The sequence below is a fragment of the Cohnella phaseoli genome (assembly GCF_003386235.1).
GTDB lineage: Bacteria > Bacillota > Bacilli > Paenibacillales > Paenibacillaceae > Cohnella > Cohnella phaseoli.
Genome location: NZ_QRDZ01000049.1, coordinates 1 through 50000, shown reverse-complemented (window position 1 = coordinate 50000; position 50000 = coordinate 1). Strand labels below are relative to the sequence as shown.

Sequence of the window (50000 nt, the reverse complement as noted above, 5' to 3'; positions counted from 1 at the left end):
CGAGGAGAATCAGCGCGTCATACTACGTTAGGCAAAGATAAATGAATATCCAATTTTGTGGAAAATCGCGTCTCCTGTTCCTGCTCTGATTTTTTGGCTTACTGGGAAGAAAATCAAATGGAAGAATATGAAACCAAATCACAATATTGGATTAGGCCTCACCCTTCGACTATTATGTCAGGTTTGATGCATGACTAGTGACTTTCTTGGCCTTCATCCCACAGCTTGGGCAGCGCGGAGGCACATTCTTGGCCTTCACCCCGCAGCTTGGGCAGCGCGGAGGCACTTTTTTGGCCTTCATCCTACAGCTCGGGCAGCACGGAGGCACTTTCTTGGCCTCCACCCCGCAGCTTGGGCAGCGTCAAGGCACTTTTTTGGCCTTCACCCCGCAGCTTGGGCAGCGCGGAGGCACTTTCTTGCCCCTCACCCCGCAGCCTCGATCCGCTAAAGCTCTATCGGCCTAGGCCTCGGAGGGACAAGTTTAATCTTACTCCGACAACAGATCTGTACGCTGAAAACATGGGTCTCTAAGCTTCCTCCGCCCTGCCGTCCCTTAATAAACCAAAATCCCCTTATCGAGCACAGTTTTGTTTTGCGCCGGATTTCCGACAAGATACAGCTTCCGCAAATTAGACAGCGAGGCCAAAGGCTCTACGTTGGAAATCGCATTGTTCTCCAGATGAAGCACCTCGATTTTCTGCCAACCCTTCATAAAATCCAACGATTGAAGCGAGCTGTCCTGCATCGTGAAGGAACGCAATGCCGTCAGACCCGCGAAGTAAGGCATTGCCTTATCCACCTCATTCAGCCAATCTTCGTTGCCGATCCGGAATGATATATCATTTAAGATCAGATGCTCCAGCGAGGCGTTCGCAAACGGCTGCTTTGTGTTGATCTGGAAACTACATTCGTTGCAATTGATTGTGGTCACATGCTTCAAATCGAACAATTCACTCGTTTCCTCGTAAAAAGACATATCGATCAGATTTAAGGTTTGCAGCTTAGGCAGGCTGTCTAAAGCGCGAATATGAGTGAAGTCGCCGAAATCCTCCAAGGAAAGCCATTCCAACTTCGGATACTTCAATAGCTGCTCCCCATCCAAATCATTTCTGCGCTGGTAACTCGTCAGCGATTGTAATGCGGGCGCCTCCAGCATGGGGAGGAGGGAATCCGGCATTTCGGCTATCTTCAGATTGGGCAGCTTTAAGGCCGCCTCGGATCCGTAATAGCCGGTTATCGCTAATTCCGTTAGCGAAGTCAAGCTGCTCACGGGCTCGACAGAGCCCAGCTTGCTCATGCTGGACAGACGCAGCTTCGTCAATGACAGCTTATTTCTAAGGCTCTCCAGGTTCGAAATGCCGGCGTTCTCAAGATCGAGCGTTTGCAGGTTCGGCATATTTTGCAGAAAATCGAGCGTTTTTAAGTTCTGCGTAAAGGAGAGCTTCAATTCCCGCAATTGGCTTAACGAGTAAAGCGCGCTGAAATCGGTCGCCTCGCTATAGCTGATAACCAGCGATTCCAGACCCGTTAATGCGGACAACCACTTCAGATCGTCGATCCCGTTCAAGGACAACGACTTCAGGGGCAATTGGTTCAGCAGATGAAAATCCGTCACTGACTCGTCGACATAGGTGATTTTAAGCGACTGCAGGTTCGGAAAATCCAATAGCAAAGCCAATTCCGCATTGCTGCGGATTTGAGTCGAGAGATCTACGATTTTCGCTTTATCGCCAAAATATTGGGCAAACCGTCCGAACGATTCGTTAAAACCGCCTTTATAGCTCTTTAAGCCTTGCATTTGGCGAAAGCTGATTTCCTGATTTTGCGAAATTTCATATTCTTCCATTAGATTTAACACCGTAAGCCCGCTAAAAGCTTCAAAATCCTTTTGATCGATTCTTTGCGTGTTTAAGATTTTGTCGGTAACGACATAGTCGAAAATCTCCGCTTTTTCTTTCGTAAACGGATCGTCGAAGCTATAAGCAAAATGCCACTGATCCTCATCTTGACGGGCGGACAAGTAGCGGAGGCTTGCGATTTCCTCTTCCGATGGCAGCGCAGTCCCCTTGTCGAAAATATCCCTCAAAAAGAACAGGAGAACTTCGCTTTCCGGCATGGTCCGAATAGGCTGATTCGCCTCGCCGCCTGTCGATTGTTTAGAGTTGTTCGTCAAGAAGAAATATCCGACCACAAAGCAGATCAGCACTAGAAACACCAAGAGAACCTGCTTAGCGCTCGCCTTTGGTTGAGTTGCCGTGCGAGCGGGAGGGGTTCCGTAATAGTTGTTAATCGTCTGTTCAACAAAATAAACCTTGTTTTCCTTCAACAGCAGCTCCGTTTTGCAGTAAGGGCACTTGAGCGTTTGCCCTTCTTTATATTGGATCTTCCCGCCGCAATTCGGACAATTTAATTTAATTAATTCCACCGGCCACCTCTTCGAATTCCCTTGTTCATATTTATACGTACTCGTCGATCAATCGTTCTAGAAACTCCGCAAATGACGAAGCACACGGGAATATTTCATTATTGATAAGATCGTAACACATGACCGTAAATTCGCCCTGTTCATCCCTAACTGACGTGTCGAAAAAAAACTGCTCGTCGCTATCCGGAATGAACACGTCCAGCCTGTCGGGGAAGCGGCTGACCCACCAATCCTCGGCTTTATTCAACCTATGTATGTAAAGGAGGTCGCTATCGGTGTATTCTCTATGCTCCGGGTCGCCAATCGATAAAATATGTCCGCCATTCAACCAGCCATCGCCGTAATGAGTCGCCCACCAGCGATAAGACGGCGGCAGCCGAAAGCCCAGCTCCTGCTCCGCTTCCTCTATCCAGCTCTCCTCCGCTCCATGACCGGGAAACCATCTGATCGTGGAAGTCGTCTTCAGTTTCTCCACCAAACGCTCGTACATCGGCTCCATCCTCTCTTCTCCTCGATCGGATTCATTTTCCAGCTTCTATTCTTTCCGCATATCGTATCACATTCAAAAATCAGGCAGTAGGGTCCAATATCCCAGCTTATCGGACCTATTGACTATATTTCTAAGAATAGCGACATATGTCTCCTTAGCGAAAGCAGCTCTGTGTCCATGTGAAGGGAAAGGAGTAAACAAATCGCAAAAAATATCAACAAATTAAAATTGCGATACCGTGGATCTGGTTTACGATTAAAAGTAAGTCACCGGAAGGGGTAGATCGATATGGGTACCTGTAAAATCATTAACGCCAGACCGAAGCTGATCGACGACGTTCTAATTAATCCGGGTATCGGATTTATGACCTTTCAGCGGTTTAACGGAGATAAGCTGAACGAAGGAAAAGGGTGGACCGAAGGGTCCCCGATTGTGTATCAGGACTTCGACGGCAATTTGGAAAACGAGAACCATCCGGCAACGACGATCGCTTATTTCAGAGTCTATTGGAAATACATGGAGCCGGAGAAGGGCAACTATCGCTGGGATTTGATCGATCATGCGATTGCGACGGCCCGCCAGCGCAAGCAAACCCTATTGCTTCGCATAGCTCCGTACGGCGCTAATGATAAAGAAGACGTTCCTGCGTGGTATCGCGAAGCGTTGGGGACGCCGCCTCCAAGGTTCGATGACGGTCCGGGTTGGATGGTCGATCCCGAGGACCCGACTTACGCCGAGCATTTCGGACGCTTTATTCGCGCTCTGGGCAGTCGGTATGACGGTCATCCGGACCTGGAAAGCATCGATCTGTCCATCGTCGGCTCGTGGGGAGAAGGCATCGGCTCCAATCTGTTGAGCCAGACAGCGAGAGAGGCGCTAGTCAGCGCGTATACGGACTCCTTCAAAGAAACGCCGCTTATTATGCTGCTGACCGACGACAAGACGAACGGCTTCGGGCTGTCCCAGGCCAATGTCGGTTGGCGAGTCGATTGCCTCGGAGACGTGTGCGGCAAAGCATGGGACCATGTAGACGACTGGTCGCATATGCACGATTATTATCCACAGCAGCTTATCCGCTCGGGCATGCAGGACGCTTGGCAGAAGGCCCCCGTTTCATTGGAGGTTTGCTGGGTCATTCAACACTGGAAGGACAAAGGATGGGATGTCGATTATATTATCGACCAATCGCTGAAATGGCATATTTCTTCCTTCAACGCCAAATCGTCGCCGGTTCCGAAGGAATGGGAGCCGCATATCGACCGCTGGCTGAAACGGATGGGCTATCGCCTCGCTTTGCGCAAGTTCTCCTTCCCTGAAGCGGTGAAGCCGGGCGGCAAGCTTGCGTTCGCTTCCTGGTGGGAGAACCTGGGCGTCGCGCCTTGCTACAAGAAGTTCCCGCTCGCGCTGCGTCTGAAAAACGATCAGTATCATAAGGTTTTCTTCACGGACGCCAATATCAATCAGTGGCTTCCGGGCGACAGCATCTACGACAACGCGATCTGGATTCCGGCGGATATGCCTCTGGGGCATTATCAGTTCGAAATTGCGATCCTCACTCCGCATACCGGCCAGCCGGCCATCCAATTGGCCAATACCGGGCGGCAGGAGGACGGTTGGTACGCACTCGGCAATGTGGAAGTGCAGCTTGAGCTGGAATCTCCCGATGTGAGCGAATATTGGAAATTGCCATTCTAATCCCTCGACGCGATCCTGCAAAAATGATAAGCGGGGCCTATCCGACACGTTCTTAATCGGATAAGCCCCGCTTATTTTCACCGCGTTCACAGCTCGTGCTGATACCCGACTCGGTCGACGAAAATGCGATTTTTGTAATCGGCCGGGCCGTAGCCCGTATGCTGCTTAAACACGCGGCTAAAATGCTTCCAGTTGCTATATCCCACTTGACTGGCTACCTCGTACACCTTAACGCCGGGCTCCGCCAGCAGCCGCTTCGCCTCTTCAATCCGCAGCCTGGTGATATATTCAATGAACGTCTCGCCGGACTTCTCGCGAAATAGCTTGCTTAAATATTGCGGGGTAACCAGCGTCTCTTGACTGACTTCCGTCAGATTAACGGGGTGCTGCAGATGGGCTTGAATATATTTCTTGGCGCGGGCCAACACTTTCCCTTCCTGTCTGGCGGGGTCGAGTCGAGCAAGCGCGCCTTGAATCCATTCCATCAAGCCCTTCCTTAACGAACTGGGGCGGCTCGACCACAGCAGGCTTTCAAGCGTCCGATTCATGAGGGACATGCTTGTCCCATCGGCGGAAGAGAGGTCGACCTGCCAGCGATGATGAACGAGGAACAAGAGACGCTCCAGAGACAGGAGCAGTACACTCACGCTGCCCTCCTGTACGCACCTCTCGATTAGCGCCTCGATTTCCTCAACGATGGAATCCGAGTCTTTAATCTCCAACGCCGCCTCCAGCTTCTCGCTCGCATGGTGATGCTTCGCCTCCTGAAGGTCCTCCCCCCGATATATGCCGCTGCCCAACAGCACTCTGGAAAACAACGCCTGCTGCGCTCGGACGAAAGCCAGGTCTATCGGCATCTCTTCGGAGGATTGCCCCTCCTGTCGAACGGGCTCCGATAAGCCGAAGCTGACCGGCACCTTCACCCTTTCCCGGCAGAAATGATGGACTCGCTGCGCGAATTCGGCAAGCTTATTCCGAAGCTCATGTTCGCTCCCCGCCGCGAGCCCAAAGGAATAGCGGAAAAGAACCGCCGAATCCCCGGTCAGAAGGTAAATGCCGCCAAGCTCCCTCGCCGCCTCCGAGTGCACCTTGGCCAGCATCCACTGCAGCATCGGTTCGCCGCCCAACTCCCGTACCCGCTCCTCCGGCAGCTCGTCGGCGCCGCAAAGGGCCACAGCTTTCCATTCCCCATTCTCCCGGAGAGCGCGGAATTCGTCGCGGGTCAGATAGAGAGAAGGCTCCTTCTCCTTGTTCGTCCGCTCGATCAACCGCTCGACGATCCCGAGAAGCTCGCGCTCCTCCACCGGCTTGAGCAGATAGTCGAGCGCGCCGTAACGCATCGCTTCGCGAGCATACGAGAAGTCGTCATAGCCGCTTAGAATGATGAAAGCGATCGAAGGATTGGCCGTACGAATATGCCGGATCAGCTCCAAGCCGTCCATCCCCGGCATACGAATATCGGTAATAATTAGATCTACCGGCCCGCTGCCGGCCACGATCATCGCCTCGCGGCCGTCGTTCGCCGTCCCGACGATTTCGATCCGGTCGGCTAACGCCGAGCCGATCAGCAAATGGCGGATGCCGTTGCGGATTTCCTGTTCATCGTCAACGATTAGGATTCGCATGTTTAAGCTTCCCCTTGTTATGCGGGCGGACCGGAAAGCGAAAGCTGACGATCGTCCCGACTTCTTGATGGCTTTCGATATGGAGCTCGGCCGACGGACCGAACAAAAGCTGAAGACGCTGGTAGACGTTGGCGAGCCCGATTCCGCCCTGCCGATTGCCCGAGAAGGCGCCCATCTCGGCAATCACCTGCTCCAGCCGCTCCGGCGACATTCCTTTGCCTTCGTCGATTACGTCTCCCGTAATGAACCCATCCTCGACGCCGATCCGAACCGTCAGCGCAATTGAATGATCGAACGAGGAGACGCCGTATTTCAAAGCATTTTCCACCAACGGCTGCAAAATCATATAAGGGATCGAGTGCTTCTCCACTTCCGGGTCCACCTCCAGGTCAACGGAAAGCCGATCCCCGTAGCGAAGCTTCTGCAGACTCAAGTATTTGTTCAGAAATTCGAGCTCGGCGGAGAACGGAATGGCATCCTGCTCCTGGGCCGCTTGATAGCGCAGGACGTGCCCGAGCGAAACCAAGCCCTGTTCCCCGTTCTCGTGCCGGCCCGACTTGTAGGTCATCCGGATCGTTTCCAACGCATTGTGGATAAAATGAGGGTTGATCTGGCTCTGCAGCGCCTTGATCTCGGCCTCCTGCTTTAGCACTTTCTCATGCGTGATTTCGCCGAACAAGCCGTTCATCCGCTTGATCATGTTCTGGAACGAATTGGACAGATGCCCGACCTCGTCCAGCCGATCTACGTCGGGCGGCTTGTCCAGGTGCTGAAGATCCAAATGCTTGATCCGATCGCTCAGCTTCCGAAGCGGCTTCGTAAACCCGTACGCGATGGCAAGTGCCAACCCGAACACGATCAGAATTCCCGATGCCACGACGGCGTACGTCCAAAATTTAATCCGGTAAATTCCTTTGCTCAGATTCTCGCTTGGAATCAGGCTGACGACCTTCCAGCCCGAGTCGGACGACCAGTTGTAGCTGAACAGATACGGCTTGTCCTCCAGCTCGAGCTCGAACGAATCCGCACCGACCGGTCTCTCGCCCCAATCGAAGCCGTAAGAGCGATTCCACGCTTGCCCGATCACCGACGGATTGGTCGAAAATACGATGTGGTTGCGGTGATCCAGCACGTACACGATCGAGCCGGCTCCGAAATTCACCTTCCTGATCATCGCGCTGATCGCCTCGATCGAACCCGACACTTGAATGACGCCGTCGATGCGGTGTCTCTTCGCGCTTTGTACCGGCTGCACGATCGAGAAGACGTACGGACGGCCCGTGACCGTCTCGTCCTGATAGGTCCCCCAGACCGTCGGCGCATAATATTCCGTATCCAGCTCCCCGTACCAGGGCTGATCCTTGTAATTCCGCTCGACCCACATGCCTCCCCCCTTGGTTAAGAGGTAAGCGTCCCCCGCCAACGAGTAGAAGGTGATCGATTGCAGATTTTCTCCGGTTCTGAAATTCAACCGATTCAGAACGGCATGAAGATCCAAGGTGTATTCCAGCGAACGCGTGACCGCGGGATCGTTGGCGGCGCGCAGAACCCCCAATGCGTCGCTCTCCCCAGGCATATAGAAGATCGACTGGGGCACCATCAGCAGCTCGTCGACATAGCCGTCGATACGGGCGCCGACCTGCTCCAGAACCTGCGGAACGAAATCTCCGACCTGGGTTTCCATGCTCTTGCGGTAGACCGAATAAGAGCTAAGACCGATCAAGAGAATGAAACAGGTTACAACCAGCGAAAAAACGAGAGAAATCTTCGCGAATAACGGAAGATTTCTCATCTTGAAGCGGCGCCATTTCCTCAATTGCCCACAGCCCCTTAGCAGCGGCGATCCGACTTTTCACCTATTATATTACGAATTAAGGTTGCTCGCAGTATATCGCACTTCATAGGTAACGTCCGGACGTTCCAGAACAAGCTCGTACTCGCCGTCGCCAATCCGCTTAACCGTTCCCTCGACTGCTGAAGGCGGCTCCGACGACCGGAATTTCAAGAGCCCTGTGCCCCCTTGCGCCGATCGAACCCGGATCGTCGAGGCGTCTGCGTACAAGCTGACCGTTCCGCCCGGAGTGGGGACGACTCCTTCCATCCATTCCAGCCCGCCGAGTTTTGGCTCGACGACATAGGCTGCGTAGCCGGGTGCGGTCGGGCGCACGCCCAAGTAATATTTGCCGAGCAGATAGATCGGGCTCGCCCCCCAAGCGTGGCACAGGCTTTTGCCGAAAGGTCTGTCGTACATCTCGAAATGCTTCGCCCCTTCGGCGGTCGGATCGTATTCCTCCCAGAACGAGGTCGCCCCCAGCTTCAGCATGCCGCCCCAATAAGCCCGCATTTCTTCGCGTACGTATTCCTGCTCTCCGAGCTCGCACAGGCAGGCCAGCTCGTGGAATCTCATATACGGAGTCGTTATCGGTTGAACGCGCTCGTTCTTTAGCACCTCGCGCTTGACGGTCTCCGTCCTCTCCGAAGACAGATAGCCGAACAGGACTGCGAACAGGTTGGCGTATTTGGTCATATGGCGGTTCAGCACGCCGTCGACCCGACTGTGAACCAGTCCGCCCTGCTCTTCGTCCCAAAAGGCCGAGAGTACCTTCTCCTTCAACTCCACCGCGAGACGACCGTATCGTTCAGCCTCATTCTCGTGTCCGAATTGCCGGGCAAACCCGCAGACGATCTCCAAGGAGCGGCACAGCAGGATTTGCTCCACGCAAAGTTCTCCGTCCTTGCTCATCTCCGCCCAATCCACGAACACCCAGTCTTCTCCCGGAACGCCGACGATCATTCCGTTCTCGTTCGTACGGTTCAGACAAAATTCCATCAGCGTAACGAGCTTCGGGTACATCATCGCGATGAAATCGGTATCGTCGGTATAGAGAACATAATCCTCCAAAGAGAGAATCCAGTAGAAGGAATAGTCCAGAATCGTGTTCAAATGAATCTCGATCGGATCGTTGCCCCTTAGAGCGATCAGCGTGCGGCGGCAGACCGCCTCGTCGAAGAAGCTGTAGTAATTCATCAGAAAGCTCTGATAGGCGTCGCCCGACCAGACCCAGCGGTCGCGCTTGATGCCGTCGAGGAAAAATTCCCTTGTATTCAAATGCAAGGTGCGGACCGAGACGTCCCAGATCTCGTCCAACAGGGGATCGGAGCTGCGAAAGCTTCCCCTGTATTCCAGGGGAAGATATTCATAGAGAGCCCCGACGTCCCGGACGATAAGCCCCGGATCGGTTCGAACACGAACATAGCGGAAGGCTCTGCCCAGCGGGACCGTATAGCTTGTCTCCCCGCCGATGTCGGCCGTATCGAAGGTTTCGCAAAACTCCTCCGATTGCGCTTCTTCCTCCGATTCGCCATAGAAGACGCGAACCCGGCCCCGGCCTTCGAGGCCGCGAAGCTCGACGTAGCCGAACGTCTGCCGGCCGAAATCGAGCAGCCGGGCGTTCGGACCGGCTGCCTCCGAGCGGATCGGCTCGATCCGCTCGGTCGCCAAACGGTAGAGCACGGGCGGCTCCTCCGGGCGGTCGAAGATCCACGCGGCGGCGTCCGTCCACTTATTGTTCTGGTAAGACGCGCTCCAGCTCTCGTCCGAATGAACGGTCGTTCCCTCGACGTAGATCGTCGGCAAGCTTTGATCGTTCATGATCGATACGACGATCTCGCTCCGACCGGCTTCAAGTTCGAAGCTCGTTGCGGCGTCGTACCGGTACCGCCCGTTCACCATGACGTTAAACCGCCCGTTCGCCGCGATTGCAACCGTCTCTCCCCGTTCAAGCTCCACGATCTTGCGGAACTTGACGTTCGGATGGCAGGAATCGATCTTCCATATCGGCGGGATGTACATGCCGCGCTCGTCCCGCCGCATCATCGTTCTCGCGTGCAGCCACAGCTCGAAGTCTCCCGGATACCAAATCCATTTTGCTTTTGTCATGCTCTTACGTCCTCTGCTTCGGTTTTTAATTCGTTATGGCGTATTCACCGGTGCCGGAACCACATATTCCGAACCGTTCGGCACAACAATCTCGACGGTTCCGTCCGGGAGCGTGGTCGAGGAAGCGACGACAGCGCTCCTGCTTCCCTGGATATGATACGTCTGACCCGCATAGACGACATCGCGCAGCCCTGCATTGTCCAGCTCAGTCGGCAGATTCGGCCGGATGTGCAGGCCGTCCGGCTTCGCGGTCATACCGAGGAAGCCGTCCGCCATAACCAGCGGCACGATGCCCGATTCCGGGTATTCCCCGACAATTCCGATCGTCCATGGCGCTCCGACGTTGTTGGCAGGATCTCTGCGCAGCTCATCAAGGCTGAACTCCGCGAGAATTTGCTCCATTCGGGCAAACGCGCCATCCGCGCCCCCTCCGGACTGCAATCTGCCCATCATGTCGTCGTAGGACGTATAGAAGATCGCCCCGCCGTTTTCCAGATGGTTGCCGTAAGTCGCACTTCCTCCCGGAGCTACGCTGATCGCGCTGTTGTAGCTGTACCACCAGTACGGCTGTTTGGATTCGATCGCGACAGTGTTCGCCCGCGGAGCCCAAACCCAGTCGTAAATATCCGCCCCCGTCGACGTCTCGCCGGGAATGATCCGCTCGCCGTCCAGCCATTCGTAGATCGAGTCCGCCTGCGCCCCATCGGCCAGTCCGTACCTGACGGCCATCGCGTTCAGGAACGTGAACCCGTAGTCCCGCTCGACTCCGTTGATGTCGATCGATCCGATATAACGTCCGGTTTGAACGTCCCAGAACGTCTCGTTGAACGCTTCCTTGATGTCCGGAAGCAGGTCGCGCAGCTGCCCCGCCTTAACCGGGCTGCCGACGGCATCCTCCAGCTCCGCCATCGCTTGGACCGCCCCGTAAAACAGGACGTTCTCATACGCGCTCTTGTATCCCATCGGATAGTTGTCCCAATAGTTGGAGGCATGTGCGTTGGCCGTTCCGTTATTGTCCGGGTCGCCTATTACAAGAAGCCCCTGGTCCCCCTGCTGCTCGGTCAGTATGAAATCCATCGCTTTGCGAGTCTTCTCCAGCAGCGTGGTCACGCCCTGCGGATAGGCCGGAGCATTCCCGTAGGGAAGCGGCGGCAGCGGATCGTTCAGCATGGCGTCGTCCCGGGTCCACATATAGAGCCTATGCACGCCCATAATGTACAAAGGATTGTTGGAATAATGCTTGGATAGGTCGAGATGCTTCTGCCCGAACGTGTGCGCCCACACAAAACCGTCGGCGTCCATCGGTACGTCCAGCATTTGCTGGTAAAGCTCGTTCTTCAGCTTCGTTTCCTTGGTCCAGCTCAGCTTCTGAGCCGACCATAGCTGCCATTCCGTCGGCCCGATGCCGAGAATGCCTCCCGGACCGTTCAGCCAGCGGATGCCTTCCGGCGTCAGCTCGTTCTGCGCCAGGCCGTAGACAGTAAACAGGTTGCTCCAGTCGGCGTCGAAGGCGCCTCCCCTGGATGTGTGGAACCTCGTACCCGCCTTCCCGAACGCTTGCAGCTCCGCCAATTGAAAGGCGTAACTGCCTTGGCCGTCCGTACCCAGACGATTCGCCGCAATTTTGAAGTAACGAGCGGCGAGTCCCCCGGTTTCCAAAGCGAAGTCGGAATTGCCGGGATTCGGCACAATCGCCTCGCGGTGTATCGGTACATCGTGCCAGATTTGCCCGTCCGTGCTGTAAGACAGCGTCAGCGACCTCGGGAATCCTTGTCCTCCGGTCCGCGGGGTCAGCGCCAGTCGATCGACGGTATAGATTGCGCCCAGATCGACTGCAAGATGCTCCTCCCTAAAGCCGTTGTATGAAGACAGCTTGCTCGACCAGTAGGTGGACGGATTATCGTCTAGCGCTTTAGCCGCAGCATGGGCGGAATCCGAAGCGGAGGAGGAAGCGTAGACCTGAACGCCGTTGATAACGTTGTTTACGCTCGCTCCCGTCACTGTCACCTGAAGGGGCGCCGACCAGCCGGAGGAGGGATTGCCGTCCTGATCGTAAGCCCGCACCTTCACGGAATACGAGCCTGGCTCGCTCCAGGAGTGCGAGGACCGCCCTTTGCGATACGTGTCCCCGCCGTTCATCGGCTTGACGGTCGAGGATAGCGATGTCGTACCGTCTCCCCAGTCGAACAGATAAGCCTGATTGTTGTCCGCCGCATTGGGGGCTCCGCTATAATACTCGACCGTCTCCCCTGCCTTCAGGGTCGCGGGTCCGATTGGAGCCTCGGCCGTTCCCGGCGCGACGGCGGCATAGGCGTACGTCTCGGAAATATAATCGAAGCCTGCGCCCAAGCCGAAGCCCTGCGTCGATCCGTTCACGAAAGCTTGCGCTCCGTGCCCGCTCTCCGTATACGTCCATACGCCGACATGCCCGGATGGATCGTCCAGCACCCACAGGTAGTCGCCGGGCTGCTGCCGAACAAAGTTCAGCTCGATCCAATCGTCGTCCGACGGCAGATCCTCGAACGCTTTGGACGCAATCGGTTGGCCGGCTATCGAAGCCACATAATTCGTATTCCAGGCGTACAGGGTCAAAGTCACGTCGCGATTCAGCTGCTCGTAGTTCGACACCCTCACGCGAAGCGTATCGAAATTAGAGCCGTAAAACTTCTCGCCGCGGGAAAGGATATTCCCTTCCGGCGTCAGTCCCATGGCCGACCGCCCCCGAACTCCGGAAGCCTCGTAAAGCGCTTTCCACCCTCCCGAGGCAAATCCGGTTTCGGCTTGATAGTTATAGCCCTGCACCGGAGCCGTTGCTCCGTCGGCAAAGGAGACGGACGTATCGCCCGGCTTGCGGTCGTACGCGTACACGCCCACCCATTCCGTCGGGTTGCTCAGCTCCCAAAGGTATTGTCCCTGCGGCTGCATCGGGAATTCAAGCTCCAGCCAGGCGTTATCGACGTAATCTACGAACGTTGTCCGCGCGATTGGCGCCTGCGCCGTTGTTGTCGCATAGTCGGTATTCCAAGCGTACAGGGACAATGTCAGATTGCCGATGTTGTTCCCCCAGCTCGGTGCGGCCACCCGCAAGGCATCGAAGCCCGAGGAAGCGAACTTCTGCCCCCTCGTCGCCGTCTGGTTGAAGTCGAAGGGGGTTCTTCCCCCTTCCTCGGTGTACAGCTTGGTCCAGCCGCTCGCGCGGGCTTCCGAAGAAAACCACGCGAACGAGCTGAATACCATTACGAATAAAGCCAATATGAATCCGACGAAACGACCGTTAATCTTGAACCCGTCCCTGCTGCTTGTCGACACAGTCACAGTCCAGTCCCCTCTCGATAGATTCGTAGCGCTTAGCGAATTATTGGATTAAGTTCATCGCTTTAAACTGCTTCTCCGCTTCCTCGAGCAGACGCTCGCCGCCCGCCTTCTTCCAGTTAGCCACGAACTTGTCGTAGTCCGTTTCCTTGCCGAGAATGTATTTGATCTGGAACTCCTCCGTCATCTTCGTGATGTCCGATACGAGCTGCGGATCGAGCTCCAGCAGGTCGTTGTAGTTCTTCGTCGCTTCGAAACCTTTGGCCTTCTCGTCCAGCTCCAGCTGCTTCATGCCCGTAGCATTCGGCTCGTCGGCCGTGCTCTGAAGAACCTTATCCCGGCTCGTCCCGATCCAGGTACCGTAATCCCATGCGCCCGGATATTCCTTCCGGTATTTGTCCTGCGCTTCGGTATAAAATTTAAAGCCGTCCTCCAGATCGAGCACTTCCTGTCCGTCGGGGCCGACGCCCCAGCGAAGCGCCCAGTAGCCGTCGTTCGGGTAGCTGACGCCTTCGAGCAGCTGTGCGATCTTCTCCAGCTTGGCCGGATCCTTGGCTGCATTCGCCGAGATCGCATACATTCCGTTCACCAGCCCGCTAGGTCCGCGCACGCCGCCGTTCTCGGAGCCCTTCGGCATCGGGATGGCTTCCCAGACGTCTACATAATTGCCTTTGTTCTCCTGCAGGCTCTCGTGCTCGGCGACGATTGAGCCCGGATACCATGCGATTCCGATCTTGTTGCCGAACAGCTTGGGCTTGCGCTGCTCCCAGCCCTGCGTATACCAATCGGGATCGATCGTTTTCTCGTCGACCAGCGTTTTGACGAAGTCCAGAAACTGCTTATGAACCCCGGTGGTCACTGCATGCGCCGCCGCATTGTCCTGAATATAGAAGCCGTAAAACTGGCCGAACATGCCCTGGAAGTTCCCGATCTCGCCCAGGCTGCTTCCGCCTCCCGCCGAGCTGATGCCCCACGTATCGGCTTTGCCGTTCTTGTCGGGGTCGTCCGTCGTGAACTTACGGATGACGTTCATCAATTCGTCGTTTGTCTTCGGAATATCCAAGCCCAGGTTGGCAAGCCAGTCCTTGCGCACCATAACCGTCCAGTTGCCCGGCTCGGGCGGGCGAGGAATCGCGATCATTTTCCCGTCCTGCGTTGTAAAGGTTTTGGCGTTCTCGTCGAGCGCACCATTAATGGAAGGAAGCTTCTCCAGCAACGGCGTCACGTCTTCCATAAGCACGCCTTGAGACTGCAGCTTCAGAATCTGGTTTTTGTCGTACGTAAAAATGAGATCGGGCGGCTCCTGGCTCGCGAACCGGGTCAGTATTTTCGCTTCCAGATCGGCCGCGGGCAGCGCCGTCAGCTTGAAGTTGACGTTAAACTTGTCGTCGAGCCATTTCTTATACGGATCGTTGTCGCCAACCGGCGTATTGACCCAACCGACTTCCATCAGCTCGATATTGACGCGCTCGGAGGATGCCCCTTGCGTTGCCGGTGCGGAAGGATCGGCGCTTGATGCCGTTCCTCCCTCGTTTCCGTTGCCGCACGCCGTCTGCAGCAAAACTGCGCAGGCGAGCGCTGCCGTCATCCAGACCTTGCCCTTTGTCAACGACTTTACCATGTCTAAATCTCTCCTTCGGTTTTATGTAGTGTCTTGTTCATCCCGTATTCCCGGCAGTTACCCTTTGACCGCCCCTAAATACATGCCTTTCATGAAATGCTTCTGGAGGAACGGGTAGACGCATAGGATCGGCAGCGTGCCGATGACGACAAGCGCCATCTTCAGCGACTCCGCGGATACGCGGTTCACCGGATTAAAAGCGTTGTGCTGGCCGGCGTTGTTGAACTGCGCTCCGATCTCCGAGCTGGAAAACATATTGCGGATCAGCAGCTGAATCGGATGCCATTTCGAATCGTCGAGATAGATTAGAGCGTCGAACCAGGAGTTCCAATGCGCGACCCCGATGAACAAACCGATCGCCGCCATAGCCGGCGCCGCCATCGGAATCATAATCTTGCTCATCAGCGTCACTTCCCCCGCTCCGTCGATAACGGCCGATTCCTCCAGCTCTCCGGGAATGTTTTCGAAAAACTGTTTCAGCACCAGCACGCTCCAGCTATCGACCAGCCCCGGAAGGATCAGCGCCCAGACGGAATCGAGCAGATGCAGATCGCGCACGACCAGGTACGTCGGAATGAGGCCCCCGCCGATCAAGATCGTGACCAGAATAAAGAAAAGCATCGGCTTGCGTCCCGGCAAATTCCTCTTCGATAGAACGTAAGCCGCCAATGTCGTCATCAGGAGAACAAGCGCGGTGCCGAGCACCGTCCGAACGACGGTTGCGCTCAGTGCCTGCAGCACGGCGGTCCCCTGGAACAACCTCTCGTAAGCGATTAAGGTCGGGTTTTGCGGCCATAAAATAAACCCGCCCCGATCGATCCATTCCTGTTCGTTGACCAATGACATGGAAATGACGTAGATCAGGGGGATGGCGGACAGCAGGGTCAGCCCAAGCACGATCGCCGAGGAGACGGCTTGATAGACTTTTTCGTTCCCGTTGGACATTCTTTTCTCCCCCTTACCAAATTCCCGTTCCAGCATATCGCTTCGCCAGCCAGTTGGCCGACAGAATCAGGATAAGCCCGATTACCGACTGGAACAACCCTACTGCCGTCGCCATGCTGTATTGCAATTGATTTAACCCCTGCCTGAAAACGAACGTGTCGATAATATCGCCGACCTCGTAGGTAGCCGGACTGTAAAACAGCAAAATTTGCTCCACGCCGGCGTTCAGCACGCTGCCCAGCGACAGAGTGAATAAGAAGACGACGACCGGACGAATTCCCGGCAGCGTAATGTGACGAATCCGCTGCAGCGGTCCCGCTCCATCCACCTTCGCCGCTTCGTAGATCGACGGATCGATTCCGGTCAGCGCCGCCAAATAAATGATCGTTCCCCAGCCGATCTCTTTCCAGATGCCGCTGCCGACGATCAAGGGCCGGAACCATTCCGGAGCCATCAGAAAATTCTGCTCGCTGCCGCCAATGCCCATGATCAATTGATTAACCATCCCCGTATTCGAGAACATGGCGAACACAATGCCGTAGATGATAACCCACGAGAAAAAGTGCGGAATGTACAAAATCGTCTGACTGACTCTGCGAAGCCACGACGACCGCAGGTCAAACAGCAGGATCGCCAGCACAATCGGAGGAAAAAATCCGAACGCGATTCGCAGCAAGCTGATGACGATCGTATTTTCCAGCACATTGTAAAAATCCGGTCTGGCGAACACGTAGGTGAAATTGTCGAAGCCGACCCAGGGGCTGCCCCATATTCCCGAGGATAGCTTGTACTGCTTAAACGCCAAAATGCCCTGCAGGAAGATCGGATAATATCTGAAGACAAGATAGTAGACGATAACCGGAACAAACAACAAATAAAGAAACCAGTAACGGCGCATTCGAATAACGAGCGAAGGCCGCCGGACCGGTCCGCTTATCGACATCGAATTCGCGCCTGCTGCGCGCTGCACGGGTGCACCCCCTCTCTGAAGTATGCTCCCATTATATCGAGGGGCCGGATTGTGCCGAAATGACGCTAGGAAATCATTATGGTACATATTTTAATCTTTGGCGGGTACAAGGCACTTTTTGGCCTTCGCGTCCCGACCCGGGGAGGAAAAACAGGAGCGGCGGTTTTGACCCGGACAGTCGGTGCATAGAAAGGGAAAGCGGCGGCTCCTTTCGGAGGACCGCCGCTTAGAGGGAGCTTTCTTTACGTTTGCGCCATCTGTATGCCGCATATAGAGCGGCGACGACGGCAAGAGCAACGACAATTAGGATCGCGACGGGGCTGTCGTTTGAGGATGTCTCCGTTTGGTCCGGAGGATGGCCCTTCGCGCTCTTCAGAAATCGACTAAAGCTCTCTCGTTCCTTCTCGTTATGGTGCTGAACTTGGCCGTCCAGCAATTGAATCATTCCGTTCGGGCCGGCTACGGGCGTTAAGAAGTCTGCTTCTATGCCGACACGTCCATCCGGCGATTCTCATCTGGATTCGTCAAGCTCTCTTACTTCGATTCTCTTCTCGCTGTACCGATACGTCACGATCACGTTCTCGATAATCTCTGTGTCCTGGTAGGCAAGGGAGCCTTCGAACTGTAGAGTGTCCTCGTCCGTCCACTCGATGCGATTGGCGTAGCTATAGTTTTCGTGATCCGTGCGAATCCATGTGTCCAAGCCTTTTTGCGCGCCATAGTTCACCCTTGACGATTCTATCAGCTCCGGGCTCGTTCTGCCCTCTTCTACGTTCAGGATTTGCACGAATTCGCTCTTATTGGAGCAGGTGACGACCGCAATCGACTTCCGATTGGGCGACGGGATCACTTCTTTAATATACATCGACGGCTTAGAGAAACTGAAATACTCTTCAAGCACATTGTCTTTAATTCTCCAAAGAACATTGTGACTGCCATAATCCGAATAATGGTTAAAAAGAGTGAACAGGATGCTTCCATCCGCCAGCTTATAAACGTAAGGGCTGCGATAGCTTTGGGATAGAATATCTACGGCGAAGGCGGCTGCATCCGCGATTTTGGGATTGTCGGTTGTCAGGAACGGCTGAAGCTCCTTCAACGCCTTCTCTCTCAGCATACCATCATTAAAGCTTTCCACCAGCCTGTTGATGGCAATATAGACGGACTCGTTATTGTCGCTCTTCAAAGCTTGGATAAATTTCTCCGCATCATAGGAAGCGGTCGGGGCCAACTCCATGTCATTCGGTGTCAAATAGCGGATATAGGGCTCTGTATTTTGATTTTTATAATAATCCGTCGCCAATAAGACGGTCGAGGTTGAACTATATAGAACAAGACAGGCTATTAGCACCACCCACCCTTTAGAGAGTCGTTTTCTCCTTTTTACCGTTCCGCTCTGCTCAGCCGCTTCAATCAAGCTTTCATCAATCAAGCCGATCTCCTTGTACAGCTCTTCTCTTTTCACAGGTTAGCCCCTCTCTCTATCCAGATGAACTCTAAGCTTGTTTCTTGTCCGAAATAACAGGGATTTGGCTTTGCTGCCGCTCATATTAAATCGGATTGACAGCTCCTCTATGGAATCGGAGTGCCAGTACCTCCTGATAAATAAATTCCTTGCCTGCTCGTCTAAGGCATATAGGAATTGATTGATTGCGTTCGCAAGCTCCCCCACTTCATACTCCGTCTCTACCGTATCCGGAGCGGCTAAACATCCTTCCAACTCGGTTAAAATGACGTCAAACTCGCGATTACGCTTCTTCGCCGTATTGTAGCCATGCCTATCAAGCGCAATATTGCGCGTCAGTCTTCCCAGAAATACGGATAATTTCCGAGGCCTATGAGGAGGTATTGCATTCCATGCCGCCAGATAAGCATCGTTCTCGCACTCTTCAACATCCGCGAGATTAGAAAGAATGTTTCTGGCGATGGCCCGACAGTATGCTCCGTATTTATTCTTTGTCTCCGAAATCGCTTGCTGCGATCGCTGTAAGTACAGGTGAATGATTCCCTGGTCTTCCATCCGCTGTTCTCCTTTACCCCTTCTCTTATCTATAGAGTAGAAAATTCATTGAATGGGTTGCATATATACAGTAATATCCCACTTGGAAAATAAAAAAGAAACCGTCCTTTGGCGAAATGGAAGCGTCGAGCAACCATTCGCCAAGATGAGGTTTCTTAATACGTTCGATTTACGGTGGTCTCACGACTTATTTACCGGTCTTAATGGCTTCATCGTGAGCTTGGGCGAACTCTTCGGGCGTAATTTCCTTGCCGAACAGCGCCTGGATGCGGTTGAGATGAACCTCGGCAGCGCCCGATGCCATCTGCACGTCGGCAAACAGCGTAAATCTCGTAGCGCTATTCACTTCGTTGAGCAGGTCAATGTAAAGCGGCGGAAGCTGAAGCTTGGACGTGTTCACCTTAGTGGCCGGAATTACGCCGGCTCCGGTTACCGATTCTTCTCCCCACCGCTTCACGAAGTACTTCACGAATTTTTTCGCTTCTTCTTTGACGGGGGAATTCTCAGCGACGAACAAGCCGACGCCCGGCCCGCCTACCCAGCTGTCGATATGGCTCTTGTCGCCGTCGACGGTCGGAAATTTGAAGAAGCCGATACTGTCGCGGTACGATTGTTGAATCTCCTGATTGGTCGTATAGTTCGGAAGCTCCCACGTTCCCATCAGGTACATGGCGGCTCCGCCGGATATAAAGTCCACTTTGACCTCGTCATTCGACAGACCGTTAAAGCCTTCGTTAAACGCGTTCCTATCGACAAGCTCCTGAACGCGCTTCGCCGCTTCGACAAGACCCGGATCGGTGAAGGAGGCCGTGCCCTTGATCGCATTCGTAAGCGCTTCCGTTCCTGCGATGCGATCGGCCAAATACATATACCATAGCGAGCCCGTCCAGCGATCTTTGTTGCCGAGCGCGATCGGCTTTACGCCATTGGCGGCAAGCGTTTGAACGATCTGCAGAAATTCGCCGTAAGTCGTTGGAATCTGCAAACCGTACTGCGCAAAAATTTGCTTATTGTAATAAATCGGAGCGATATTGAATTCGAGCGGGAGCGCGTAGATTTTGCCGTCTACGGTAAAGGCTTCCGTAGTTCCCGCAACGAACGAATCCTGCAGTTCGCTATGCAGCAATTCATCGAGCGGCGTGAACAGCTGGCCTTCGACGAACGGCTGAAGATATCCGGCCGCCCACGTCAGGCCTACGTCCGGCAGCTCGTTAACGGCGGAGATCACTTTAAGCTTGGCCTTGTAGCGTTCATTATCCAGCACTTCCTGCTTAATGATAACGTTGGGATTCTCCGCCCGGTACTCGTCGATAATTTCGTTTACGACCTGGTGTTGGCCCGGTGCGCCCGCTGCCGGCCACAGGTGCATCATGTTGATCGTCACCTTCTCGTCCGTCGTTGCCTCCGAACTGCGATCGTTCATGCTTTTCCCGCAACCGGATGCAACGAAGGCCAGGCCCAACGCCAGTATGGTCAGCGCTCGAATTTTTGTGTTGTGCACGTTCGTATCCCCCACCCAACATCATGCCAAACCGGCAGGATACGGTTCGGTCAGAATGACGAGCTACTCCTTCACTCCGCCAAGCGCCACGCCCGCGATAATATACCTCGACAACAGGAAGTATATCACAAACAATGGCAGCGTGGTCAGCGCCAGTCCCAAATAGATCGAGCCGAACTCCGTCTTGTAAATATCGCCTCGAAGCAAGCTTACCATGACCGGAAGCGTATATTTATCCTTCTGCGTCAGAAGAATCAGCGGCATAAACAGATTGTTCCAGTTGGCGACAAACGCGAAGATCGCCTGCGTCGCCACGGCCGGAATCATGATCGGCATAACGATTCGGTTAAACGTTCGAAATTCGCCCGATCCATCTATGCGCGCCGCCTCCAGCATCTCGATCGACAGCGTTGCGAGCAAGTATTGGCGCATGAAGAACACCACGGCCGGAGCCGCGATCGCCGGCAGAATCAGCGGCAGGAAGTTATTCGTCCAATGAAGCTGATACATGAACTGATAGAAGCCGATGGCGCTTGCCTGCGCCGGAATCATCATGACGCACATAATGAACGTAAAGAACGGCTGACGCATCCTCCAATTGTATGCCGTTAGCCCGTATGCCGTCAGAGACGAGAAATAAACGGTCAAAAGGGTCGCGCAGCCGGAGATGATCAGCGAGTTGAAGAAACCGCGTATGGGATCGAAGCTCTTGTCCAGCAGCACTTTCCAGTTGGTCGACAAGTGCGTCGAGGGCAGCAGCGAGAGACCGCTCTGAATTTCCGGCGTAGAACGCGTGGCGTTCACGAACATGATCCAGAACGGAAGGATGCTAAGCAGCGCCAGGAAGATAAGAACGATGTAAATGATCGTCTTGTTCATGCGTCGGACGGCCTTTCCGCTCTCCTTCCTCCGGTTCATGTGCAGGGAGACGGTTCCGTTTCTTTCGATATTGGCCACGATTTAAGCCCCCCTTGCCGCTGTTTTTGCAGCTTTTCTAAGCTTCTTTTCTTCTTTCGCGAGTCTTGCCGCGTCGCGGTCGCGCATCGCGTAGAACAGCGCCGCCGACAGCACCGCCGCGATCGCGAACATGATCATGCTCGCTGCAGCCGCGCGATTATACAAATAGCTGCCCTTGAACGCTTGCCCGTAGATGAACACGGACGTGGTGAGCGTAGCGTTGTCCGGTCCTCCCGAGGGGACAATGAACAGCTGCGGAATATCGAACATTTGCAAACCGCCGATCATCGACACGATCAGCACATACAGCAGGATCGTCCGAAGACTCGGCAGCGTGATGCGGAAGAAGGTCTGAAATCCGTTAGCGCCGTCCATAGCCGCCGACTCGAAGAGGGCCGGATTGATGCCCATAACGCCAGCAACAAGGACAATCATCGTATTGCCGTACCACATCCAGAACTGGATGAAGGATACGATGCCTCGTGCCGTCGTCTTGTCCTGAAGGAAGAAAATCGGTGCGTCGGACCAGCCCAGCAGCTCGAACAAACTGTTCACGGGACCCATCGGATAAGCAAACAAGGTGCTGAAAAGCACGGCGATCGTACTCGCCGTGATAATATTCGGCATGTAGAGCATGACTTTAAAAGCGCCTTGGCCCCGTATTCTGAGGCGTTGGTTAGTAAACCATGCAGCGAGCAAAAGCGCGAGAACGATCTGAGGGATGAAGTTCGAAATCCAGAGGATCGCGGTATTCGTTAACGATGTCTGAAAAGCGACATTATCGAAAATAAGATCTTTGAAGTTCTGAAACGGATTATCCAGAATCCGAATCGGCTTTGGAATTAGCCCCTGTAAATTGGTGAACCCGATAGCTGCGGTGTATAAAATGGGATACAGCGAGAAAACCAGAAACGCAAAAATAAAAGGAAGGCTGAAAATATAGCCGTATCTCGAATAGTTGACACCTTTGCGCCGCATGATTCTCACCCCGTCAATTAATATGAAGGGGCGGGGATATTCACCCGCCCCTTCGGCGCCTTTCTATTCGCTGGCGATGTCTAGAGTGTCTTTGACCTGCTGCTTGAAGTCCGCGATCGCTTTATCCCGGCTCTTATTGCCCGCCGTATATTCCCGTACCTGGTCGCGCCAGAGACTGTTGATCGATTCGTCGAACTGGGTCAGGTTTTTGCCGGAAGCGTTGGCATTGGCCGGGACGAACACGTCGAACATATTCTGTCCGCCGAGCAGATCGATTTGACCGTTGGCATTCGACATAACGACTGAAGATGCGACGCTATCCTTCGTGCCTTGCTCGCCTTCCTTCATCGTGCCGTTAGCCCAATAAGTTTGCAGGCCCGTATCGGAGGAATCGAGCGTCACCCAATGAACGAAGTCGGCTACGGCCGCTTTTTTGGCTTCATCCTTGGCAACGTCTTTGTGAGCCAGCAGCCATGTGCCGCCCCAGAAAAATCCTGTCGGAGGCTCGGTGACCGCCCAGTCGCCGATCGTATCCTTCACTTGTCCGTTCATGACGTAGTTGATGAGCCAAGCGGGGCCGAAGAAACCGAAGATCGGCTGCTTGCCGCTGCCCGACATATCCGCGTACCAAGCTTCCGTCCAGTCCTGCGTATCATTATGATAGCCGTTGTCCTTCAGCTTCTTGGACAGATCGAGGAACTGTTCTCGCTTCGGATCGATATGCAGCTTACCGTCGACAATCCAGCCCTTGTCGGAGCTGTTCTCGATCGGATGCCAAATATCGCCGTCGCCGGAAACGATGCCGTACCCTTTCGCTTTCAGCTTGGCAGCCGCCTCGAAGAACTTATCCCAGCCGGGGCCGATTTCGTTCTTGATCGAGGTCGGATCGTCCGTTCCGAAAGTATCTTTGGCAAGCGAGCGGCGGTAGATGAACGCGCCTCCCGTCGCTTGATAGCCGAGTGCCTTCAGCTGACCGTCCTTGCTGCCGATATCGACCGAGTATTGAGCGATGCCGGCATTCTTAACCATGTCGTCGGTAAGGCCAAGATCGGCATAATTAGCGGCATAGTCGGAGGCGTCTCCTTGCGCATACTTAAGGATGAATGCGGCTTCCGCCGCATAGATGTCCGGAGCGTCCTTGCCGCCTGCGGCAAGCGCCTGGTCAAGCGCCGGTTGGTAAGCTCCGTCCGTAGTCGCGATAATCGTGGTTTTGAACTCGACGTTCGCATCGGGGTGAGTGGCAAGGTACTTCGTCGTCATGTTCGGAATTTCGTCCGTAAAGCTCCAGAGATTGATGGTGACTTTCTCTTTGGAATTGTTGCCCGCCGGGGCTTCGGAGCTGCTGCTTGGCGAGCTTGAGCCGGGGCTTGAGCTTGCGCCCGCGCTGCCGGACGAGCCCGAATTTCCGCCGCCGCACGCGGCGAGAACGGAAGCCAACAAAACAAAAGCTGTGGATGCGGATAAGAAGCGTTTCATTTCTAATGCCCTCCCTTTAATAACGCCTACAGTTACTTTGTAACCGCATACATAATTATAGGGTTTGTAATGAAAGCGCATAAGGAACTGACCATTGGGAGAAATTCCACTATTATTGGATGGAGGGATCGGTATCCAGCACCTGGTGCCGGTACTGGCCGGGGCTTATTCCTTCACTGTCTTTGAAAACTTTAACGAAATATTTGGCCGTCTGATAACCGACCTTCTCGGCGATTTCCCAGATCGGCATGCTGGTTGTAACTAACAGCTCCTTTGCTCTTTGCAATCTTCTGCGTGTCAAATAATCGCTGAAGGTAACGCCGGTCTGCTCTTTAAACAGCACGCTGAAATAGCTCGCGTTCAGATGCAGCTGATCCGCTACCTGCTTCATGCTGATCGCTTCATGCAGATGAGCATAGATGTAGCCGATCGCGTCCTTGATCGCCGTGCCGTAACGCGCTTCATCGCGGCCTACTTCGATTAGCTTCGGATCGACCAGCTTCTCCATCGCATCATGGCGCTCTCTGCTGTCGACGAGTTCCAGCGCTCTTTGTACAGCGTTAATCAGAGCCGTTTTGTCCAGCGGCTTAAGAATATATTCGAACGCGCCGAGCTGCAGCGACTTCTTCGCATATTCGAATTCGGCATAACCGGAGATGATGATGATGACGGGAAGCTGTCCGCGCGATGCCAACGTCTCTAGCATTTCCAGGCCGTCGACTTCGGGCATTCTTACATCCGTAATGATGAGATGAGCCGAATTCGTTTCCAGCCATGCGAGCGCCTCGACTCCGCTCGCGGCGCTTTCGATGCGATATTTGCCCGCCGACCAGGCGACGAGCGTCTTCTGTATGCCAAGGCGCGTACGAGGCTCATCGTCCACGATCAAGATCGTTTTCAAGACCGTTCGCCCCCTTCCGCAGGAATTGTGATTTCAAATCGTACCGTCGTGCCGACGCCGGGCTTGCTCTCGATCTGCAGCCCGCTGCCGCGCTCCGCCGTATTCGGATAATAGAGCTTAAGACGCCGTTGAACGTTGGACATGGCCACCCCCGCCCCCTTCTTGGGGTTTTTGGAGAATCCGCCCTCGATGCTGTGCATCAGCTTGGCCAATGTCTCCCCGTCCATGCCAATCCCGTCGTCGAGGACGGCAACTGTCGCAAAGCCCGGTCGGGCCGAAAATACGCGGATTGTGACCGAGCCCGGGCCAATGCGGCTCTCCACGCCATGCAAAACTGCATTCTCCACGAGCGGCTGAATGATCAGCTTCGGAATCGGCGCCTGCAAGAGCGCTTCATCCGCGTCGATGTTCCAGGTCAGCCGATTGACGAAGCGCATTTTCATAATTTGCAAGTATCGCTGGGCGTGCTCAAGCTCGTCGCGAATGGTGACCCACTCGTCATTGCCGGCCGCGCTGCCGATCACATAGCGGAATAGCCCGGACATGGCAAGAATCACTTGGGCAAGCTCGCTCTCCTCTTTTTCCTCCAACGACCAGTAGAAGGCTTCCAGCGTGTTAAATAGAAAGTGAGGATTGATCTGCGCCTGCAGCGCCTTAAGCTCCGTGCGGCTCTGCGTGATTTCCTTCTCGTAGACGACCTGAATCAGCTCGTTCATATGAGTAACCATCTGGTTGTACGTGTTATTTAATTCATCGATCTCCAACGTTCGAAACCGGTTCCGATCGGCGGGAATCAGCCTGAGCCCGCCGAATCTGGCGCTGCGCATGCTTCTCATCAGCCGCTGAATGGGCCGGGTGATCATCGTGGACAGCAGCAGCGTCAATAGTAGAAAAGCAAAGGCGGCAATGCCGATGGATACGTAGATCGCCGTCTGCAGCACGGAAATCCCTTCCGTCGCCGATTCGACCGGCATGAGCAGCACGAGCTTCCAGTCCGCCACATCGGAATGCTGCCTGACGGCGAGCATGCGCTCCTGCCCGATCGTAACGGTGCTGCCCGTTTGCGCGAGCACCGACCTCGCCGCCTCATGGTCAATATCCGATATGATCGGGTTATCGTCGCTATCGCCCAATAGCATAAACTCCCTATTTTTAGAAGGATCGCTTTTGGCCTCGGGCTCGTACATATCGAAGTAATCCCGGTTGACGTGAACGACCAAGTAGCCCCCGGGAGAGTAGGAAAGGTCCAACAGATGGATGCGGCGGATCGCCAGCACCGAATCCGGCGACCGCGGATCGATCCCAATCCAGGCTATGCGCCCTTTCTTCCCGTCCGCCGCCGCGAGCGCTTCCTCGGAGATGCGATTAATGCTGGAATCGTCAAGCGGGAACAGCCGTCTGTTGTCCAATGTATAGATCTCAAGCGAGCTTATGCCCGAGGAAAAAGCCATATAATTGTTGGCGACCTGCAGCAGCGACTGGCGCTCGCTGAACTTGGTCGGCATCTGCTGCACTTCTTTCACCAGCAGCTTCTGCACGTAAGAATCCGCGACCACTTGGGTGGTCAACGAATCGATCTGCTTCAACAGCGCATCCAGCCGTCCGTTGGCCTGAATCGCCGTCTGTTGAATGTGCTTCTCCGCGCTTTGCCTGAGGAGCACGGATACTTCTCCATAGATAAACACACCCGCAAAGGTAAGCACAAGGATAATCGTTAGCGTAAAGCCGACGAAAATCTGGTTTCTGAGGGTGTTGATCTCTCGGAGATTGATCAGCCGATCCGTCCACTTTCTCACAGGCGCCCATTCCTCTTTTGCTAGATCCTAGGTTCAACGTACCTTATTCAATTTGGAGTGTCAAACGTTTCCGACACGCTGCGATGGTCTGCGCGCCATGCGTCGAGCTGCCTTTGCACTTCGGACCTTACCTCGTCGATGCCCGCCTGACGGAGCTCCGAAATAAACTTCGGCAGCATATCATCCACGTTCACGCTGCCCGTCATCAGGCCGGGAAAGTACTTCTCCCAAACCATCTGGATGTTCTTCACTTGAAGCGGCATCCCCGACAAATCCGGGGTAAAGCCCAACGTGCCCGAGTAGACCGCTTCTTTGTTGCTGGCGCGGAACTGCTCCCATTTATCCAAAGGATCGGCGAACTGTCCGCCCATGGTCTTCAGAATGAACCAATTGCCCTGGGTATACTGCACGCCCCCATAGCTGGGCTGGGCGTCCGGGATCGGATTGCCGTTGTTGTCCGTCGGCGGGATGGGGACCACCTGGCCGTTGCTGTCGAGCGTGTAATGCACGCCCTCAATACCAAAGTTAAACAGATTCCGCACCTCGGGATCCGTGTTCAGCAGATTGAGAAACTTAACGGCCTCGACGGGGTGCTTCGTATCCGCGTTGACGGCCATGACCCCTCCCCGCATGGATTCCGTCGTAATCAACGCGGGCGTAACGGGATAGGCCACCAGCTTGTAGCCGCGATCCTTGCTCCAGCTATTGTCCGATAACGGCCCGCCCCCGGCGGCCTTCCAGAATACCAAATCGCCTCGCTTAAGCCCGGGGCTTTCCCGCAAAGACGCGTCCTCATTGATATAGCCCTCCACATAATAATGCCGCAGAAGATCCAGCACCTTCCGCCCTTCCTCGCTTTCGAATATGCTCACGACCGGAGAATCGGGCTCTTGACCTCGTACCATTAGCGGGAGCGTCTTCTCCGCTACGTACTGGTAGCCGTCCAGGGCGAAGAAATTTTGCGACCCCTTGTCCAGCTCCATCGGCTGATAATCAGGCTCCTTCTCCTTGATCATCCGCAGCAATGGCTCCAGGGAAGCCAGCGTTGTATACTTGGAGATGTCGATCCCATACTTCTTGACCAGCGCCTCCGGGTACATCCAATGGTCGCGAACGGCCAATTCTTTATTGGTCGGCACGCCGTAGATGCCCCCGTCGTCCATCTGCACGCCTTTCCAGAAAACGGGATCGATCTCATCGTACATCCCCTTTCCCGCGCTGCTCAAATAATCGTTAAGCCTTAGAAATGCGCCGCGTTGCGCATATGTCGAGTATTCTACTGCAAAAGCGATGTCGAAGGGGGTTCCTGCCGACACAAGGGTATTCAGACGCTCCTCGTACTCTTGCCAGCCCACCTTGATATAGGTAACGGTCACGCCGATTTTTTTGGCCAACACCTCGTTGATCTTGTCGGTGACCTTCTGAAGGTCTTTATCGGTATCTCCGATCGTGTAATAGATCAGATTGACTGTATCGCCGCCCGTCGCGGCGTACCCGCCGTTGCCGGATGACGAGACGCAGCCGGATAAAGTCAGTGTCAGCAGCAGGACGAGCCCGAAGAGTGCCGCGGGACGGCGCGAATTCCGTTGTTGTCTCATGGCGGCTTTATTCCTTTCTCCGCAATTCCGAGGGCGATCTGCCAAAGTAGGCGTGAAAATGAGAGTAAAAATAGTTCAGATTGGGGTAACCGACGGAGAGCGCGATGGACACGATTTTCTCGTCCGTGGTCATAATGCGTTCACGGGCTCGAAGCATCCGGTAGGCCATTAAATATTCCGAGAATTTCTTGTGCGTCTCCTTAAGAAAAAGCTGACCCAGATACGTTCCGTTCATCCGAAATCGTTCCGCCACCGACTTCAGACTCAAGTTCTGCGCATATTCCGCCTTGACGATCAACAAGATGCGATTGGTCAGCTTGGAGAGACTATCGTAGCGCACGCCGAGCACCGGGTCGCTGTCCAGGTCGTCGCGATCCGCGCCTTCCACTGTACCGTTCAGATCCTCTACGATAATTTTCTCGACGAGATGCTGCAGCTTGGTCCGATCGATCGGTTTGAGCAGATAGTCTTTGGCTCCGCAGCGGATCGCCTCTAACGCATATTGGAACTCGCCATAACCGCTCATGATGATATATTTTGAGGGTAGACGGAGCTCGTTGAGCTTGTGGATCGCATCGTACCCCCGTTGCTTGCCGATGCATACATCGAAGATAGCCAAATCCGGCAGCAGCTCCACCGCCTTCGATATCGCGCCCTCGTACGTTTCGCTCGTCTCAATGCGACCAAAGCCATATTTCTCCCAATCCAACGTTCGCTTCATGCCCTCCAAAATTTGCGGTTCGTCGTCTACGATTAGCAGCTTATACATCCCCAATCGCCTCCTTGGATAGGATTACGGATATTTTAACGCCGGCTTCCTCGTTGTTGTCGATCATCATGGAGAAACCCGTCCCATAGAAAAAGTGCAATCGGGTATACACGTTGCGCAGACCGATATTGTCTAGCGGAGCGTCGTCGCCTCTGGCAAGCTTCCTCCTGATTTCGGCCAATCGCTCCTCGGGGATTCGGTTGCCGTTGTCCACGATCTCCAGCATAAAACGGGTTTCTTCCTCCCAACCGTTCACGATCAACAGATTAAACTCGCTCTCCGGATTAAACCCGTGAACGAAGAAATTTTCCGCAAGCGGCTGCATCCAGAACTTCACGGTCGGCAAGGCCAGCAGCGCCGGCTCCACATTAAACTGATAATAAAACCGGTCCGGATATTTCAATTCCATGATTTTCAGGTATTTCTGGAGCAAAGCGAGCTCGCTGTCGAGCCGGATGATATTGTCGTTTTTAACGATATCGCGATATAGCGCACCTAGAGTGGCAATCGCATCGGAAGTGTAGTCTACGCTATTTACCAGAGCGGAAGAACGGATAACCTCAAGCGTATTGTACAAAAAGTGAGGATTGATTTGAGCCTGAAGCGCTTTCATTTCAGTTTCCTGCTGCTTGAGTTTTAACAGATAATTCGTACGAATATGCCGATCAAGCTGATGGATCATATCGTCCAGCTCCCGGGCGATCATTCCGTATTCGTTTCGTCGGTAACGCGCCGGGCTAACCGGGGTGAAATCCGCCGTTTTCGCGCGTCCGATGGACACGATAATTCGCCGCAGGAAGTTCGCATCCTCGCGCAGATTGTATACGATCAAGAGCAGAACGCTAATCATCGCAGTCAACACGATAAGAAACACGACGAGCAGCACATTCGCCTGCCGATGGATCAGCGTGGTCAAATCCACGATACTGACGAACCGATAATCGAACTCGTTGGAGGTGAACTTTACAAAATAAGCCCGATTCGCAAATCCCGTCCCGAGATAGCCGTGCGTGCGTTCATCCGCCGCGACCCGGCGAACCAGCTCCTCCGTACCGCGGTCTCCGCCGGAAATAAAGTATACGTCTCCGGAACCGCTGATTGCCGCCGCTTCATCCAAACGAGAATTTTGAGCCGTCTTAAAAATCCGTTCGCTATTGACCAGAAATCGAAGCTCCCCTAGCTGGCGGGAGATTTGGTTCGGATCTGAAAGCTTCTTGTGATAGACGAAACCCCTGTGAATCGTCTCGCGAAAAGTCTCGTCCGTATTGGGCAGACGGAACAGGAAGCTCATATTGCCGTTGCTGTCGAAGCTTACTACGTTGCCCTCTTGCTCGGTATGCAAGCTGATCTGGGTGATGTCTCCCCTGCCCCCGTTGCCCAGGAAGGATCGGATATCCTCGGGAAAAGAAACGAGCGGCCGATTGAACTGGCTGCCCTGCAGTCTGTTCGTCAGATAGCCTTCCGCGTTGTTTCCCAAGAAGCTGCGAATGTCGGACACCAGATCGTTATTGGAGTATACTCTCTGCATGAAAGCTTCGATTCGATCGGCATCGTACTGAAGAGCGCTTTCAACACGGGAGAACGCTCCGGCGGCCTCGTTCCGGGAGTTGCCGATCCACTGATCCAGCAGCACCGCGCAGGTAACCGCGCCTAGCGCCAGGCCGATGAACACTACAAATACCGCATATGCAACGAACTTGCCGCGATAGATTTTGATTCGCATGAAGGAAAGCATGCGGCATCTCCTTTGCAACAGGTTTTTGTCGCGCCCCACCGCTCCACCATATAACGTCTTGACCGAGAAAAGCAATCCCGCATATTGTGCCAGAAAACCCGAACGGCCATCTCCGCTCGGGTTTTCTGTATGATTCCTTGCGGAATTTAGCTGAAATACGCGTCGATTTGCTCTTGTGCAGCTTTCATCAGCGCATCCAGGCCGGCGGCTTTTAGCTCTGCAACGATTTTCGGTACCATCGTCTCGGGATCGGAAGCGCCCGTAAGCAGTTCATAACGGTATTTGTCCCATACTGCCTTCGTATTGGCCACTTCGGTGCCCAGATTGCTGATATCCAGTGCGAAGCCGAGATTCGTCGAGGAGGTCGCTTGATCGTTCAGCTTGCGAACTTGATCCCACTGATCGACTGGAGCTCCTTTCGTCACGGCCAAGTTGAAGAACGTACCTTGCGTATAGGCGGCCAGCGGCCACGTATCCGATGTGCGCTCGATCACTTTCTCGCCGTCCACATTGCTGTAGTCGACGCCCAGCTCGCCGAAGGCCAGCATATTGCGCAGCTTCGGATCCGTATTGACCAATTGCAGGTATTTTAACGCTTCATTCTTATATTTCGAGTTGGCGGAAATTGCGTTCAGGGAGCCTTGAATCGTACTCGTCGTGTAGATCGGTCCGAAGATCTGGAACATCGTGTATTTCTCGACGCCGCTGGTAATCTGCCAGCTCGCTTCCGCGCCGGGGAACGCCTGTGCCGAGAAGAACGGACGATTCCTTTCCGCTTCGGTTTTGGTCGGCGCATCCGGGTTGATGATGCCGTCTTTGTACCATTGGTGCAGCTGCTTGAGATTGTCCATGACATCCGACTGCTCCAGCACGGAGACGGCTTTGCGGGAAGCGTCGTCGACTTTGACCCCGATCGGCGGCAGGCCGAGCGTCATGTCGTCGTAACCGTTGAAAAATCCGTTAAACCCGTCGCCTTGGGTGAGCGACATCGGGTAGAAGCTCTTGCCTTCTCCAGCCTTCATATCGCGAAGGGGCTTGTCGAGATCCTTCAGCGTCTTGATACCGGCCGTGTCGATGCCGTATTTCTGGATGTATTTATCGTCGAACACCCAGTATTGGGTCAGGGATGAATCCTTGTAAGTCGGCACGGAGTAAATTTTTCCGCCGATTTTCGTTCCGTCCCAAACCTTCTGAGGAATGAAGTTATAGAGATCCGGAGTTTCGCTCTGCACCAGGTCGGTGAGATCGGCGAACGCGCCCATGTTCACTTGCTGGCTGTATTTGCTGTTGTTCGTAAACATGATGTCAAACGGTTCGCCGGTGTTTACGATCGTATTGATCTTCGTGTCCCAGTCTCCCCAGCTCGCTACCTTGATGTCGATCTTAACGCCAATCTTCTCGGCCGTGTATTCGTTCATCGCAGCGATTGCCTTATCGAAGTTGGCGGGCACTTGTCCGCCGATCGTCCACCATACCAGCGTAGGCACTTCGCCCGAAGCGGCAGGTTTGCTTGCTTCCGCAGATTGCGTGCTGGCGTTGGAAGGCGTGCTGCTGTTGCTAGGCTCGGATTTGGAATTCGAATCTCCGCAGCCCGCAAGAGCGGTGGTCAGGAGTGCCGTGGCGGCACCGAGGGCAAGCCATTTCTTCTTCGTCTTTGTCATTCCCATTTCCTCCCTTTGGTATCTTTCTTCACTCCCGCCGTCTGCCGTGCACAGCTTACGGCGGATATCATAAACCGGACAGATTCCGGCTTATTTCGGATTAACCTTTCACCGCGCCTATCGTCAGACCGGATATAAAGTACTTCTGGAAGAACGGATAGGCGATGGCCACGGGAACCACGATGACGATGGCCACGGCCATGCGCGCGGATTCCTTGGGCATAGTCGCGACAAGCTCCGCGTAACTGATCCCCATGCTGGAAGCGTTCCTTGCCAGGGCATCCACGTTGCTCATCAGACTGTTCAACAAAGCCTGCAGAGAGTACAGGTTCTGATTGTCGATATAGAGCATGGACTGGAACCAGTCGTTCCAATAGGCGAAGCATAGAAACAAGCCGATGGTGGCTAGCACCGGAAGCGAAATCGGCAGGACGATCGAGCAGTAGATGCGCAGTTGGCCCGCTCCGTCGATCTCGGCGGATTCGATCAGCGCGTCCGGTATCGTGCTTCTGAAGAACGTTTTGCAAATAATGACGTTAAAGGAGGAGACGGCTAGCGGAAGAATCAGCGCCCAGACCGTGTCCTTCAGCCCCAGCATATTCGAATTGATATAGTAGCTGGACACCAAGCCTCCGTTAAACACCATCGGAATGAATACGATCCAGGTCAACAGCCCTTTAAGCTTGTAGTTCGGCCGAGAAAGGACGTACCCCATCGATGTCGTCAGCACCACGCCCAGTACGGTGCCAAGGGCGGTAACGAGCACGGAAACGCCGAGCGCCCGGGTGATCATCTGTCCTTGCCGGGCAATGTACTGATAAGCTTCTCCTGAGATGGCCGCCGGCAAGATACGGTATCCTTCATTACGGATGGAATCCTCTCCGGTAAGCGATATGGATAGAACCACCAGGACGGGCACGAGGCACAACAACGCCAATAGGATAAAAATAAGATGGAATCCCCAGTTCGTGGCGGTTCCGATTCGGTTGAATTTGTCGAGTCCCGTCTCATATCCCGCTCTCGTCTTCATTTCTCGCTCCCCCCTTACATCATGGCGCTGTCCGGATCCACGCGACGGACGACCCAATTGGCCAACAGAATGGTTAAGCAGCCCATCACGGATTGTACGAAAGCGGAAGCGGAAGCCATACCTACCGTTGCCGTCTTAAGCTGCTTGTACACGAGAACGTCAATGGTCGTCGCGACATTGAACAACGAGTTGGAATCCCGCGGCACTTGGAAGAACAAGCCGAAATCGGTGTAGAAGATGCGGCCTACGGCCAAGATAAACATCATAACGATGACCAGCTTCATGAGCGGCAGCGTAATAAATCGCGCTTGCTGCCACTTGGAAGCGCCGTCAATGACGGCCGCCTCGTAATACGTGCTGTCGATGCCTGTGATGGTGGCTAGATAGACGACCATTCCGTAGCCAAGCCCCTTCCACACATTCATGAAGATAAGAAAGTAAGGCCAATATTTAGGCTCCATATACCAGTTCACGGGGTCCGAACCCAGGCCGGCCAGGAATTGATTGATGATCCCTTTATCGAAGCTTAGGAACGACCACACAATAGCGGAAACGACGACCCAGGACAGAAAATACGGCAGAAACATCAACGTCTGATAGATTTTGCCGGCCTTGCCGCTGTGCAGTTGACCGATCATCAAGGCCAAGATGACGGGAATGGCGATGCCCAGCACGATAAAGATCATATTGTAGCCCAACGTATTGCGGATCACGACCCAGGCGTCGTTCGACTTGAACAGAAATTCGAAGTTTTTGAATCCGGTCCATTCGCTGTGGATGACGTTGCTTAGGAACCCCCCGTGAATCTTGAAATTCTTAAAAGCAATCACGAGACCGAACATCGGCAGGAAACAGAACAAGATATACCAGATCGTTGTCGGCAAGGCTAGAAGCGTTAGCTCGGTATCCTGTGTGCGCCAGCGCGTTCTCACGCGTTTTCTTCCGCTCTTCATGTCCATGTTAGCCACCCCTTGCAATTGATCGCGGTCCATTTGTACACGCTTTCAGCGTTTTCGTAAACGCATTCATTTTACCTCTGCTTCATCCGATTGATGCCATTGTATAGAAAATCCCCGACCCCGTTCTAGACAACAAACATAAGAACGTAGTCAACAAACGTTAGATTGCTTGAATTAAGAGGAGGGCGAGTGCTCGGTTTTGGCGCGGGAGGGTCTGGCAGGCCGTTAGAGGAGGGGGATCAAGAAAAGTGGGGATGTCCATGAGAGGGGGTGCTTGAGGCGGTCGATAAAAATGAAGGAGATGTCCATGAGAGGGGTTGCTTGAGGCGGTCGATAAAAATGAAGGAGGTGTCCATGAGAAGGGTTGCTTGTGATGATCGATATGAAGAAGGGGATGTGCCTCCCGGAGACCTAATCATGATTCACAACGTTTCCACTGGATTGGAAGTTAGCCGGAAAATCATACAAAGCAACTCAAATAAGAAGCAAACGGCGGATGCTGTTCGAAAAATCGTACAAATTGACTCGAAACAGGCTCAAACGACGGAAATTTGTAGGGGAAATCGTACAAAACGACCAAAAAAAGGGGTGTATGTCACTTGAGCGTCTTCGATGATTATAAGGGTAACTACTGGTATCTATTTGGGGTTTTTATGGGGCATGATTAGCCCGGAGATTGCCTCATACGCTCCTGAAATTACCTTTAAGTGGGTTCCCCTACAGGATTTCAGAAGCGTAATAGCATCGGAGGGAGGTACATACCTCTTGCTTCAGACTCCCCGACCCAGATCCCCGATGACGATGCGGGCTTGTTCAACCGTTTGCTTCACGATTTCGGCAGCGGCTTGCTGTTCCTTCGCTAATCTAAGGCCTTGGCCCGCCCAGAGCGACATGAACTCCGGATTGCTCGCCCTGGTCGCCGCTTGGCGAATGTCCCTTGTTAATACGTTCTGAATTGGATAATCGGGGATCGTTCCTTCGTAAAAACGCATGTCGTCCATAAACTCCGTGCGAATGCCGCGTGCGGCCTTGCCCGAATAAGCGAACGTGACCTCGGTGGCATCCTCCGTCGAGGTTACGATCTTCTGCTTGTGCGCCGCATGAGCTCCGCTCTCGGCGCTGGTTAGAAACGCGGTGCCCATCTGTACGGCGGAAGCTCCCAAGACAAGGCTCGCTGCCAGTCCTCGTCCGTCCATGATTCCCCCCGATGCGATGATCGGGATCGACAGAGCGTCGACCATTTGAGGAACAAGGGCCATGGTACCGATCAGCGCATCCGCGGCGTTCGTGGCGAAAGTGCCGCGATGTCCTCCCGCTTCGCTTCCCTGCGCCACTACCGCATCTACCCCGGCCTCCTCCAGCCGAATTCCCTCCTCAACCGTCGTCGCCGTACCGATCACAATGGTCCCTTGTCTCTTGAAGGCTTGAATAACCCCAGTCGACGGTATCCCGAAGGTGAAGCTGAATACCGGGATATCTTCTTCCAGCAATACGTTTACTTGCTCCTCGAAGGACTCCGCAGGCTGAGGAATCGGCGGGCTTGAGGCGATCCCCAGCTCCGCTCGGTATTTGTTCAAATAATCGTTCATACCTTCGATATCGTCATTCAAAGGATTCGGTTCCTCGAATACGAATAAGTTCACACCGAACGGACGATCTGTCAGCCGTCTAATTTCCTTGATCGCAATCCGGATTTGATCGGGCGATAAGTAACCCGCTCCCAAGCTGCCCATTCCGCCGGCGTTCGATACGGCTGCCACCAATTCAGGAGTCGTAGGCCCGCCCGCCATTGGCGCTTGAATAAGCGGATATTGAACCTTAAGCTTGCGCGTTAACTTTGTCTCCAGCATTGTCTAACCTCCTACACAGCATCAAGCTTGTCTGTTAACTTATGAATACTCAAATTCCACTCCATATTGTTGGAAGATGGCTCTATATTTATTTTCAAATATCGTCCAGCGATTTTCCGCCCCGTGCTTTTCCTGCAAAGCCTTCAAGTAACGTTTAGCCGCTGCCGCATCATTGGACTGCAAGAGCAACTTAAAGCTCTCCTCGCCCAGATGCAAATAGGGGCCTGCAGTATAGTAATCCACAATCGATCTGGCGCTGTTCATCGTACCGTAAAAATGAATAACTTCCTCTAATCCACTAAGCAGCGTCGTCCTCAACTCTTCCATATTCGTGTCGGGAGTGACGGCAAACCGATCCGGCGCAGACGTCGCAATCTCACCTATTCGCGCTCGAAAATGACAGTCCACTTCTTGGGGCGCTGTCAGAATCTCTTTCGATTGTATCCGCGCCAGCTCCCCCGCATAAATCCCGCAGTTCACGTAAAACATGACATTGTCGGAAGAGTTGCCGGCCGATTTTTGAAAATTAATGATATAGATAAGGTCGCCTTCCGGCTTGCTAAAACTCAGACTCTTCTTGGCAAAGCCATGCTTGGATAGAAGCGGCTTTACATCCTGTTTGATTAGATCGTTAAAAAGCTGCTGCATTTTCATTCCTCCGTTGTATTTCCTAGTTTACTTTATCTCAGGCTGAGCTAGCAGCACCCGGACACGGTCGATCTCATAATCCGGAGCATCGCCCGTTCCAGACAACGCTCGCCCTGTTCCATTTTGCCTGCATCCAAGTATCTTAGCGCCTTCAGCCGATTTAGTCGGGTTTAATCCTCCGAAGCTTAATCGGAGACATATCCGCATTCTTCAAGACTGCCGCTAGATCGCCGCCGTTAGACCCTAACCACAGGTCGCCGTAGCGCTCCATCACCAGCACGTCCCCCCACCGATAGAACGCATGCGTAGGTCCCGCTTCTTTGAGGCCCGTGTAGTATCCGTTAAGCCATACGTCTTCAAGCGGGGTATTAAACAGCGACCTTATTTGATCCATTTGTCCTGCTGCTACGTACAGATGCTTGCAGCTAAAAACGACCTCCTGTAAACAAAAGCTTTTCAGAAAATGATACAAAGATTCATTCACGAGGAGATGTCCCTCTGCCTGATCATCCCATAGCATGCCTTCGTCGCAATAAACCGGAGAATTGTCGTTGCCCGCCTCCGCCTGGCAGGTCCAGTTGGCTTGATTTTCCTCGAGGAACGTAATCCGATCCCCCTCTCTCTTCAGTCTCTCCGCCGAATAGAGACAGTCCTGCTGCTGAAAAATTTCGGGCGAGTTCTCAAGATGCTCGTCCGTGCCATCCTTCCAGCGCCCCGCGAACGCATATAATTCATGCAGTGCCGTAGGCAGGTCTGACGGAAGCTCGTCCGTCGGTACTCCGTAGGAGCTATCGTATTTGCCGTACCAGTCGATCAGAAACTCTTTGAGATCGTCTAGTTGATCGGTATCTTTTAGCGTCATTGTGGGCCTCCTGTTTTTCCCGCTAACATATTGTCGGGATGAATGTCCTTTGGCTCATGGCCATTCATCCGAAGAAGGATATACTCGATCTCATCCAATGGCATCCGCAATTGCTGACTCACTTCGTAAAGTCCCGCATTCTGCGCAAGGAGCTCCTTTGCTTTGCCGATCTTGCCATCCAACCAATCGTTTTCGGTCATCCATTTTTTGAGTTGAACTAAGAGTCGATCCTGGTCAACCCGATCTGCATGCTTCTTATATTTGGCAATGGACTCCGACAAATAGCGATAAATAAAAGCGCCCAAAGCTTCGCGTTGTTCATTTTTGGACATGCATAAATACTGCTCGTAAACGATACTGATGTCTAAATAGAGAGCATGATCTTTGCTGTCGAAACGCCTGAATGTTTTTCTGGCGTAGCTGTCGGGTAAGACGCGAAATACAAAATGAATGTCATAGGGAAACTTCCAAGTTGTCGCTAATTCCTCTAAAGGCAGCAGTTCGTCTCGCAATTGGGCTACACACGTTCCACAAGTATCTACTAGAAAAGTGAGTTCCATTCAAGCCTCCTTAGTTAACAGCAAACCGAGACTTACACAGTCTGTTATTTCCAGTATAGTGGACGTTTTTTCTGAGTCTTCCTACTTTTCTCCTGAATTTGGGAATTTTTTTGTCCGTTCGGTACATTTGTGATGCCCCTTTGAACTATTTATATTTGTTTTTATGGAGACACTGCTTTTTAAACTATGCCCTGATAAGCCCATCATCTGGTGAGGAGAAATCTACCGGTCAACGCAGACGGCATGTTTTTCAGGCATACAACAACTGTTCACTCGTTGCAAAAGAACAAAATTCACTCCGCACATTGGCCATTTAAACCAATCGACTATCGGCGACAGTTTATATTTGGAATATATTTCATATGGTCCAGTGGTTGGAACCCAGCATCTCAATTAGATAATAATTGCTATTACTTTATGACGATTAATCTGCGGTTTGTTTCGAATGGTAGAAGATGGAGAGAGCCAGTTGCTAGCATTTTTGCTAGTTCAAAGATGGCGGTAGAATCACGCGAATACTTGAATATTTCTGAAACTCACGGTGAATCTGAAACATCCTACTTAATTTTCAGCAGGATATCGCACTCGACTTGGCTATTATTAAAAATGGGGGGCCCAACTATAACAATCGCCACTTTACAAAGATGAACTCACTTAGGCTAGTGTATTATATTCTTCCTTATAACAAATACACATAAATTATTATCGCAAGGAATTTACCAATAATTTTCATATAGCATTCCGTTATACTCATATGGCTATATATGGACATGGAGAATTCTGACCAATATAATAGAACTTAGCCTAGTGAGAAAAGGGGTTTTACTAGTGAAAGAAATGTATCACGGCTATTATAGGTTAACAGATGATGAGTTAGTAGACTTATGGGAAAATTGTATCTTTGCAGTTGATGCGAATGTTATGCTAAGGATGTTTCGTTATACAGAGGGCAAGGAGACTCTGATAAAAGTGTTCAAATCCATTAAAGATAGATTGTTTATACCCCACCAAGCTTCTATGGAATATCATGAAAAATTAAAAGAAAAGATTGTTGAACAAAGGTTGGAGTACAATAAGGTAGCGGATGAAATAAATAAGAACTTCAACGATTTAAAAATTATTTTATCTACAAAAAGACTAAATCTTGCTCTAGATACCTTTGATTCTGACATTGACGATATAAAAAGTAAAATTATTAGACATATTGATGAAAAAAGATCCACCCATCCTGATCTCGAAAAATTTTCGACAGAACTTGCCACACTATTTAGTGGTAACGTTGGTGAACCATACAGTCAAGAGAAACTAAATGAAATATACACTTTGGGGGAGACCAGGTATTCAATGCGAGTCCCTCCTGGCTTCGGTGATATTAAAGAAAAAGAGAAGCGCCCACCTAGATCTATTGATGGTTTAATCTATACTGACTTATATGGTGACCTTGTAATGTGGAATCAATTAATAGAAAAGGCTAACTCCACAGAACCGCCAAGACCATTAATTTTTATCACTGAGGATTTAACAAAAGGAGATTGGATACAGTTATATAAGGATACTAAGATTAAAATTGGTGTACATCCTGCATTGAGACAGGAGTTTGCAAAAAGAACGAACGGATGTAAATTTTCAGTTTACTCAATTGAGGAATTTTTACAGTCTTCAGAAAAATACCTGACCGATTCAAACGTTAATCCTATCGAAATGAAGAAAGCGATTGAGAATGTAAAAGAGGTTGATCTTATTAATGAGGTCTCATCAAACATTAATGAACAGAACAAAAGGATTGACCTGAGCCATCTAACTCTTAGAACTCGTAAACAAACTAGTATGCAACAACTAAAGAAAACGCTAAAGACCCTCATACTTTCACAAAAAGATCAGTTGGTTAAAATGAAGTTTTTTTTGGAGTATAGCTTAATTGAGTCAGATCCTGAGTATTCCTTCAACGAAAAATATCAAAAACTTTCCACTTTACAAGATCAATTATTATCTGAGCCAGAAAACTAATTAAACAAGTGAACTAAAAATTTAGCAAATGAAAACCGTTTTTAGTTAATAACCATGACTCGTAAGATGGATCCTCCAACAGGACAATTCCATCTTACGGGGGACTTCAATTATAGTTGCTCAAATATACATACCCCGGAAAATATTTGGCGTTATGGCATGAATTAAACGAGTTTAGTCTATTATGCATATATTATGCCTTAATGAAAGTAATTACCAAAATACCCCTATCCGTAAACGACAAAGAAAATTGAATCGTTATCTTTGCATTAATCTGGGACATGAATTTAAATATATACGATTCAAGCAATCCATATCCCGCCAAAAAGAACTGTTGTCTTTAAAATCTTTTTTACTATTTACCAAATGAACTTAATTACTAATATTACGTTTAAATTACACTTACACCATTGCATTACTTATTGAAAAGATTCCTTTAAGTATAACTTCAACCGACCAGCTTATTAGACGAAATTTTCGATGGATTTTGACAAGGCCTCTTTAGTAGCAAGTTTTAGCGGATCGGAAATTTTGGGGTTTTCCAGCACAGATTGCATAAAACTTAATGCTAATAGAACAGATCTGCTCATTGTAATGTCTGTTGGGGTTTTCAAAGCTTTATTAATCGAAAGTGCATAATTTTTTGCTTCTTCTTCAATTGTAGTCCCATCATATATATTAAGATCAGAGAGGACCTGCTGCGCTACTCGAATGTCAAACAAGCCTTGATTTCGTTCGTTTCGATAACCACAGGCACAAATCGAGTGATTACAAACAGGACAATAGTTTTTGTAATAGGCAATAAATTCACTTGACAGAGAGCCTTTCCCAGAATAAATATGCCATGCACTTATAATCCAAACAAGCACATCCGCAATTTCATCACTGACTGCTCTCAAAGATAGATTTTGACGTTCATATCTAGAAAGTGCCTCATGGATTTCAGCTATTTCTTCTTGCACCTTCCGAATATGTAAACCTGCTCCATTTTCACACCAATTTGCTTCATTAAAGGGATATATCTCTGATATTAAATTCGCTAAATATTCAAATGTTACTACAATATTTTCGCTTTCATTCAGGAGCTTTATCCCTTCATAGCTAGTGTTTAGAGCTTCTTCAATCTGATGGGCATACAGGTTTAGCGCAGGCTTTTTGTTTGTCAAAGAACACTTACATGGCTGAACTAAACAATATGGACATTTTTGCGGAAACCTCCGTAACACTTCATCTTCAATATCTATATCAAACACACTAGATAGTCCCATCAACCAGGAAATCGGTTTGATAAAACTTGGCCCAGTCGCTTTTCCACTATGAATATCTCGAAATAGAAAGCTCGTAGTTCTACTTAAATAACCCCATAGATAATCCCAGTCAAATTGTTCGTTTTGGATTGAATACATTTTCTTCAAATAGGTCTGATGCTCTCTGATTGATCTCAAAACATTACCACCTCCCACTAATAATTCCTTAAAATGTATCACAAAAAACATAGTAAGACAATGTATCACGTTGTATTCATTAACTAATAACTCTTACTCTCAACACCAAAGTTAAAAACTCGAGAACAACTGTCTTCCGATAATCTTTTTGCTCGCCGCGACCGCTGTTAGACAGTCAAAAAATCGGAACCCTTGACAAAACTGTCTCTCGCTCACATTCACAGGTTGCTTTGACTGAATATGATGATTTTCTCTAGGTAACGTCGTGATATCTTCCCAATGAATTGCTCTTTCTTGATCTTAATCTCAATAGTCTATGTGGTAAACTTCTTGAACGTTTACTTCCGAGCATCCAGAATAAACATCGATGCATCTTGCCCCATGAATATTCGGCTCCCATGATAAAAGGTTTTAGAGTGAACGTCCCTGTACCCTATTTTCGTCATTTTAGCGGTTAGCTCATCTTGATTAAATCCGTTGTGAACGAGATCCGAAACGATATTTTCGTTTTTATTGAAGTCAACGATGATCAAATGTCCCCCTTCATTGAGAACTTCGAACAGCCTCGATAGGACGAATTCAACATCGGGAATATGAAGCAGAACCTGAGCCATGAAGATATAGCCGGCGCGAAGCTCCGATAAACCTTCCTGTTCAAAATCAAAGCATAGGGTATCGGCATTCGGAATATGGCGGTCGGCAATTTTTTGCTTGATTTGTCGAATCATACTCGGCGAGGTATCCAGAAAAAGCACGGACTGAAACTCGTCTATCAAGCTCATCCCGACAAGTCCGGTTCCGCATCCAAAATCGACAGCCTTCTTGCCTTTAGCATCGACTACATATTCCCGAATGGCGTCCGAAGATACTTTGGCAATTAGGATTCTTTCCGGGGTGTCATAAGTATTCGCGATCATTTCGAACTTATCCGTGTTTCCCATCTTCAACTCTCCTTAAATACTGATAGACTTCGTCTTTGGACAAATCCCACTCATATTTGGATTTAGGAATATTAGCGAGCGGGGTCGCCAGCAAAGGGTGTTCCGCTTGAACGTTTGTTAATCCTTGCTCTTGTCTGATTTTTTCGATGAGCCGTACATCGTACGGGATATAATTCAAGGATAGGATCTCTGAAAATTTATTCTTCAAATCCAACGAGCTATAAATATGAAGATCGCAAATTTCTATAATCAAACCTCCCAGCAGTTCTACGTCTGTAGTATGCCAATGATCAAGAAGCTTTTTATATCCATTTTGCTCCGGCAATACAGCATACAGTTCTGGACTGATTCGTCCGGTATGAGATAAGTCGTACAACAGCGCCATGAACAGATGGTGAGTTTCTTTTTGAGCGTAATGCTCCTTATTGCCGTCAAATAGGATTTGGAAATATTCTCTCGATCTCCGGGATAAATCATTCATCCCCCACAACATAGATAAACCTATCATACATCCTATCGTTCTCGAAGAAACCTCTTTATAATCAAACAGCTTCTGCAAAATATGTTCCTGCCACAGAAGAAACCGAGTGATATATTTCCACCCGTCATTGTCCCCGGTTAAAATTAAATTTTTCGGATGATCTCCGGCATGTACGCCTATTCCAAGAGTTAAGTTTCTCGCTATCGTCTCTTTGTATCCGTCTTTAAGATCGTTTTGAATGCTTTCTTTGATTAAATCGTGCCATTCCTTAATCTCTTCATCGCTAATCGCGTTGTTTTTTATTTTATCTATCTCTTTCTTGAATGCGCCAATTAATTTTTTGTGCTCCATATTTCTCACTCCCGAATACAAATACAGCTCATATGGACGAGAATCAGAGCCGGTTTCGCACCTACAGCTAGCCTTTAAGAATGCCTTTGCTCCGCGCATCGCGCAGCCAGGACGGAAATTCATTGAACAGTCGGTCGTAGAGCTCCCGGTCGGACACCTCGTCAAGGTCGTCCAGCGCGAAGAAGTTACAATTATCGACGACTCGGCCCGACAACGTATCAAACTCCTCCAAAATCCCGTAGTCTGCCTCGCCTAAACCGACGAATTGCCAGAATAGATTGTGCTTGGAGCTTTGAATAATCAGCTTGGCAATTCGATCCGAATAGTAAACGCCGCCATCGCTGAAAAATACGATAAAGACCGGGAGACGATCATCCGGCGATTCAACGGTATATTTGCGTATAATGTCTTTCATGACGTCGGGCTCGTTGTTGCCGCATCCCAGCTCATCCTGGAAGTCCTCGTCCGAAAAATAATAACGATCGACATACCCTTCGAACTGGTCGGCTCTCACGCTTGGCGTTCTGGCCGATTCGTCGGCGAAAAACCAGACGTCCAGCTCTCCATCGTCATCCATACTGGCGGCGACCGCAAGCACCCGCTCGAAAGCGCGCTGTATCGTTCCCTCATCATATAAGTGATACATGGAACCGGAAGCGTCAAACACGACAGCGACTCTGGCCTTCTGCGAGCCAATCCCCTTCTTCTCTAGCGAAACCCGTACTTCTTTTTTGAGTAGATCGATTTTGCTCAGATTAATCCTGGGTTCGGATGCCGGCTGCGAAGAGGAGGCTGGCGATTTGACCGGCGCAGAGGCTGCCGCAACCTGTTGTGCAGTCTGACTGGCGTTATCATCGTCTGCAACGTCTACGCCGTGCGCTTCGGCCAACGGCTTCAGACCGCCGTTAAAGCCACGGCCCACCGCCCGCAACTTAAACTGCGATTGGTAGCGATACAGCTCGACGAATACTAAAGACGTCTCGCGAGTCGCTTCCTTAATTTCATATACAACGGTCTGTCCGCCAATACGCGCGGTCACGGAGCAGCCGGATACGTCCGCGAACGTGCCGGGACCATCCAGAGTAGCTGCAAACACGCATTTCGCTACAGCCGACGACAGCTTGTCCAAGCGGATCGTAAAGGTCGTCGAACGAGAGGAGGTCGAGCTTAATTTCACATGTCCGTGAGGATCGGACGGCTGATTGTAGAATACAAAATAATCGTCGGAAGCCACTTTGCCGTTAGCACCCACAATAAAGCAGCTTACATCCAGATCAGCGGGTGCGGAATTCCATGAGACAGTAATCTGCAGCTCATTCCCGGGATTCAGCGACACGTTACCGCCAGTGACGAGCGTGGATGTCGAAAGGGTCATATACGCAGCTCCTCTTAGCCTATATTCATATTCCAACATTATACAACACAATTCGCTAGGGCGTGTATGCATACTCCGGGGATGCGTCAAGCAAAAGTGACGCAGCAGGGGGTGAAAGATGCCTCTGAGCGGGTTTGCATACACGCCCTAGATCAGAGAAGTAAAAAAGGTGCATCTCTCCCGAGATGCACCGGGTCGCTGTAAGTTGATCTATCTCCGTTTCACAGGAATCCAGAACTGTTTTTGCAGTGGGCAGGGGAATAAACAGTTAGCCCCTGTCGGGTTCACGTACATATTGGTCCCCAACCGGAATTAACAGGCGCCCCATCACATACTCTAAAAATGTTCGATGACGTTGGGCCTAATCTAGGAGGTGATGCTTGGCTGAGCCGTAAGTACATGCTTCACAAACTAATGGAGGTGTTATGTTGAAAAGAAGAGCTTTCTCCGTTTTCCTGATTTTCGCCCTATTGCTTTCGTTTGTACCCTCGGCATTCGCAGCGTTTTCTTACACGAGCACTACGTATACGCTTAGCGGCGGTACGATTTATTTCGGCAACGGCGTAATCGTCAATACGGGCCAGTATTACGACACGCTTACAATCAATGTGTACAGAAAAGATTGCTCTACAACGAAGGCCGCTTCAGCGTCGTCCTGTACGGACGTATGGATCGGCTCGAAAACCGTCTCCCTCTCATCACAGCAATACATCTACCCCGGCGTATCGGGAGCGCCGCTGATCCCGATCGCTACCGGAACGTCGGCAGGGCAATACTTTTATACCCTGTCCGCTCCCGGCAGTTGGCATGTAATGGCCGGCATTCATAATTAAGCTGGCGTAGTAGCGATAGTTTATAGCGAACAGGCCCTTCCGCTGATTTGGCGGAGGGCCTGTTGCACATTTTCGCGAAAGCCGTCGTCATTTATGAACAACGCTGGTCGCACTGGACGAATCACCATTCAAAAAAATGATCCTCGATCAGAAGCTCGAATGAATCCGCTAATAGCTTCATCTCCCCGGTATCGTGATAACAGATGAACACCTTGCCTGCCCGATCAATGATAATCGGATCGCCGGATCCATCCATAGAAATGACATAGCTGGTCTCAAGAGCCTCTGCCAGAGGAAGTTCCTTGAACTGCTCCCGAAATTCCAGAGTCAAATCAACAACCGTTTCATTGCCGAGACTGGAGCCATTGGAGAATGCATGTAAGGCAAGACCTGCATAAGCTCCCCCGAAAGTGCTGATAAATTGCACGTAGTCCTCATGAAATTGGATATTCAGCCGCCGCTCTGCCTGAGCGATTTCCTCCCGGCTCGCCGGAATGCCTAGCAATGTGCTTTTGTCCTTCTGATGAAGGAAGGTCTTTAATCTCTCCATTAGCGCATCTTTCATGGGTTAATCTCCTTGAACAGAGAGCAGCATGATTGCTTGTCGCTACGTGTTGCTCCCTTTCTTCTTTAATGACTCTTTATCACTTCTCAATCGTTTCCCATTCCAACTCAACGGATGCATTGGTTAATAGTTGAAGAAGCGCGGATTCGACAAGCTTAAGGCTAACGATGTACATCCGAGGATATTCGCAGGCTTGACCGCCTACTGTAATCTCAACAAAGTCGTCGTCTTCCCCCAATGTGCCGATAAGGTTGCGAATCGCAGCCCTTGTCTCGACTGTAACGATGAACTCGCTACTGCCTCCGCCGACCATGATTGTGTTGTCCTCGTACTGAATCGTGACCAGACTGCATGCAAAGCCGTCCATCCGTCGGATAGCCTCCAAGCACTTCTCAAGCGAGACACGAGAATGCTCAATAGTCTTCGCTATAGCTCCTTGTCGCTGTTCCTCATACAGGGTGATCACCGGCCAACGCTCCTTTGCGTTCAATAATCGCGCGCTGCATCGAACCAGCGCTGCGCCATCTCCTCTGGAATAGGCTCGCCAATTCGATGATCCGACTGGCTGAGCTGCCACACCGCTTCACCGAGATCTTCTCGCTCGGAGGTTTCGATGCCTTTAAGAGAATTGAACCGCACGGTAAAAGCGGTAATGGTCGCCTCGGCGTCGGCAATGCTGCGGGCCTGGGCCAAGTCTGCCTGTGCAGCGTCGTAGGCTTCGTTAGCCAGCTTGGCCAGACGCTTAGGCCAGGACGAGAACGGGCGGCCGTATTCGGTCGTCCACCATTCGGGTTTGCGAAGCTGACTCACCGAGGCATGACCGGTCCAAGGACGGGCAACAGCGCGTTTTTTCATTTGCTGCTTTAGGCGCTTGCCCGCAGACTCTTCCACATTAAATGCGATAAACCTGTCCAGCAGCGGCCACGCGTCCAAGGGCGGCAAGTCGCCCAGATCCGGCATGAAACGCAGCTCCAAATTTGTTAGCTGGGTATGATGAGCCAATAATTCGAGGTCGCAGAAGTTTCCCCATAGGCTTAGCGAGTTCACATTAGGGAATCGGCTCAGACATTCCAGCGAGATCGGCTGTCCTAGAGGCGCGTTATGGAGCGTAAGACTCTTCACCTGATGCAGCGCGCCCAGGTCGGGCAGCAAGAAAGGCGCATCGTTCTTGCGTCGACCGGTGCGCGGTGCCAATGTTAAATAAGAAGGGATATCGCCAGTGGCAGAGAAGCGAGATAAATCGCCGGACACGCTTAAGCGGAAATGCCCGTTGGGGAGCTTCAAGCTAAGACGATTCTCGGATAGGTCCATCACGATATGCAAGTTATTTACAATGGACTGGCTGGCATCTACCACGGTGTCAGCAGACAGAATCGGAGTCCACGTCAACTCTTCAATAGGACGTTTCTGAGCCCAGTCGAAGAAACCCGTATCGCTGCCCGTATAATAAAGAAATCTCGGCCAGGGCGAGCCTGCCGGGGTAGCAAAAGCTTCGAATACGGTCCAGTCGATATTCGCATCGGGCGCAGCGTGAAGATCCGCTTTTTTCCCTGACTGCGAAGGTCCGATAGATAAACTGCCCACACCGGGCTGAATGACAAGAGTATGACTGCGAGGACCTGTCAGGTCGATCGGATAACGGCCGGGAGCGCTGACGGAGCCGGCAGGAGGACGAGCTTGGTTATCATAGGACATCTCTATCATCCTTTCTTACCTGCATAGACTCCATGACGATAGAGTCTGCATCGCAGAGTATCGCCCCTATGTTAGTGCATCGCTCCGGCCCGAATCAACTGCCAAACGAACTAATGTTCACAGGTCAAATCTATCAGAAATTGACAACCAATGACTACATCCCAATGCCTCCATCATGAATCGTTTGCTTGGACGAATCCCAGCGCCATCGTGGAGAATGCCCTTGCAGATGTATCCCGCCATACCATTCGTCTACCCCTTGCGTAGAAACCCAATCTTCTTTTCCATCCAACACGCTTTGTCCAAAATCAGTTAAGCTTACACCGCAATTGTTAAAGGAGATCGACGGGTCACGATAAGTAGGGAATCCGGCCTCCGGTCCTTTGATTTGCAGCAGCGGATACGGATCCTGCGACATCCTTCGTAAACTATGCCAGTATTGCAGATCGCCCATACCTAATGCGTTAAGCTTGTTTCCCACATCTCTGAATAAGGTATGCGGAGTGCTTGTTCCGGCACGGATCGTTTCCAGCGTAGTCTGCTCCACGATGCCAAGACCATTAATTGTAGAAGGAAATCGGGAGAGATGACATTGGAATGCATCATGGGCAAATGGCAGAACTGACGTATCTCGATTTAACAATTGCTGCAAGGGCTGTGGATTCTGTGCTATATAAGCTTCCCAGAACTCGCTGCCTAAGTTCAACTCTTCTGCTCCAATAGCCTTCCATGTTCCGGACAATGTCTTCATTTGCTCAACCGAAAGCTGCCCCAACCCTCGAAACAGCTCAATTCCAGGATACTCTCCGATGCACAGTAAACTCAGCTTTGTTTTGGTCACAGGCCGATCTGAAAACCAATGGAGCAGAAAGCATAGCATCGTCTGATCGAACAAGTCATGCTCGAACCATAACACGATTTCCTCATACTTGTGCAAATCGGCTAAAACCTTTTCTTGCCTTTCGCTTCCTTCAATATATTCCGAACGAGGGATTCCCATGGTTTGTTCCAAGTATTCTGCCCGTACAGAGCGATTGTCGCCTACAGTCGGGTCTTTAAATACAGGTCCATGCGGATATACCTCTCGCCATACCAGAATGTCGCCCTGTACGATACCTTGCCGCAGCTTCTCCGCTACCGAATCCCCGTTAACAATGTGAAGCACGTCTTCCCCTCCTTCGTACAATTGGTTGTATACAGCGATCAAATCAGCTACAGGCAGCGCATTCTTCAATTTACGACGAGCATCGAAGAGCCGCTTCTTTAATACCGGAATCGAAGTTCCGAGGAAACTGGATATCTCTTGAAGGGTGTACCCCTGAAAATAAAATAACTGAACCGCAATTCTCATATTGGACGTTAATACCGCCAGAGAGTCGCGAACCGTTCGCTGCAGCTCTCGTTGCTCAATCCGATCCGGGACACTTATTAGACTCTCGGCCATCTGTGTAACTTCCTCATAGGGTACGACACGATGACGCTTCCTACGCATAATTCGGTAACATTGCCGGATCACAATCGCTTTGAACCAGCCTGGGAATGCTTCTACTGCCTGCAGCTTATTTAAATGTAAAAAGGCTTCCGTGAATGCTTCCTGTACGGCATCCTCCGCCAGTTGCGGATCGTGCAGCTTTTCATAGGCAATCGCATTGGCCATTGACGTATAGTGCCGAACGATACATTCAAAAGCTTCGCGATCCCCGTGTTTGGCGTTCTCGATAACCTGAAGCATGCTCCCGCTCCTTTCTTCCTTTTTCATATAGAAGTGCCGTCGAAGCCTTCAAAGGTTACCTCACAGGTATACACAGAAGGCTACCAAAGTAATCGGCAGCCTTAATCGGTACAACACCTATTGGATTCTCTCCGCCAACTCTAGGAAGTATCTCTTTCATGATTATTCCCATTCCTTTCGCTTCGCTCAAGGCACAAAACGGAATGAAATCCGTCAGCCTTGGGCGTTTTTTTGTATGCTTGAGTTACGGA

41 protein-coding genes are annotated in these 50000 nt (G+C 51.7%); 5 read left to right on the top strand and 36 right to left on the bottom strand.

The features are described 5' to 3' along the window. Positions 1-248 precede the first annotated feature (248 nt). Positions 249-464: a hypothetical protein gene (locus DFP98_RS36120; protein WP_116065498.1), complete on the top strand. Its 216-nt coding sequence runs from the start codon at positions 249-251 to the stop codon at positions 462-464. 89 nt (positions 465-553) lie between these two features. Here DFP98_RS36120 and DFP98_RS36115 read toward each other — a convergent pair whose 3' ends face one another. Continuing rightward, positions 554-2425, bottom strand: coding sequence for a leucine-rich repeat domain-containing protein (locus DFP98_RS36115; protein WP_116065497.1), 1872 nt, complete (start codon positions 2423-2425; stop codon positions 554-556). A gap of 31 nt (positions 2426-2456) precedes the next feature. Beyond that, positions 2457-2924, bottom strand: a complete 468-nt coding sequence (locus tag DFP98_RS36110) for an SMI1/KNR4 family protein (RefSeq protein ID WP_342772537.1) — start codon at positions 2922-2924, stop codon at positions 2457-2459. A 279-nt stretch (positions 2925-3203) separates the two neighbouring features. Here DFP98_RS36110 and DFP98_RS36105 point away from each other — a divergent pair, with 279 nt between their 5' ends. Next, positions 3204-4610, top strand: coding sequence for a DUF4832 domain-containing protein (locus DFP98_RS36105; protein WP_116065496.1), 1407 nt, complete (start codon positions 3204-3206; stop codon positions 4608-4610). A gap of 86 nt (positions 4611-4696) precedes the next feature. On the opposite strand, the gene DFP98_RS36100 is transcribed toward DFP98_RS36105, so the two are convergent. From DFP98_RS36100 to DFP98_RS35995, 22 genes are all read right to left on the bottom strand, one after another. Beyond that, complete coding sequence (locus DFP98_RS36100) at positions 4697-6235, bottom strand: response regulator transcription factor (protein ID WP_116065495.1); 1539 nt, start codon at positions 6233-6235, stop codon at positions 4697-4699. Continuing rightward, entirely contained in the window at positions 6216-8051 is a 1836-nt protein-coding gene (locus DFP98_RS36095; protein ID WP_116065494.1) for a cache domain-containing sensor histidine kinase, read from the bottom strand. Before DFP98_RS36095 ends, DFP98_RS36100 begins: the two co-directional genes overlap by 20 nt. A 48-nt stretch (positions 8052-8099) precedes the next feature. Further along, positions 8100-10175, bottom strand: coding sequence for an alpha-L-rhamnosidase-related protein (locus DFP98_RS36090; RefSeq protein WP_116065493.1), 2076 nt, complete (start codon positions 10173-10175; stop codon positions 8100-8102). A gap of 33 nt (positions 10176-10208) precedes the next feature. Continuing rightward, a complete protein-coding gene (locus tag DFP98_RS36085) occupies positions 10209-13490 on the bottom strand; it encodes a discoidin domain-containing protein (RefSeq protein WP_116065492.1) in 3282 nt (1093 codons plus the stop codon). A 40-nt stretch (positions 13491-13530) separates the two neighbouring features. Further along, positions 13531-15108 (bottom strand): type 2 periplasmic-binding domain-containing protein, encoded by a 1578-nt coding sequence (locus tag DFP98_RS36080; RefSeq protein WP_116065491.1) that lies wholly within the window; start codon positions 15106-15108, stop codon positions 13531-13533. 57 nt (positions 15109-15165) lie between these two features. After that, positions 15166-16053: a carbohydrate ABC transporter permease gene (locus tag DFP98_RS36075; RefSeq protein WP_116065490.1), complete on the bottom strand. Its 888-nt coding sequence runs from the start codon at positions 16051-16053 to the stop codon at positions 15166-15168. A 13-nt stretch (positions 16054-16066) separates the two neighbouring features. Beyond that, on the bottom strand, positions 16067-17023 hold the full coding sequence (locus DFP98_RS36070; RefSeq protein WP_246017090.1) for an ABC transporter permease: 957 nt from the start codon (positions 17021-17023) through the stop codon (positions 16067-16069). Between the two features lie 226 nt (positions 17024-17249). Continuing rightward, positions 17250-17468 carry a hypothetical protein gene (locus tag DFP98_RS36065; protein WP_116065489.1) on the bottom strand — a complete coding sequence of 73 codons (219 nt, stop codon included), beginning with the start codon at positions 17466-17468 and terminating at the stop codon, positions 17250-17252. Between the two features lie 66 nt (positions 17469-17534). Further along, positions 17535-18488, bottom strand: a complete 954-nt coding sequence (locus tag DFP98_RS36060) for a hypothetical protein (protein WP_116065488.1) — start codon at positions 18486-18488, stop codon at positions 17535-17537. A gap of 3 nt (positions 18489-18491) precedes the next feature. Continuing rightward, positions 18492-19043, bottom strand: a complete 552-nt coding sequence (locus tag DFP98_RS36055; protein ID WP_116065487.1) for an RNA polymerase sigma factor — start codon at positions 19041-19043, stop codon at positions 18492-18494. A gap of 187 nt (positions 19044-19230) precedes the next feature. Continuing rightward, a complete protein-coding gene (locus DFP98_RS36050; protein WP_246017088.1) occupies positions 19231-20544 on the bottom strand; it encodes an extracellular solute-binding protein in 1314 nt (437 codons plus the stop codon). Positions 20545-20607: 63 nt separating this feature from the next. Continuing rightward, positions 20608-21501: a carbohydrate ABC transporter permease gene (locus DFP98_RS36045; protein WP_246017079.1), complete on the bottom strand. Its 894-nt coding sequence runs from the start codon at positions 21499-21501 to the stop codon at positions 20608-20610. 3 nt (positions 21502-21504) lie between these two features. Continuing rightward, positions 21505-22479, bottom strand: coding sequence for a carbohydrate ABC transporter permease (locus tag DFP98_RS36040; RefSeq protein WP_116065486.1), 975 nt, complete (start codon positions 22477-22479; stop codon positions 21505-21507). Positions 22480-22542: 63 nt separating this feature from the next. Further along, a complete protein-coding gene (locus DFP98_RS36035) occupies positions 22543-23955 on the bottom strand; it encodes an ABC transporter substrate-binding protein (RefSeq protein ID WP_116065485.1) in 1413 nt (470 codons plus the stop codon). Between the two features lie 112 nt (positions 23956-24067). Next, positions 24068-24856: a response regulator transcription factor gene (locus tag DFP98_RS36030; protein ID WP_116065484.1), complete on the bottom strand. Its 789-nt coding sequence runs from the start codon at positions 24854-24856 to the stop codon at positions 24068-24070. Beyond that, positions 24853-26652: a sensor histidine kinase gene (locus tag DFP98_RS36025; protein WP_425455576.1), complete on the bottom strand. Its 1800-nt coding sequence runs from the start codon at positions 26650-26652 to the stop codon at positions 24853-24855. Before DFP98_RS36025 ends, DFP98_RS36030 begins: the two co-directional genes overlap by 4 nt. 47 nt (positions 26653-26699) lie before the next feature. Further along, entirely contained in the window at positions 26700-28250 is a 1551-nt protein-coding gene (locus tag DFP98_RS36020; protein WP_116065483.1) for an ABC transporter substrate-binding protein, read from the bottom strand. Positions 28251-28257: 7 nt separating this feature from the next. Beyond that, positions 28258-29019 (bottom strand): response regulator transcription factor, encoded by a 762-nt coding sequence (locus DFP98_RS36015; protein ID WP_116065482.1) that lies wholly within the window; start codon positions 29017-29019, stop codon positions 28258-28260. Beyond that, positions 29012-30754 (bottom strand): sensor histidine kinase, encoded by a 1743-nt coding sequence (locus DFP98_RS36010; RefSeq protein WP_116065481.1) that lies wholly within the window; start codon positions 30752-30754, stop codon positions 29012-29014. Before DFP98_RS36010 ends, DFP98_RS36015 begins: the two co-directional genes overlap by 8 nt. Positions 30755-30900: 146 nt before the next feature. Next, on the bottom strand, positions 30901-32415 hold the full coding sequence (locus DFP98_RS36005; protein ID WP_116065480.1) for an ABC transporter substrate-binding protein: 1515 nt from the start codon (positions 32413-32415) through the stop codon (positions 30901-30903). A gap of 100 nt (positions 32416-32515) precedes the next feature. Further along, a complete protein-coding gene (locus DFP98_RS36000; protein WP_116065479.1) occupies positions 32516-33445 on the bottom strand; it encodes a carbohydrate ABC transporter permease in 930 nt (309 codons plus the stop codon). A 14-nt stretch (positions 33446-33459) separates the two neighbouring features. Next, positions 33460-34404 (bottom strand): ABC transporter permease, encoded by a 945-nt coding sequence (locus DFP98_RS35995; RefSeq protein WP_116065478.1) that lies wholly within the window; start codon positions 34402-34404, stop codon positions 33460-33462. A 354-nt stretch (positions 34405-34758) separates the two neighbouring features. On the opposite strand from DFP98_RS35995, the gene DFP98_RS35990 reads away from it, so the two are divergent. Beyond that, positions 34759-35007, top strand: a complete 249-nt coding sequence (locus DFP98_RS35990) for a hypothetical protein (RefSeq protein ID WP_147310328.1) — start codon at positions 34759-34761, stop codon at positions 35005-35007. Between the two features lie 167 nt (positions 35008-35174). Here DFP98_RS35990 and DFP98_RS35985 read toward each other — a convergent pair whose 3' ends face one another. The 4 genes from DFP98_RS35985 to DFP98_RS35970 form a co-directional block, all read right to left on the bottom strand. Beyond that, positions 35175-36254 carry an NAD(P)H-dependent flavin oxidoreductase gene (locus tag DFP98_RS35985; RefSeq protein ID WP_116065476.1) on the bottom strand — a complete coding sequence of 360 codons (1080 nt, stop codon included), beginning with the start codon at positions 36252-36254 and terminating at the stop codon, positions 35175-35177. Between the two features lie 39 nt (positions 36255-36293). After that, positions 36294-36902, bottom strand: a complete 609-nt coding sequence (locus DFP98_RS35980; RefSeq protein ID WP_116065475.1) for a DUF4304 domain-containing protein — start codon at positions 36900-36902, stop codon at positions 36294-36296. Positions 36903-37062: 160 nt separating this feature from the next. Beyond that, on the bottom strand, positions 37063-37764 hold the full coding sequence (locus tag DFP98_RS35975) for a hypothetical protein (RefSeq protein WP_116065474.1): 702 nt from the start codon (positions 37762-37764) through the stop codon (positions 37063-37065). Beyond that, positions 37761-38324: a hypothetical protein gene (locus DFP98_RS35970; protein ID WP_116065473.1), complete on the bottom strand. Its 564-nt coding sequence runs from the start codon at positions 38322-38324 to the stop codon at positions 37761-37763. The genes DFP98_RS35975 and DFP98_RS35970 overlap by 4 nt, the downstream gene beginning before the upstream one ends. Before the next feature lie 837 nt (positions 38325-39161). Between DFP98_RS35970 and DFP98_RS35965 the strand changes: the two genes are divergently transcribed. Continuing rightward, the gene (locus DFP98_RS35965) at positions 39162-40331 is read left to right on the top strand and encodes a PIN-like domain-containing protein (protein ID WP_246017098.1); all 1170 of its coding nucleotides are present in this window, start codon (positions 39162-39164) and stop codon (positions 40329-40331) included. 464 nt (positions 40332-40795) lie between these two features. Here DFP98_RS35965 and DFP98_RS35960 read toward each other — a convergent pair whose 3' ends face one another. The 4 genes from DFP98_RS35960 to DFP98_RS35945 all read right to left on the bottom strand — a co-directional run bounded on the left by DFP98_RS35960 (position 40796) and on the right by DFP98_RS35945 (position 44924). Next, positions 40796-41776, bottom strand: a complete 981-nt coding sequence (locus tag DFP98_RS35960) for a nucleoside triphosphate pyrophosphohydrolase family protein (protein WP_116065471.1) — start codon at positions 41774-41776, stop codon at positions 40796-40798. A 338-nt stretch (positions 41777-42114) separates the two neighbouring features. Further along, positions 42115-42717: a class I SAM-dependent methyltransferase gene (locus tag DFP98_RS35955; RefSeq protein ID WP_116065470.1), complete on the bottom strand. Its 603-nt coding sequence runs from the start codon at positions 42715-42717 to the stop codon at positions 42115-42117. Beyond that, entirely contained in the window at positions 42701-43549 is an 849-nt protein-coding gene (locus DFP98_RS35950) for a hypothetical protein (protein WP_116065469.1), read from the bottom strand. The genes DFP98_RS35955 and DFP98_RS35950 overlap by 17 nt, the downstream gene beginning before the upstream one ends. Positions 43550-43616: 67 nt before the next feature. Next, positions 43617-44924: a vWA domain-containing protein gene (locus DFP98_RS35945; protein ID WP_116065468.1), complete on the bottom strand. Its 1308-nt coding sequence runs from the start codon at positions 44922-44924 to the stop codon at positions 43617-43619. Positions 44925-45349: 425 nt separating this feature from the next. On the opposite strand from DFP98_RS35945, the gene DFP98_RS35940 reads away from it, so the two are divergent. Then, complete coding sequence (locus tag DFP98_RS35940) at positions 45350-45757, top strand: hypothetical protein (protein WP_116065467.1); 408 nt, start codon at positions 45350-45352, stop codon at positions 45755-45757. 121 nt (positions 45758-45878) lie between these two features. Here the strand turns inward: DFP98_RS35940 and DFP98_RS35935 are convergent, their stop codons facing one another. The 4 genes from DFP98_RS35935 to DFP98_RS35920 all read right to left on the bottom strand — a co-directional run bounded on the left by DFP98_RS35935 (position 45879) and on the right by DFP98_RS35920 (position 49749). Then, the gene (locus DFP98_RS35935; RefSeq protein ID WP_116065466.1) at positions 45879-46322 is read right to left on the bottom strand and encodes an SMI1/KNR4 family protein; all 444 of its coding nucleotides are present in this window, start codon (positions 46320-46322) and stop codon (positions 45879-45881) included. A gap of 79 nt (positions 46323-46401) precedes the next feature. After that, positions 46402-46689 carry a hypothetical protein gene (locus DFP98_RS35930; protein ID WP_116065465.1) on the bottom strand — a complete coding sequence of 96 codons (288 nt, stop codon included), beginning with the start codon at positions 46687-46689 and terminating at the stop codon, positions 46402-46404. 119 nt (positions 46690-46808) lie between these two features. Beyond that, a complete protein-coding gene (locus tag DFP98_RS35925; protein ID WP_116065464.1) occupies positions 46809-48017 on the bottom strand; it encodes a hypothetical protein in 1209 nt (402 codons plus the stop codon). A 154-nt stretch (positions 48018-48171) separates the two neighbouring features. Then, entirely contained in the window at positions 48172-49749 is a 1578-nt protein-coding gene (locus tag DFP98_RS35920) for a sigma-70 family RNA polymerase sigma factor (RefSeq protein WP_116065463.1), read from the bottom strand. Positions 49750-50000: the final 251 nt, after the last annotated feature.

What these genes read in the sequence shown, in the direction of transcription:
- DFP98_RS36005 (WP_116065480.1), bottom strand. Translation starts at nt 32,415, where the DNA reads ATGACAAAGACGAAGAAGAAATGGCTTGCCCTCGGTGCCGCCACGGCA.
- DFP98_RS36105 (WP_116065496.1), top strand. Translation starts at nt 3,204, where the DNA reads ATGGGTACCTGTAAAATCATTAACGCCAGACCGAAGCTGATCGACGAC.
- DFP98_RS35970 (WP_116065473.1), bottom strand. Translation starts at nt 38,324, where the DNA reads ATGGAACTCACTTTTCTAGTAGATACTTGTGGAACGTGTGTAGCCCAA.
- DFP98_RS36055 (WP_116065487.1), bottom strand. Translation starts at nt 19,043, where the DNA reads ATGGAAGACCAGGGAATCATTCACCTGTACTTACAGCGATCGCAGCAA.
- DFP98_RS35980 (WP_116065475.1), bottom strand. Translation starts at nt 36,902, where the DNA reads ATGCAGCAGCTTTTTAACGATCTAATCAAACAGGATGTAAAGCCGCTT.
- DFP98_RS35995 (WP_116065478.1), bottom strand. Translation starts at nt 34,404, where the DNA reads ATGGACATGAAGAGCGGAAGAAAACGCGTGAGAACGCGCTGGCGCACA.
- DFP98_RS35940 (WP_116065467.1), top strand. Translation starts at nt 45,350, where the DNA reads ATGTTGAAAAGAAGAGCTTTCTCCGTTTTCCTGATTTTCGCCCTATTG.
- DFP98_RS35990 (WP_147310328.1), top strand. Translation starts at nt 34,759, where the DNA reads ATGAGAAGGGTTGCTTGTGATGATCGATATGAAGAAGGGGATGTGCCT.
- DFP98_RS36100 (WP_116065495.1), bottom strand. Translation starts at nt 6,235, where the DNA reads ATGCGAATCCTAATCGTTGACGATGAACAGGAAATCCGCAACGGCATC.
- DFP98_RS36080 (WP_116065491.1), bottom strand. Translation starts at nt 15,108, where the DNA reads ATGGTAAAGTCGTTGACAAAGGGCAAGGTCTGGATGACGGCAGCGCTC.
- DFP98_RS35965 (WP_246017098.1), top strand. Translation starts at nt 39,162, where the DNA reads ATGTATCACGGCTATTATAGGTTAACAGATGATGAGTTAGTAGACTTA.
- DFP98_RS36065 (WP_116065489.1), bottom strand. Translation starts at nt 17,468, where the DNA reads ATGATTCAATTGCTGGACGGCCAAGTTCAGCACCATAACGAGAAGGAA.
- DFP98_RS35935 (WP_116065466.1), bottom strand. Translation starts at nt 46,322, where the DNA reads ATGAAAGATGCGCTAATGGAGAGATTAAAGACCTTCCTTCATCAGAAG.
- DFP98_RS35955 (WP_116065470.1), bottom strand. Translation starts at nt 42,717, where the DNA reads ATGGGAAACACGGATAAGTTCGAAATGATCGCGAATACTTATGACACC.
- DFP98_RS35985 (WP_116065476.1), bottom strand. Translation starts at nt 36,254, where the DNA reads ATGCTGGAGACAAAGTTAACGCGCAAGCTTAAGGTTCAATATCCGCTT.
- DFP98_RS35925 (WP_116065464.1), bottom strand. Translation starts at nt 48,017, where the DNA reads ATGTCCTATGATAACCAAGCTCGTCCTCCTGCCGGCTCCGTCAGCGCT.
- DFP98_RS35975 (WP_116065474.1), bottom strand. Translation starts at nt 37,764, where the DNA reads ATGACGCTAAAAGATACCGATCAACTAGACGATCTCAAAGAGTTTCTG.
- DFP98_RS35950 (WP_116065469.1), bottom strand. Translation starts at nt 43,549, where the DNA reads ATGGAGCACAAAAAATTAATTGGCGCATTCAAGAAAGAGATAGATAAA.
- DFP98_RS36040 (WP_116065486.1), bottom strand. Translation starts at nt 22,479, where the DNA reads ATGCGGCGCAAAGGTGTCAACTATTCGAGATACGGCTATATTTTCAGC.
- DFP98_RS35930 (WP_116065465.1), bottom strand. Translation starts at nt 46,689, where the DNA reads ATGGACGGCTTTGCATGCAGTCTGGTCACGATTCAGTACGAGGACAAC.
- DFP98_RS36035 (WP_116065485.1), bottom strand. Translation starts at nt 23,955, where the DNA reads ATGAAACGCTTCTTATCCGCATCCACAGCTTTTGTTTTGTTGGCTTCC.
- DFP98_RS35945 (WP_116065468.1), bottom strand. Translation starts at nt 44,924, where the DNA reads ATGACCCTTTCGACATCCACGCTCGTCACTGGCGGTAACGTGTCGCTG.
- DFP98_RS36020 (WP_116065483.1), bottom strand. Translation starts at nt 28,250, where the DNA reads ATGAGACAACAACGGAATTCGCGCCGTCCCGCGGCACTCTTCGGGCTC.
- DFP98_RS36090 (WP_116065493.1), bottom strand. Translation starts at nt 10,175, where the DNA reads ATGACAAAAGCAAAATGGATTTGGTATCCGGGAGACTTCGAGCTGTGG.
- DFP98_RS36075 (WP_116065490.1), bottom strand. Translation starts at nt 16,053, where the DNA reads ATGTCCAACGGGAACGAAAAAGTCTATCAAGCCGTCTCCTCGGCGATC.
- DFP98_RS36010 (WP_116065481.1), bottom strand. Translation starts at nt 30,754, where the DNA reads ATGCTTTCCTTCATGCGAATCAAAATCTATCGCGGCAAGTTCGTTGCA.
- DFP98_RS36110 (WP_342772537.1), bottom strand. Translation starts at nt 2,924, where the DNA reads ATGGAGCCGATGTACGAGCGTTTGGTGGAGAAACTGAAGACGACTTCC.
- DFP98_RS35920 (WP_116065463.1), bottom strand. Translation starts at nt 49,749, where the DNA reads ATGCTTCAGGTTATCGAGAACGCCAAACACGGGGATCGCGAAGCTTTT.
- DFP98_RS36015 (WP_116065482.1), bottom strand. Translation starts at nt 29,019, where the DNA reads ATGTATAAGCTGCTAATCGTAGACGACGAACCGCAAATTTTGGAGGGC.
- DFP98_RS36000 (WP_116065479.1), bottom strand. Translation starts at nt 33,445, where the DNA reads ATGAAGACGAGAGCGGGATATGAGACGGGACTCGACAAATTCAACCGA.